The sequence below is a fragment of the Streptomyces sp. WMMC1477 genome (genome assembly GCF_027460245.1).
Taxonomy (GTDB): Bacteria; Actinomycetota; Actinomycetes; order Streptomycetales; family Streptomycetaceae; genus Streptomyces.
The window spans coordinates 5551165-5597720 of record NZ_JAPZBD010000003.1; the positions used below are offsets into that span (position 1 = coordinate 5551165).

Here is a 46556-nt window from a genome sequence, read left to right on the forward strand (position 1 = left end):
CCCCGTTGTTCCACGACCAGGGCCTGATCGGCAACGTTCTGCAGCCCCTCTACGTCGGCGCGAGCAGCATCCAGATGTCACCGATGGCGTTCATCCGCTGGCCGCTGCTGTGGCCGACCGCCGTGTCCCGGTACCGGGCACACAGCAGCGGGGGCCCGAACTTCGCGTTCGACGCCTGCGTCTCGGCGCTCGAGGCCGCCGTCGCACGAGGCGGCGAGGAGAAGCTCTCCGGCCTCGACCTCAGCTCCTGGAAGGTCGCCTTCAACGGGGCCGAACCCATCCGGCACGACACGCTGCGCCGGTTCCACGCGAGCTTCGCGCCGTTCGGGTTCAGCGCGGAGGCCCTCTACCCGTGCTACGGACTGGCCGAGGCGACCCTGCTGGTGACCGGCAGCGGGAAGGGCCGTGGCGCGCGCACCGTCCTCGCGGACGGCGAGGAGCTCGGCCGCAAGCGCATGGTCGAGGCCCACGGGGGACATGGCCGGACGCTGACGGGCTCCGGGCTCGTCCTCGACGGGGAGGAGGTCCGCATCGTGGACCCGGACACCCGCCGTCCGTGCCGTCCACAGGAGATCGGCGAGATCTGGGTGCACGGTGACCACGTGGCACAGGGCTACTGGAAGAACCCGACAGCGACCGCCGACACCTTCCAGGCCACCTGCGAGGGCGACCCCCGGGGCTATCTGCGCACCGGCGACCTCGGTGTGATCGTCGACGGCGAGCTCTACGTCGTGGGCAGGCTGAAGGACCTGATGATCATCCGGGGGCGCAACTACTACCCACAGGACATCGAGCAGACCGTGCAGTCGGCGCACGAGGCCGTGAACCCCGGTTCCGGAGCCGCGTTCTCGGTACCGGGCGCGGGCGGCGACCAGCTCGTCGTCGTCCAGGAGGTCAAACGCGGCCACAGACTCACGGCCGACGCCAAGGACGTCGCCGGAGCCGTTCGCGCGGCGGTCGTGCAGGAACACGAACTGTCCGTCAAGGACCTCGTGCTGGCCCTTCCCGGACAACTGCGGAAGACCAGCAGTGGAAAGATCATGCGCGCCGCAGCCAGGGAAACCTACCTGGAGGGCGGCTTCGAGCCCTGGGAAACCGGCACGGCCCCGGGCCGGAGCCGCTGAGCGGGTGACTGACCGTCCCCCTCCACCGTCCACCGACCGAGAGAGAGCCCCACCCCATGACCGAGTTCAAGGCGGCCAACCCGGATTTCGCGCAGGCCGTGAAGATGGCCGTGCTGACCATGCCGGCCGCGCGACACCTGGGCTTCGACTTCGGCCGGGTGGAGCCCGGGGAGGCCGAGATCATCCAGCCTTACCGCAAGGAACTGACGGAACACAGCGGATTCTTCCAGGGCGGAGTCATCGGCTCGCTGGCGGACTTCGCCGGAGGCTCGGCGGCCGGCACGCTGTTGCCGCCCGGATGGGTGAACATGACCATCGACTACACGGTCAAGATCCTTGCCGCCGCGAAGGGCGAGAAGCTCGTCGCGCGCGGCCGGGTGGTCAGGCCGAGCACCACCATCACGGTCGCCGCCGCCGAGGTCTTCTCCGTGGACACCGCGGGGGAGAAGCTCTGCGGCACCGCCCTGGTGACCATGCGCAACATCAGGCTCCACACGAGCTGACGCGTCCGGGCGGGTGGGCACCGGGCCGGCCGGCGCCCACCGCTCGACGACGCCGGGGCGTCGGCACGCCCAGCCGGGACGTGGGACCCTACGAACCCTGCCGGGCCCGGACGCCTTCGGCGATGCGCTTGCCCAGGTACGGGTCGATGTTCGTCCAGTACGTGAAGGCACGCTCCAGGACCGGCTCGCTCACCCCGTCGAGGAGGTGGCCGACCACGTTGTCCACGAGACGGTCCCGGGCGGCGTCGTCCAGGACGTCGCGCACGAGGGTGCCGGGCTGCCCCCAGTCGTCGTCCTCCGGATGCGAGACGTAGGCCGACCGGGTGATCTCGCCGTCCGCGGTCCAGCTCGGCGGGCTGCCGTAGCGCTCGGTGTCGGCGGCGGGCCCGCCCTTGGAGTTCGGGGCGTAGACCGGGTCGGAGGACTTCCGGTACGCCATCGCCCCGTCCTTGGAGTACGTGTGGACGTCGACGACGGGCGCGTTCACCGGCAGCTGCTGGTAGTTGGTGCCGAGACGGGCCCGGTGGGCGTCGGCGTACGAGAAGAGCCGCGCCAGCAGCATCCGGTCCGGACTGGGCCCGATGCCGGGGACGAAGTTGTTCGGCTGGAAGGCGGCCTGCTCGATCTCGGCGTGGTTGTCGGTGGGGTTGCGGTCCAGCGTCATGCGGCCCACCGGGATCAGCGGATAGTCGCCGTGCGGCCACACCTTGGTCAGGTCGAACGGGTTGAACCGGTACCCCGCCGCCTCCTCATACGGCATGACCTGCACGTGCAGCGTCCACGACGGGAAGTCCCCGTCCCGGATGTGCTCGAACAGGTCGCGCATGTGGAAGTCCGAGTCGACGCCCGCCATGTGGTCGGCCTCGGCCTGGGTGAGGAACTCGATGCCCTGGTCGGTCTTGAAGTGGTACTTCACCCAGAACCGCTCGCCGGAGGCGTTGATCCACATGTACGTGTGGGAGGTGTACCCGTTCATGTGGCGCCAGGTGCGCGGGATGCCTCGGTCGCCCATCAGCCACGTCACCTGGTGCGCGGACTCGGGCGACAGCGTCCAGAAGTCCCACTGCATGTCGTGGTCGCGGAGGTTGCTGTCGGCCCGGCGCTTCTGGGACCGGATGAAGTGCTGGAACTTCATCGGATCCTTCACGAAGAACACGGGCGTGTTGTTGCCGACCATGTCGTAGTTGCCCTCGGAGGTGTAGAACTTCACCGCGAAGCCCCGGGGGTCCCGCCAGGTGTCCGGGCTGCCACGCTCCCCGGCCACGGTCGAGAAGCGTGTGACCAGCTCGGTGCGGGTTCCCGGCTGGAACAGCGCCGCCTTGGTGTACCGGCTGACGTCGTGGGTGACCTCGAAGCGGCCGAATGCTCCGCTGCCCTTGGCGTGCGGCTGCCGTTCGGGGATCCGCTCCCGGTTGAACTGGGCCATCTGCTCGATCAGGTAGGCGTCCTGGAGCAGGATCGGACCACCGGCTCCTACGGTGAGCGAGTGCTCGTCGCTCTCCACCGGGGCGCCGGAGTCGGTCGTCGTCGAGGGTCGGCTCTGCGTCATCGCTCTCTGCCCTTTCGTCGCGCACGACCACCTTCCTCCTGCTCGGTGCAAGCCGCTACCTGAGGTGCGCTGCTGGTGTGGGGGCGGGGCAGCCGGGGACGGTGCGGGCCACGCCGGTGCCCCGGTCTCGGTGCGCGGGTCATCGAAGCCGCACTCCCCGTGCCGACGCGTGGGTGCCGGGGGAAGGGGACGCGGGGAGACGGCGGCGGCGTCGGCGACCGTGGTGGCGACCGTCCCGTCACCGTCACCGTCGTTTCAGCTCCTGCTCTTCTTCAGAGCGGCCACGTAGGCCTTCATGAGGTGGTCACGTACGCCGTCCGAGGCCGGGGACAGCATGTCGGCGGTGGTATCCCCGGCCCGGTCCGGCAGGCCTCCGACGACGGGCATCCTGTCGTGGACGGTGCCGTGGGAATCGATGGAGCGCAGGGCGTCGACGTGGTGGTGGACCGGCTCGGGCGGGAGCCGGGGAACGATGTCTCGAAGTGCAGGCGGGCGGCGGCCGGGATGGCCAGGGCACCGCCGAGGCTGTGCCCGGTGAACCACAGGCTCTGCCCGTTGTCGCGGAACGCGTCGATGGCCGCGCGGACCTCCGGCCACGCACTGTTCAGGGCTTCGCCGAAGCCGAAGTGGATGAACCCGGTCCCGGCGGGGGCCGGGCCAGGGCGGGGTGGTGATGTCGGAGAGCCAGCCGTGCATCTCCATCGGCTGGGTGCCGCGGAACGCGGTGACGACCCTGCGCGGGCTGGCCATCGTGTGGGCCTGGGCGTCCTGCCGCGGGAAGGGCGGGCTGAACGTCGTGTGGTGGTGGCGGACGCGGTCGAAGGCCCACGCGCGGGCCGTCGCGTCGACCTCCTGTTCCTTCCGTGTGGAACAGCTCGGCCGCGTGGGCCGTGCCCAGCGCGTGGCCGATGCTGTAACGGGTGGCGGAGCGGCCGATGACGGCCGTGGTGTGGTGGGGGTGGCTTCGGCAGTCCGGGTGGGTCCTGACGCTGCGTACCGGGCAGGGGCGTCACGGGGTACGCCGTCGGTGATCGCAGTCCGCGGTACGGGCCTTCGGCGGTCAGGCGGATTGTGGCGGGGCGGTTGGGGGGCCGCTGGCGGATGGGCGTAGTCCGGTCAGGAGTTGGTCGAGTGCTTGTTCTGCGGCTTGCGGGTTGCCGCCTTGTGCGATCCACAGGGCGGCTTCGTTCATGGCGCCGGAGAGCAGCTGGGTGTCGGCGACACGTTGCCTCACCGGCCCGTGACGACGGCACCCAGGGCCTGCGGGCCGACTCCCTCCTTGGGAAGGTACTGGTGCTGCGCCGGAGCGAGGAGCCCGGGATCACGGTCCTGTCCCAGGGCCCGGGACGCGAACTCGCCTCTCCCCCCCTGCCCGCTCGGAACGGCGACGGGCGGTGAAGTGCCGCTCGGTGAGCCCGACCACGTGCCTGACCTGGCGGGCGTGCCCCTTCCATGGCGGTCCGGTGCCGCAGGAGGGACGGCGACCGCAGCGTTCCGTACGGGCAGCCCCAGAACCGGAAGGCGCCCGGCGGTGGCGGGGACAGCGGCCTCGAGCACGCTGCCATAGGCCGGCCGCGAGGGGTGGCTGATCCGGCTGGTGCCCGGGATGGGGAGGATGACGGGGGAGTGGTGCAGGAGCCAGGCGCGGGCCACCTGTGCCGGGGTGGCGTCGAGCTCGGCTGCGACGGCGGCGATCTCTGCCTGGGCGCCGCCAGCCCGGGGGTCGACGGGCCGCCGGGGCAGGAACGCGATGCCCGCGGCCTGACAGGCTGCGAGTACCGGCTCGTACTGACGGTCGAGGAGGTTGCAGCAACTCTTGGCTTTGTTCAACTCCCGCAACAGTGTTTGTCGGCGGGTTCGGGCAGCAGTTGATGATGTTGAGGCTCGTGGATGTTGACGAGAAATGATGTCAGTTGGGGAACGGAGTGTTTGACTGGCCTGTATGTCATCGACTCTTGGTGTGCCCCGGCCCGATCAGGCTTCCTACATGCTGCGGGCTGCCGCCGGCGACGCCGGGCGCGCGTACAAGCAGCAGTTGCTGGACCTGTTGGGTCTTCAGGCAGGCCAGACTGTCCTGGACGTGGGATGCGGCCCGGGCACAGACCTGCCAGCGCTGGCGGAACGTGTCGGAGACAGGGGCACGGTGATTGGCGTCGACCGTGACCCGGCCATGCTTGCCCAGGCTCGCGAACGCGCGAACGATCTGCACCGGGTGGAGATTCGTGAAGGGGACGTGCACGCTCTCCCCGTCGAGCCGGGCACGGTGGATCGGGCCAAGATTGACCGAGTCCTCATGCATGTTGTCGACCCCGCGGAGGCTCTTGCGCAGCTCCATCGTGCAACTCGGTCAGGCGCGCGAATCGGTCTTGCCGAACCCGACTGGGACACCCTGATCGTTGACGCTGAGGATCTTGAGACGAGCCGCGCTTTCACCCGCTACACCACTGCAGAAGTGGTCCGCCATGCGACCGTCGGACGCAGTCTTGCGCGTTTCGCCGAACAGGCAGGCTTCTGCGTGGAAGCTGTGCTCGCCACGACACCGGTCTTCCGTGACTTCCGAGAGGCGGACCACACTCTGGGCCTCGGCCGCAACATGCAGCAAGCCATCAACGAGGGCCGCATCGACCGAGACCGCGGCCATCGCTGGTTCGCCAGCCTCTCCCAGGGGCCGTTCTACGCGTCGTTCACTCTCGTCAGCGTGATCTGCTCCCGCTGATTCAGCCTGCCTTGGCGGGTGCTTCGGCTCGTGCTCGGGTGCTGGCGAGGCGGTAGGAGTCGGTGCCGGTTTCGATGATGGTGCCGTTGAAGGTGAGGCGGTCGACGATGGCCGCGCAGAGGCGGGGGTCGGTGAACGTTTTGGTCCAGCCGCCGAAGGACTCGTGGGAGGCGATGGCGACGCTGTTCTTCTCCTCCCGCTCGGTCAGCACCTGGAAGAGGAGTTCGGCGCCGTGGCGGTCGAGTTCCATGTAGCCGAGTTCGTCGATGTAGAGGAGGTCGACGCGGCCGTAGCGGGCGATGGTCTGTTCAGCTGCTTCTCGTCGGCAGCCTCGACCAGTTCGTTCAGGAGCTTGGTGGCCAGCGTGTAGCGGACGCGGTAGCCCTTCATGGCGGCCTCGGTGCCCAGGGCGATGAGCATGTGGGACTTGCCGGTGCCTGAATCGCCGATCAGGCAGAGAGCTGGCTCTTCTTGATCCACTCGCAGCTGGCGAGGGTGTGGAGGGTGGCCGGGTCGATGTTGGGGTTGGCGTCGAAGTCGAAGTTCCGCAGGGACTTCTCCCGCGGGAAGCCGGCTGCCTTGATCCGCCTCTCCGAGCGGCGGCGGGCCCGGTCGTCGCACTGGGCCATCAGCAGCTCGGCGAGGAAGCCGCGGTAGGTCATCTGGTCCTTCATCGCTCGGTCGGCGGTCTCGGTGAATTCATTGCGGATCGACGGCAGCCGCAGCATGCGGCAGGCGGTGTCGATGGCGGCGTCGGCGGCCGGCTCGGGCAAGCCTCGCTGGCGGGGCAGAGTCACTGTGCTTCTCCCTCTGGGTGGTCACCGCCGCTGGCGCGACGACGTCGGAGCAACTGGTCATAGGGGTCACCGACGGCAGGGGCCTGGTGTCCGGCGGGAGGTGGGACAGCTTCCACTCGTGCAGAGACGTCACGTTCGCCGACGGTGCGCCGGGCAGCCGCCGGCCCGCCAGGTCGGGTTCGGGCTCGGCCTGGGCGGCCTTGCGGGCTTCCAGAGCGACTGCGTCGGCGGTCATCGCCCCGGCGCGCAAGGCTGCGGCCAGACCGGCGACGATGTGCTCGTGCGGCAGGTGCCGTCCCAGCAGCAGGACCTCGATCAGGGCCCGGGTGCCGTCCCGCTCGCCGTGAACCTTCTGAGCCTGAGCCCACCAAGCATCGTGGACGGTGGTGAACTTGCCTGCTGAGCGGGCCTGTTCGAGGGCGGTGAAGCCGGGAAACGCGCCGGGCTTGCGGACCAGGACCTCCAGGTAGTGATCCAGCTCCAGGCGGACGGCGCCCTTGGCGATCAGCCTCTCGTGTCGGGCCACTTCCACGTTCTGGTCGTAAACCACCAGGTGAGAAGCGTGCAGTACGACCCGCACCCGCTTGCCGATAAGTCGGATCGGCACCGAGTAGCGATTGGTGCGGACCGGGATCTGGCCGTAGCGGTCGACCCGCGGGGTGAACAGCCGGCCCGTCTCGAACGGCTGCTCGGGCAGCGGCATCAGCAGCGGCTGTTCGAGTGCGAAGTGCTCGGCGACGGTCTTGGGCCGGGTGCGGATGCGGCGTGTGCCGTCCTGCCGGTCCCACTGTTCGGCCATTTCGTTCAGTTCGGCGAGCGAGGCGACCTCGGGGACAGGAAGGAAGTGGTTGCAGCGGAAGGAGCCGATCTGCCCTTCGACGCCGCCCTTCTCATGGGCGCCTTCAATGCCGGGACGGCAGTAGAAGTTCTCGATGTCGAAGTGCGACTTGAAGGCAATCCACCGGTCGGCCTCCACCCTGGCCCGACTGAGTTCCAGCACCCGTGCGACGGCGGCCTTGAGGTTGTCGTAGCGGACCTTGCTCCGCGGGACGCCGCCCAGCGTCCGCAGCGCGTGGACGTGCCCTTCGAAGAAGGCTTCCTGGCCGCAGGAGGCGAACACCCGGTGGACGGCCCTGCCCGAATACGACAGCCGGAAGGAGAACAAGTAGCAGGTCACCAGCTCGCCGGCGAGACGGATCGTCACGTCGCCGAAGTCGACTTCCGCTGCGGCATGACCAGCACCTTTCACCAGGAGCATCCCGATGCTGCCCTGGCAAGAGACCCGGTGCCTCCCAAACTCATCAACACCACCCGTCCGTGGATCGGGGCGCCTCCCGAACTCACCGACAAGCGACGTCACTACTGCTCGACAAAGCCAAACTCTGGACGCTCGCGATGTCGACCGATGCGCGCATCTTGGCGAGTTCCTCGGTGGTGACCTCGGACAGGCCGATGTGGCCGACCTTGCCCTCGGCCTTGAGGTCGCCCCGGGCGCCGAGGAACTCGGCGAGCGGGGTGTTCGGATCGATGCGGTGCAGTTGGAGCAGCTCGTTCCGTTCCACGCGCTGTCCCGACGGTGCGCCGGGCGACGGCGCATGCGTTCGCCCGGGCAGGCCCGGGCTCGCGCCGCCCAGGTGCCGGTGTGGCGGAGCTGTGCAGTACCCAGAAGCCAACCCCGTCCGCGTCCAGCCGCTCCATCCTCTCCCAGCCGACGCCGGCCAGGGCGCTCTCGTCCTCACCCGGTGCGATGCCACGCCGCTCCTGCGGGGTGTTCTGCCCCTGACGTGATGATGACCAGAGCGCCGCCCTCCCGCAGCCGCTCACACCCAGCCCATGAACGACACGACCCTGGCCGCACAAACGGGTACGTCAGCCGGAGCGTGATCAGGCCGTGGCCCGAGTCGTCCAGCAGCGCCGGGTCGTCACGCTCGATGTCCAGCCGCAGCCACCGCACCCTCTCGCCGGCGGCGTGCTCCTCGCTGGCCCGGGCCATCGCACTGTCAGCGAAGCCGACGGCACCCACGGCGCGGCCGGGGGAAGCGAGGCAGGCGGCCAGCTCCCGGTGCCGCACCCACGTCAAGCGCCCGACCGCCGTCCTCGGGAACGGGCGCGTACTCGGCGAGCCGTCGCCGCCCGCGCTCACCGCCCCCGGAAGGTCCTGCCGTCGCCGCAGTGCTCATCCAGCTGTACGGGAGCGGTGTACGTCACCGTGCTGCTCCTGTGCAACGTGTGGCCAGCGGTGTCGCGTGGCGCGGGAGCCCGGGCCACGGTCCGCCGTCCACGGTCGTCTCGCCTTCGCCGTCAGGGCGGTACCAAAGGCCCGGCGTGACGGCGTGGGCGGGATCAGGTCGCCGTCGTGTGGTCGGACGGCCGGGAGCTGCGAGGGCGGGGGAGCGTGTCGGCCGCGGGCGCGAGCCCGTACTGGGCGGCCTGGGCGGTGAACATCCCCTGATACAGGCCGCCCTCGCGGGCCATCAGGTACTCGTGAGTGCCGTCCTCGACGACGCGTCCCTGATCGAGGACGTAGATGTGATCGGCCTTCATGGTCGCGGCGAGCCGGTGGGTGACGAGGACGACCGCGTGCCCTTCCTCGGCCAGGGACCACAGCCCCTCGAACGCGGCGATCTCGGCGTGCGGATCCAGCGCGCTGGTTGGCTCGTCGACCAGCAGGAACGGCGCCTTCCTGTAACGAGTTCGAGCAGTGCCCACCTTCTGCCACTGCCCACCCGAGAGCTGCACGCCCCGCTCGTAGCCCTTGAACACGATCGAGTCCCACCCGTGCGGCAGGCCCTCGATCAGATCGAGCACGCCCGACTCCCCGGCGGCCCCACGCATCCGGTCCATGTCCCGAGGCCGGTCGCCGGCGCCGATGGCCACGTTCGCGGCCGCCGTCATCTCCCAGCGCGGGAAGTCCTGAGCCAGTACCCCGACCGCGGCGAACACCTGGGCACGGTCCGCCTCACGGAGCTCGACCCGCTCGCCCGTCTCACCCGACCACCAGACACTCCCCTCCGTCGGAAGGAGAAGGCCCGCCAGTACCTTCGTCAGCGTGGTCTTCCCCGACCCGTTCGAACCCACCAGGGCTGTCACCTTCCCCCGGGGAACCCGCAGGCTCACACCCTTCAGAGCGGGCAAGTCCGCTCCCGGGTAGGTGAACGACACCTTCTCCGTCCGCACCTCCCGCACCGGCGCGGGCAACGGCGCGCCGGCGAGCGGGATCGCGTTCTCTTCGGCCACCGCGATGGCGTCCTCCGTGTCGGTGAGGAACAGCAACTCCTCGTAGAGCCGGTTGACCTGCTGCACCAGAGACGTGAGACGCGCCGTCGACGTACGGATCGCGATCACAGCCGTCCCGCCGACGGCGAGCGGCAGACCACCGGTCGACAGCAGCCACCACAGCACCCCGTAGCAGGCCAGCGACGCCACACCCGCGAACGTGCCCGCGACCAGATCCGTGGACGCCTGCGCCCGGGCCAGGCGACGCTGCTCCACCTCCGCCTGTCTCGACATCTCCTCGTAGCTGGACAGCAGCTTCGTGCCGGCGGCGTGTACGCGGATCTCCCCGGCCGCGTGCGGGCGGGTCAGGTACGCCAGGAGGGAGACGACAGCCCGCCGGTGGTCGACCCAGCTCAACCGCGAGAGGTAGTCACGGCGCGCGGAGCGGACCGCTCCCCACCCCTTGGGCAGGGCGATGGCCAGCAGCATGGGCAGCAGGACCCAGTGCAGCGTCACGAGCACGACCGCAGCCGCCGCAATACCGATCAGCACGCTCCCCACGCCGACCGACAGCCGGAGCATGCCGCGGGCGGAGTCGGTGCCGAACCGGCCCGCCTCCAGGACCCGCTGGACCTCCGGCCGCTCGGTCGCCTCCACCTCGACGTGGGTGACGGCCGCGTAGTACCGGGCAGAAACCGCCCGCTCCACCTGTGGCTCAAGACGGCCGGACATGGCCGTCGACCACGCCGACAGCAGCGCTGTGGCCACCGCCGCGACCGCGAGCACCACCAGCGACGGCAGAGCGTCGCGCAACTTGTCACCGGTCGGGCCAGCGGCGAACAGCTGCGTGAGAACGCTGTTGACCGCCACCAGTCCCCAGCCGGCTGTCACGCCCTGCCCGAGCTGTGCCGCCACGAGACTCGCCAGCGCCCGCCGGTCCGTCTGCCAGCCGGTACGCAGGACCATGCCGACCATACGGGGAAGAACGGCTGCCATGCGCCCGAACTTCAACCGGGTCAGGGGACCTTCATGGCGGACGTAGGACTGGTCGTAGCGCAGCCGGCCCCCGTACAGCTCGCGCTCGGCGTCCGAGACGCCGTCTGTGACTGCGGCCTTCGGCGGGTTCACCGTTGCGTCGCTGCCTGGTTCGTCTTGCGTCAATGTGTTCCCCTCGTCGACTTCGTGATGGCGTCGACGTGTCCAACGATGCTCCCGCGACATCGAACGCATGCGCTTTCGGACAGGTTGTCCTCCTGGTGTTGCAGCGGATTCCCGAGGTGTGCACCGCACCGACCCTTGTCGTGCAAGAGCAGCCGGCCTCAAGCCGGTTGGCCGAAACGCCGACGATGGCGCTCGCCACGCCGTGACCGGGTGCCTTGGCACCTACCGACGAGGCCGGTCTGCAGTGTGCGAAACGCTCCCCCGGCGCTGTGGCCTGCCCCACAACGGCGGGGCCCGTCTCGCAGTGCGGCTTGCCTCGGCGCGTCACCGTCTGGCGCGCTCCTTGTCCGCGATGACAACGAGACAGCTCCCTCGACGTCGAGCAGGCCGCCGTCGTTCTCCAGCGCCGTTGTGACGTCCTGGCCGGCCGCCAGGTCCACGACGACGGCCGTCGAACCCTCCTCGCGAGTCCACAGGTGCGTACTGAGCCAGGCCCAGGGCAGCCCGTCGTAGCGCACCGAGCGGGCCGCCTCCCCTGGGGGCGACGTAGGGCTCGCCACACCAGGAATCCAGCATCGACCGCCCCGCCACGGCCACCAGCGGCGGCCCGCCGTCCGCAACGCGGCCCGCGACCGTTCGGGCTCCAGCGGTGCGGTGAGCTGCACGACGCGGCCGCCGGCCTCCGCGCCCCGTAGCGCGGCCGACTCCAGCCCCGCCAGCGCCGCCGTACCCCCATGCGACCCCTCACCTGCCACCAGCAGCCCGTAGCCTTCCGCCATCGCTCACCTCACCTCCTTGTCGGCGTCATGTCCTTCGTGATCAACGGCGCCGGGGGTGGCAGGGAGCGAAGCGAACGGGCGGGGTCCAGACGTTCCAGCCGACGCTGGCTTGGAGCATGTCTCACGTGGTGATCTTGGTCAGCTTCTTGTAGCAGGTCAGAGCCGCTGCGAGTCCGAGGAAGGCCAGGAAGTGTGTGCCTTTCCGTTCGTATCGGACGGTGAGGCGGCGGTAGCCGAAGAGCCAGGAGATCGACTGTTCGATCTTCCAGCGGTGCCGGCCGAGGCGTTCGCTGGACTCGATGCCTGGCCGCGCGATGCGCGGGACGATGTTGCGGCCGCGTAGCCACCTCAGGTGCTCGACCGAGTGGTAGGCCATGTCTGCACGGAGCTTGGCAGGGCGGCGTCGGCGCGGACCGCGCCGCGACCGGATCGCGGGTATGCCCAAAATCAGCGGCAGCAGGGCTTGACTGTCGTGGACATTGGTACCGGACACACCGAGCGCCAGAGGTAAGCCCTGGGCGTCGGAGAGGACGTGCAGTTTGCTGCCCTTCTTGCCCCGGTCGACCGGATTGCGCCCGGTCAGCGATCCCCTTTTTTCGCCCGGACCGAGGCGGCGTCGACGATCGCCGAGGTCCAGTCCAGCTCACCGCGGACGCCGAGCTCATCCAAGACGGCCCGGTGCAGGCGTCTCCATAGCCCGGCCTCCGTCCACGCAGAGAACCGGCGGTGCGCGGTGGCGGGTGAGACGCCGAACGTCTCGGGAAGATGCCGCCACGCGCATACGCTCGTCAGCACATACACCACGGCAGTGAACACGGCCCGTTCATCGCACGGAGCCGTCCCCCCTCCCTGCGGCCGCGAAGCGAACGAAGGGAGCAACGGAGCGACCAAGGCCCAGAGTTCGTCAGGAACAACCGTTGCGAAAGATCGACACCCATGGGAAGGCATCATGCCTCATCGACCTCACGCCACGTGAGACGAGCTCTTAATTCTCTGCGAGCCCTTAGGGCCGGACGACCTGTTGTCGACCTTCGGTATCGGGCCGGGAAGCTAAGGTCGTTCCCGCCCCCCGTCGACGACACCAAGGGCACGTCACACGACGTGCCCGTACGCGACTTGCCGCAGCACTCGCTGCGGCCTCCTCCCTCGGGGTATTGCTCCTGCCCGCCACCGCGGACGCCGCTTTGCAGGCACGGGCCTGCACCGACGGCTCTGTCTGCGTTGACAGCGGAGACAACGGAACCGGCTCCCTCTGCGGCTGGAGCGGCGACGACCCCAACTGGAGGAACGGGACCAGCGTGTGCGGTTGGGCGGGCGGCACACGCCGGTGCAGTCCGCCTACACTGCCGTCAACTACGGCGGGACAAAGATGTTCTGCCTCACTCGGGGACAGCGGGGCAACCTGGCCGCAGCCGGAACCTATCTCAGGTCGCACACCTGGTCCTGCTGACGCGCTTCTCAGGTCACCACCAAGCCGTCGCCTCGGTTGCATGGATGCAGTAGCGCTCGTAGGTGCTCTCACCGCCAGCCTTGGGTACCGCACAGGCGGTGACCTGGAACTCGCCGTCATCCACGCTCACCATGCTGGTGAACTGGTCGTTTCCGTACTCAATCTGGGCAGTGCGCTTGGCTCCCCCGGTGGCCTCTGCTGTGACCAGATCCCCTGGGCTCCCGCGTTGGACGCGCGCCCACACCGCCTGGCAGTCCTCGCTGTAGCGGAGCTGGAGAAGGGCGGGGTTGCCGACGGCGGGCTTGTAGGTACGCGCATCCTCGCCGCATCCCTGATTCTGAGGGTTTTTCCCCTCGCAGGCTTCACCCGGACAGGTCGGATCGTCGAGGAAGCCCTTCACCAGGTGATCACCGAGAGGGGTCACAACGGCAGCCACCACGGCGCCGACGATCGCCACGGCGTAGGCCAGTGTCGTCGCTCTGTTGCGCCTGTTCCGCTCACCGCGTGCGGGCGGTTGTGACTCGGGCTCGGGGGATGGTGCGGAGTTGCCGCTGGTGCTGCTTGTCATTACGGGAACCAACCTTGGTGCGCTGACTGGGAGAGACAGAATCCACGCCTGCTGCCGGAGGGGAAAGGCTCACGTCCGAGGCACGGAAGCGTAGAAGGCGCGTAGGCCCGCCTCCTTATGCGCCCCTCGCTCAGACAACGACAACACCGGGGACCGAGCAACGGGCGCTCAGCCGGAGCCCGGCCACCTGACCCCGCAAGGGGGTGTCCGCACCCCGTGCCGGCGCCGGGTGCCGTCCACGTCTCACTCGTCCTGGCCGTCGTCGTCATCGTCGAGGTCGACGACGTCCGGGGCGCGCAGCGACCGCAGCCCGTCGACCGGCTGGGAGACGGTGAAGCTGTAGCGGCCAGGACGTTCAGGTTCCGGTGTTTGAGCGGCGAGAGCCGGGCCACGTCCTCGTCAACGAGGCCCAAGCTGCCGAGCTGGTCCTATCCGAACTTGGCATGCTGACCGCCTGGGGCCGTCTGTCCGCCGATAGGTCGCTGAGAGGAGCGGCCGAATTTCTTGAGGATCAGCGGCCTCCCGGGCGTGTCGCCGAACCGGTTCTCGCGAGGGAGCCCGACGAGGACGTCACTGGGACCTTGGAAAATGCTCCTCATGGACGATGCCTTCACGCTCCTTCAGCGAGCGACTGATCTACTCCCCGAGGGCGCCCGGGCTGAAGACGGTGTGACGGTTGACGACGTACGCGACTGTCAACGGCACCAGGAGTGGGAGCTCGTCCTCGTCCTCCTGACGGAGATCGCGGACGAGCAGCCGGTCTCCTTGCGATTCTGGTCGCTACTCGAGGACGCAGCCCGCCAGATGATGCTGGAGCACAGCGCCGACTGGTGCGAGTGGCGGGCCTGGGAGACGCAGCACGGCACCCTCCGGGCCAGGCTGAGCCTGCTGAGCACGGAGGAGGGCGGACGTCAGACCGCTTTCTCCGGGCAGGGGCAGCTGCGGCCGCTCTGGGACATCGGTAACCGGGCGCCCGATGGTGGACAGTCAGTGAACGTTGCGCGACTGTGGGTGGAGGGTGCGCCCGGCCTGGCACCGGGAAAGAGCGCGACGGTCCGTTTGGCGCCACTCAGCCCCGAACAGTGGCGCCATGTGCAGCCTGGCGATGTGATCACCATGCACGAGGGCAGGCCGGTTGTCGGCTCGGCCGTGATCACCGAGGTCACACCGCCTTCCGTCCCTGGGCGCGAGGAAGATCTGCAGGCGTGATCTGCAGGGTATCCGAGGCGCTCGGGGGAGGTGCGGGTCAGTCCGGGCTGGTCGCGTAGCGACCGCAGATGGGAAGATGACCGGCATGACGATCAACAGAAAGGCCCATGCCGCGTAGGCGGCCTGGGCGCGTCCGGGCCGAGTTGCCGCGCCGGCGCCGGAAGCATGACGACATCACGGCCATCCGTGGCCTCTCCTGAGCAATTGTCAATTCCTGTGGATCACTGCGGGAGCCTCAAGTGTCCCGCAGCCATTGATCGAGGACCGCGAAGTCTTCGTCGGTGAGGCCGCGGGATGACGCGATGCGGTGGAGGAGGGCCGGGGTGGGGTGGGGTGGTGGGTGGACACCCAGTCCCGATCGGCATCGGTGATCTCGTCGTCGACCCAGACGAACGGGCGTCCGTCCGCCCATGACACCAGGGTTCGGGTCTTCCAGTGGAGCCCGTACCACTGGTCCTCGCGTTCATGCTCGTCGGAGGGTTCCGGCCAGTGCACGACCGGCAGGGGTGGCAGGCCGAGCCGCGGTGCTATGTCGGTGTTCGCCTCCTCCCCCCAGGTGGTGGCCCAGACCAGCTCGCACGGCAGTGCCGCGAGGCGAGGCCCGACGCGCGGGTCGAGCCGCGTCAGGTGCGAATCTGTCGCGGTGCCTGACGGCTCGCGCTGCGGGCCGTCGCCGAACGGCAGGAGAGGTCCGTCGACGTCCAGGAACAGCAGCGGATGTTCCTTGCGCTCACTCATGCCGCAGCCTCTTGCTCACGCTCGACTAGGACGCCGCGTTCGAAGCGGGCGCCCTCACGGACGATGTCGTCCATCAGGGAGCCGCTCTGGGTGGTGCCGTCCTCGTTGACTACGCCCAGCACGGGCGTGCCTTCCCGACCCGCGCTGCAACGCGGGCCTACTCGATGACCAGAAGTCGATCACTCGGGAAGGTACGCCCTCCGCGTTCCGCGAGGCACCCCTTCCGAGTCCGATCCACAGGTCTTGAGCATTGCTCGCCTCTCGGCCGCACTCGCTGAGGTTCGACGGATCGAACGTCAGAAGAAGTACCTGTGGCCGGGCTCGATCGGGTCGGCGATGGTGCGCTGGCGGAGCTTTGTCCACCAGCCGAATCGACGGTTGTGGGAGTACGAGAGCGGCGGCCGCACGGAGTGGGCCTGTTGCGGTGATCCGTGGCAGGCCCGCGAGTTCCTCGAAGCGGTGATGCTGGCGATGTCCCGCCGCCGGTCGCGCGAACTCCGCAGTCTCGTCGAGGCTTTGGACCGACGGTACTGATGCGAGGCGGCACCACGGTCACTGCTCGGCATCAAGCCGTCCGGCACTGCTGCGGAAGTCGGGCATGCCGAGGTGAACGGTGGTGTGCTGGGTGGCGAAGGCGCGCATGGCGGTGAGTTTCTGCTCGGCGGCGGCGAGGCTGGCCTCGATCGCGGCGACCTCGCCGAGCCACCCCTGTTCCTTGGCCTCCTGGAGCCGGTCGAGCAGGTTCGCGTGGATCTCCTCCAAGCGGGGCATCTGCTCGGGATCGGGCCGCAGGACGGGACAGCGGATGCAGGCGTGTTCATGGACGCAGGGGGTGCCGAAGTCGCGCGCAGACGCCGAGGGCGACCTTCCGCAGCTCGAAGTGGGCGAGGAAGTCCTGCCATTCCTGCGCGGTGGACTCGCGGTACTCCTCGCTGGGCCGCAGCGACCGGCGGCGGGCGATGAAGGACCGGTGGTGGTTGATGACGTCCTCGGGATAGATCGCGGCATAGCCGAGAGCCGTGTCGACCCTTCGGTGACCGCAGATGCGGACGGCGACATTCGGGGGCAAACCGGAGCGAAGGGCGTCGGTCACGAGGATTCTCCGGAAGTCGTGCGGTGTGTAGCGCAGCTGCTCACCGCCGGGCCCGGTCAGCCCGCTGGCAGCGAGGGCGTCGTTGAGGCAGGTATAGATGTAGTCGCCCGGGATCGCTCGGTCCTCGAGGCCGCAGCGGCGCTGGAAGAGGAACGGCATCGGCGCACTCCAGAGCCGTTCCAGACTGTCGTGGGCGGAGGCCAGGGGCATGGCCTGCTGCCCGTGCCGGACGCGATGAATGATCGCAGTGAGCACCTCGCCGAGCTCTGGTGAGACCAGCAGCAGCCGCTCCCGGTCGAGCTTGGACCGGGCGGGGTGCCACCCACGGGCCCCAGCGCGTCGGTTCGTCGGCGGCCCAGCGGGCGAGATCCTGGTAGAACGTGCGGACGCAGCTGAACACGGTGTGCGCGTTGACCCGCAGCCGGATGGGGATGCCGTGCCGGTCACGAACCATACGGACGCGCTCCCGCCAGGCGGAGACGATGTCGGCTTCCAGCCGCAGCGAGTCGATGCCCGGGTGGTGTTTCTCCAGGTCTCGCCAGAACAGTCCGGCCAGGGTGCGGGCCATGTCCTCCAGCGTGGTGGAGTCGACGTCCACCGCGCGCTCGGTGAGGTAGTCGACCAGGAGGTCGCGTATCGCGGTGCAGGTGATGCCGTGCCGGTCGACCAGGGCTGCCGGTGTCAACTGACCTGGCAGCATCACCGTCTTCAGCCGTGCCGGGGCGTTGGGGCCGAAGACGCCGAGGCCCGCGAGGAGCGCGTAGAAGAGGTGCTTGCCGTGGTAGCCGTTGGTCTGGCGCTCGCCGATGGCGTGCTGCAGCTCGACGCAGTGTCCGACAGGCTCCGCAGCCTGCCGGGCGTGGTGGGCCAGCACGTGCGCGACGACCTCGTCCTCGGCGGGTTCGAGGTATTGCTCCGTGGTGCTGATGTGGAGATGGCCAAATACCCATCGGAGGTCGGTGAGCGAGAGCTGGGGGTCGCGCACCATGCGTTTGGCCGCGCTGTGCCGCAGGTCATGCAGGGTCCAGTTCGCTCCGAAGGTCTCGTTGGCCCGGATGAACACCATGCGGGCAGCGTCGTAGCTCAACGGCCTGATCGGGTCGAGAACCGGGCCCGCCTTCACCCCGAACTTCTACTCCGCGATGTCGAACGCTCGGCTGACGGTGATCGCTTCCCCGCGCCGCGGGGAGACCCCTCTCACCGGGTGAAGGCAGGCCGGGGCCAGCCCACTTCCGCCCTACCCCTTTTCAACATCTCCAAGGAAATAGGAGATGACGGGGTCCTCACCGCCGCCGGACCGGAGAAAGGTGTCGAACCGCTCCTCGTGCACCCGATGGGTGAAGTTCCAGGTGAGAGAGACGCTGTCATCGAGCGCGATGGCCGTGTGATACCAGCCCTGGGGGATGAAGATGGCGTCTCCCGGCGACAGGACCTCGTCGAGCGTGGGCACCGCCTGCTTCCAGCGGGGGAACCTGCTCTCGTCGGGGTGGTCGAGATCCACGGTGCCGCCCTCCGAGTCGGTCAGGAACTCGCCGGTCTCCGGCCCGTACATGATGAAGCGCTTCCTGCCGGTCACCTGGCACAGGCACGCGTCGCTGGCCCAGGGGTCGACGTGCAGGCGCGTCCGCCCGCCCTGTCCGCAGACGAACATGCCCCGCGCTGGGAAGCGGTCATGGGAGGCGTTCACGGGCCCGGCGGCCGGCGGGAGCAGATAGTCCCCCTCGGGCAGCCAAGACGGCATCGACCAGTCGTCCGCGAGTTCCGCGAACGCGTCATCGGCGACGATCATCTGATCATGGCTCTGCTGAGTGAACCAGCGCAGATAGGGGGGTATCCCGGCGTCCCCCTGACCGGTGTGCTCGTCGATGTAGTCGCCGAATGTGGCCACTTCCTCGAGGGTGAAGAGCGTGTCGAACAGTGAGACTTCGGCGTCGCGGAAGCGCTCCTTGAGGTCCTGCAGTCTCCAGGGAGGGGGAACCCTCCAGCCGTTCAGGGATCCCCTCACCACGACCGGCTGGCCAGGCTCCAGGTGATTCCGCAGAAAATCCGCCGCGCTGAGCGCTTCGACCACGTGCGAGGGTGCCATGAGGGTGCTCCGTCCGTGTTCTGGGCCCGGTTCCTATGAGTGGAGCGTGCTTGACGTGTGCCGGCCGCGGCACGGCCCACCGGCGGAATTCTATGAGCGATCTCGCTTCTGCCGCGTAGCCGACCGGGCCGTCTCTCCTCCCTGAGTCAACCTGCCCAGTCGGGCACGTTCATCGGTCAGGCCCTTCCGATACTGTCGCCGAGCCGCATCGTGTCCTACGGTTCCCCAGGGCTGGACCAACTTCCCTGTGGGTCCGGGTTGGTGGTGACGCCCGGGGCGGAGCGTGCTCACTGGAGTGCGGCGCGGATGGCCCGGGTGGTCTTGGCGATGTTGTCGGCTCCAGGGGTTTCAGCGCGCCGATTGCGTGGTTGCGGAAAGTGGCCGTGGCGCGGGATGCGGTCCCCGTGTGGACGGCGGAAGCGTCCTCGGCGAAGGTCACGTCCGCGACGTCGTCTGGGACTTCGACTCCCCGGTGCCCGCGGATCGCGGTGGCCAGCGCGTCCGGGCCTGTCTGGTGGGCCGGCAGGCTGGTCCCGGCGTGGATGGTCTCCCGGCTCTCCCTGCGACCGGTGGCTTTGCGGCGGCGGTGCACGCGGATGACCAGGGCCGAGAGGGGGAAAGCGAAGCCGCCCCGTGCGTCTGCGATGCGGTGCTGCACGGCGATGAAGCCCCTATAGATCGTCAAGCCCGTGGGCGGGGTCCATAAGATGCGTTCGTGGCGCGATTTGATGCGGTCAAGGCGACGTTCTGGGGCGAGGGCCGGTATGGGGTTCAGCCGTCGTTGACCGACGTGGTGGTTCAGGATGCTGAGCTTCGGCTCGGTGTCCGTCTGCCGGGATCGTTGCTGGAGATTCTGCGGGTCAGGAACGGCGGTGCGGTGGCAGAGCTGTGCAACGCCTTCCCGACGGACGTGCCGACGTCGTGGAGCGGGAATCACGTTCCGTTCGACGACATGATGGGCATCGGCCGTCGCGACGGCCAGTTGTCCTTGCTGGACACGGCGTATCTGGTTGAGGAGTGGGGGCTTCCGTCTCCTCTGGTTCTCCTGTCCGGCGATGGTCACTGCTGGATCGCTCTCGACTATCGGGAGTGCGGGAGGTACGAGGATCCGTCCGTGACGTGGTTCGACGTGGACGACGGCACGGAGCTCCCGCTGGCCGCGGACTTCCAGGCATTCGCCGAGGGGCTGGTCGCGGCCACTTCGCTCGATCCCGACGCCTCGGACGGTAACCGGCCAGCGTCATGATCCGGCTTTGGCCGAGCCTGTCGTGTTGAGGGTGTTGGTGCTCACGAGGTGTCTGTAGATCTCGCGGGCGACGAACCTCTTGAGGCACCGCATGATGTCCTTGGCGGACATGCCCTCGGCAGTGCGTCTGGCCACGAAGTCCCGTGTCCGCTGGTCGTGCTGCATACGGACCAGGACGACGGTGTAGAGGGCACTGTTGCCATGTCGGTCTCCGCCGCGGTTGATGCGGTGGCGGTTGGTGCGGCCCGACGAGGCCGGGACGGGGGCCGCGGCGCACGGATGGGCGAAGGAGCGACTCTGTCGGGGATCTTGAGCGTGACCTCATTTGCCTTGTCGGCACCAGCATTCCCAGCTCAGGCCGCGGACGTTGAGGTATTGCTGGAAGGCCGTCGGGGAGCGAGAGCGGTGGGGGTGTCGAGTTGTGCGTGAGGCGAGGCGTTCGATGTTGATGGCGATGCCGGTCAGGATGTGCTGTACGTGCGTTTTGCGGATCCCGTGGTAGCGGCTGCGGCGGGCCTGGTGTCCGCCTGCGAGCTCGCAGATGGTGCCTTCGACGCCGGACCGGGTGGCGTAGAGCCGCTTCCACTGGGTGTCTTGCTGGTCTGTTCGGTTCCGGGCCTGGAGCTCGTGGAGGGGTCGGGGAAGGAAGTTCACGGTGCGGGCAGCGGTGCCGCGGGTGCAGGCAGACCGGTCGGAACACGGGTTGCACTGGTGTGGGCGGAACCGTGCCACGGTGTAGGGAGCCATGGCCGGTGCCTTGAGCCGGATGTGGCTGGTCTCGCCGTTGGGGCAGGTGACCTGGCGCTGGTCGAAGTCGATGGTGAAGTCGTCCCGGGTGAAGCCGGACTGTTCCTTGCTCTGCCATGCTCCGCTGGCTTTGACGGGTCCGACGAGTTCGACCTCGTGGTCGCGGAGGGAGCGGTGCAGCAGCGCGACGGAGAGGTAGCCGCCGTCGAGCAGGTGCTGCCGGGGCAGCAGCTGGCGGTGGCGGAGGCGGGAATGGATTCCGGGGAGGGCCTCGGTGTCCCGGGTCGGCTTGGTGGTGGCGATGTCCGTGATCAGGTTGGCCTGCGCATCGTCGGTTCCGCAGGTCTCGGTGACATGGACGAGGTAGCCGCTCCAGCGGGTATCGCCCCGGATGGCCCGGCGGGCGTCACGGTCGTAAGGCGTGACGATCCGCAGGGCCCCTTTGGGCTGTCCGTCCTTCTCGGTGCGCGGACGTAACCTGTCAGGGGTGTCGAGGAGGAAGTTCTGCACCACGATCTGCCGCAGCGCTTCCGCGCGAGGACCGCGCTGGTGGGGCGGCAGGCGCTGCAGAAGTTCGTGGGCGTCCGCTCCGGCCTGTTTGAGCCGGGTGGCGGGGTGGCTCGGCTGGCTGGGAAGCCGCACGGGACGCCCGTAGCGGGTGGCCCACTCGGCATCCACCAGCCCGTCCAGGACCTCAGGGGCCCGCTGAGCAGCTTCCTCCAACGCCGCGCGTACTGCTTCCAGGACCAGCTCCAGACGGGTGAGGTCCCGCGCGGCAGCAAGGACCTGAGTGGAGTCGCTGCGCTGCCTGCCGCGCTCGGTGACCATGCCGGCCGCCCGCATCCGCTCCAGCGACAGGGAGAGTAGCTGGTCAGCGCGATCGTCCTCGCAAAGACGATCACGGAAGTCGGTCAGCACGCTGTGGTGGAATCCCGGGTCGTCCAGCTCCCGGGCCAGGGCGTACTTGAAGTCGATCCGGCATCGCACCGCCTCGGCCGCCTGCCGGTCGGAGAGGTTCAGTAAGAACTGAACTGAAGGACACAGACCGTGGCGAGTTGCGCCGGCGAGAGTCCGGGGCGGCCGTCGCGCGGGTACCAGGAAGCGACGTCTCTGTCGTCCCAGAGCCCGTCGAGGTGATCACGTACCCACATCGCCGTGGTGCCACGAGGGTTGCTGGCCCGCGCCATCCGGGCCGTGAGCTCGGGAACTACTGCACCGGACCGGGGACGAACGGACACTGATCACCTCAGGAAGACGGAACCACGCAGGACCGTCCGGAGTGTTTCAAGCACCGACAGCCCTTGTCTCGAGAACTCCAAGATCCCCGACAGAGTCCCTCACCGTTCCGTCTCCAGTACCTCGAGCCCTATGCCGAGGCGGCCCGGTCGTGGCTGCATGCCGAGGCCGAGGTCATCGACACCACGCACCTCGCCCCCGCCCAGGCTGCCCAGGAGATCGCAGCGGCCGTCAAGCGTTTAGACCTTCCGGCGCCGCACCCTCGCAGGTGACGACAGTCCTGCTTTGGTGACATCTGTCGTGCTTCGGCTCCAGCCCGTCTTCACCTTGTCTCACGGTTGGGCGTTCCTCAGGCGTTCCAGCCGATGGAGGAGACGTAGGCGAATGAGTCGTAGTCGCTGCCGAGGTCGTGGATGACTTCGTCCCATACGACATCGAGGGTGTCGGTGTCGTCGGTGAGCCAGGCGTTGACGGCTGTGTTCCAGTGGCGGGGCCGGACCGTGAGGCGTCGGGTTTGGAGGTCGCGGCGGTGGCGGGGGTCGACGCGGGTCTGGTCGACGGGGTCGATCTCGATGCGGGTGCCGCCGCGGGTGGTGAGGCGGCGTTTGAGGTCGGTGGCGACGTTGTGGCGCCGCAGGTCCCAGTAGGCGGCGTCCAGCTTCTGCTGGTTCGCCTTGTTGGGCAGCCGTTCTTCGGCGAGCCACGCGTACAGCGTCCGGGGCGTGACGCTGATCCCGGCACGTTCTATGGCGGCGTATCCGGCCGCTGATGCGGTGAGGTACCGCAGGCGGGCGGCGATGCCGCGTTCGGTGTCGGCCGGCGAGGTGATGCCGGTGACCATCCGCTCGATCCCGATACCGAGGGCGTCCGAGCCGGGGATTCCGCGGGCGTTGTAGTGGCCGAAGTCCCTCCACCGCCCGGCCATCAGCGGCCCCCGCCCACAGCCGCGACGCTATAAGTGACCGGGGCCCCGTCACGGTCGGTCTTCACCTTCATCTCCGCCAGCCCCCGCCCCTCACTCCAGGTCTGCCGCCAGTCCCCGGCCACGTGGAGCTCGTCGGTGCCCAGCGCGCACATCACCGTCAGCCCGGCCTGGTGGGCCTTGTAGGCGCGGCCCCACAGGTTGGCGAAGGCTTGGGAGCGGATCAGGTGCATCCAGTCGGGGCGGGCGATCTCGCGGTTGTGGGAGGACTCGCCCAGGGTGGAGACGAACTTGGAGTACATCGCCTTCACATAGGTGTTCGTGACGTCGTCCCCGGCGGCGATGGCGTCGGCGCGGGCGGCGGCGAGTACCTGGCGCAGGCTGTTCAGGAACGTCTCGGTGGCCGCGCTGGTCCAGGACTCATGGATCACCGGCGCCTCCACCAGCCGGTGCTTGGGCCCGGCCAGGCGCAGCAGGAGCCGCAGCGTCGGCTCCGTCACCCACACCGGCCCCGCCTCCTCCCGATCCCCCAACGGCGACGGCAGATCCGCATGCTCCCAGACGGGCGGGGTGATCAGATGCACCCCCGCCCGCTTACGGTCATGCTCCCCGCCGACGGTGTGGGTGAGCTTCCCGATCGGCAACCACGTCTTCAACGCCGACAAATAAGCCGCATTCACATCCAACGCCGTCACCGCCACCTCACCATCCGGATGACGCCGAAAGCCCGGATGCCGCCACGACGGCCGGGCCTCCCAGATCAGATCCGGATCGGTCTTGGACGGCTTACGCAGGATGTCCGGCAAAGCAGGGTAGGCGGTGTGCTCATACCGCGCCTGCGCCCGCGTCCGCGCGAACAGGGCCATCACGTCCGGGATCGCCCGCTTCACCAGCGCGCCCGCCGCCGCGTCCGCGTCCCCGCCGGCCCGGGTCAGCTCCTGCTCCACGGCCGCAGCGATCTTTCCCCGCGACTCCGCGTGGACCTGCTCGGTGGAGGTGGTGCGGCGCCGGTTCTGGTGCCGGGCGTACCCGGCCCGCGCCTGACGCGCCACCGGACTCTCCGCAACCGGTGCCTGCGCGGCCGGTGCTTGCGCGGCACTGGAGGCGGCCTGCGGCGGCGCGGCGGTGTGCGGCTCCTGCGCCGGGGTCGGGGCGGGGTGGATCTGCGCGAGCCCTTCCAGTAGCCGCAGGTATTTCCCCCGCGACGGTGAGGATGGCATCCCGCCGGCCTCCCAGTTCGCCACCGTCTGCCGCCCCACACCCACCGCCCGCGCCACCTGCTCCAGCGACAACCCCGCAGCTTTCCGCAACCGCACCCGCTCCGCCGGATCGTCAAACGCCGCCGCCAGCTTCGCCTCCGCCAGCAACGCCGCGACCCCATCACCCTCAAGCTCACCACTCATGGCAGTATAATACACGATGAATTAACGCTCGTTTGGACATTAACTAGCACTTGAATGGGTGAAGTGCCATCCAGCGAGAGACGGTGCGTCGGTCGGGAGGCCGGCCAGGTGACCGAGGCCCAGAGCTGGCTCTCATATCCTGCTGGCAACTGACCTTCCGTCAGGCGAATTTGTTGCGGCACGCTGGTCACCCTTCCATCGGCGGCCCTGACCACCAGCGGCACCTCAGTGGGCGACCTGGCCGCGCAGGAAGCGGCGCTCCTTGATGCGTCGACGGACCTGCCACCAACGGGACGTGTAGGCAAGGTCTTCCCAGCAGATACCCAAGAACGCATCACGGGCGGCCACCACGGTCCCGGCTTGTCGCTGGAAACGGTCGGCGTTCTTCTCACCCAGGCCCAATTCGCTGGTCGCGGCAACGAGGATCTCCGCGGCGGCGATGACGTGCACGTTGCCACACAGCCGCACGCCCTGCAGCGCGCCGATGAGGTCGCTGCTCAGCTCCCACGCCTGAGGCACCTGGCCCACTCGAGTCGTCTGAGCCGCAGTTGGTCAGGGCCGTGGTCGCTGACGTGGTTGGCGGGTGGCTATGGTTGTGCTCGACCGTGCGAAGTCGACTGTGCGGCTTCTCGCGCGGCGGCGACGAGGGGCATATTGCGGTGCTCGGCTGGCCAGGCCAGGGCTGAGGTGCACGGTGGTAGACCCTCGACATCGACGTAGCTGATGCCGGGGCGTTGGAAGAGGTGGCGGGCGGCGTCGGGGAGGAAGGCCATGGCTTCACCTTGCGCCACGATGTGTAGCAGGGCTTCGATGTCCACAGCCGCGGGCCCGTAGCGTACCGGGGTGCCGTCGGGGCGCGGGTCCACCGCCCAGAAATCCCACCAAACCCGCGGTACCTGTGGGGGGACGTCCACCACTGCATACTCGGCGAAGTCGCCGAGAGTGACCCGGGGCTGGGCGGCCAAGGAGTCGTCAGCGGACAGGCAGGCCACCCGGGGCTCGGTAGCCAGGTAGTGCACCTCGATGTCGTCGGGCACCGGCGGCCGCAGGAAGACCACATCAACCTCCCGCCGATACAAAGCCGCCAAGTGGTCGACGAAGTTCAAGCCGAGGACCTCCACCTCCAGGAGGGGGTACTGGCGGCGTAGAGCCCCGAGCACAGCGCGGGTGTGCGGCATAGCCGCCTCCGCGCCGATCGTGCCCACTCTCAGCCTGCCGGACAGATGACGCCCCCGCGCATCCGCTGCCCGCCGCAGCCGATCCATCGCCTCCACGGCAGCCTTGACGTCGGGCAGCAGCGCCCGGCCGGCCGCGGTGAGAGCGACCGCCCGGCTGGAGCGATCGAAAAGAGTCACCCCCAGACGATTCTCGAGGCCGCGAATCTGCTGGCTGAGGGCGGACTGGGTGACATATAACCGGGTCGCAGCGTGGCCGAAATGCAACTCCTCGCTCAGTACCAGAAACAGCCGTAGCTGGTGAATGCTGGGTTCCGACGACGACTTTGCGGCCACACCGCCGGCCCCCTCTGCCGCTTCACCTGCAACCATGAACAAGAGCTTATCGAACACGTCGCAAGTCTCATAGGTCACCGCATGACACCGGCCGTCTTGCCGTGCGAATCTCTAAAGGCACCCGGATGGCCGATAGTCAGTCATGCGGAATCGGGACCGTCTCTGCCTCGGGACAGAGGAAGAAGGGGGAATCAAAGCAGAGGCGTTGGGCCAAATCCTGTGAAGTGTCCAGCACTCGCTTTGTCTCCAAGGCTTCGGCCTGAGTCGAGGGGTCTCCACTCCGCCGGTCCGATGTCCGCAGACTGACCATGATCACCTCGGAGGGACAAGCATGATCTTACGTCGCAAGGTAGCGGGACTCATCGCGGGGGTGAGCCTGATCGTCGGTGGCCTCATGGGCACCACACCTGTTCAGGCCGCTCCGTCTGGGGACCGGGCAGCGAGCACCACCACGCAGACCGTTCGCACATCTGCGGTTGGCGCAGAACACAAGCTCGAGGTGGCGGCCACATCACCGTCAATCAGCCCCGCCGCCAAAAGGATCCGCTATGTCACCGACGGATCTTACAGTTGCTCCTACGGCACCTTGTGCCTTCGCGTCTGGGATCCGACCCGCGGTAAGTACAAGGTGTTCGACCTGTACTACTGCAACACCTATCACCTGTCCTACTGGGGCTCTGGCGGCGACGGCGGCGGCTTCTACAACAACCAGACCACCGGCACTGTAGCCACGTTCTACAACTCGACCGGTGGCGTCTACCACTCCTCCACCGCGTACAGCGTCGCCCCGTCCTGGTTCAGCTGGGACCCGGTCTGGACGGTCAAGAACTGCTGACACGGTCACTCGCACGGCGACGGCCGCCTTGTTATCCGGGGCGGCCGTAGCCGTCTGCTATTTCCGTGGGAGTCAGGAGCCCAAGGTGCCACCCAGCTCGCTGGGCACGCAGGGCACATCAGCCAACCGGTAGGGGAGGTGACCACCACCGCCAGCAGCGACACGGAGCCGCCAGACCCGGCTGGCCAGAAGCGCGGCGAGGGCGACGGTCTCGGGGTAGGTGACCAAATCCCGCGCCAGGATCCGCCACCGCTGCGGATCCTCGCCCGCAGGCATGGCCGCCTCCAGCCGCATCGCCCACAGGCGCTCCTCGGGCCACACCTGCGCCCACCACCAGGCTGTGACCGCCTCAGCAACCTGGAACGCCGAAGCAGCGACGGGCGAGCGGCGCATCAGCCTCCGGTGATCGGCCTGCGCCTGGACCACCTCCGGACATCCGGCCAACCCGACGACACGGCCCTCGATGCCAGGCACGCCCATCAGCCAGCACCGGTGACGTGGGCAGACTCGCTGGTGCGCAGCCAGGTACACCCGGGCTGGTGCAACGCGACCGGTCCGCGCAGCCACACAGCCCGGGCACGCTGGGCCCCAGGCGGCAACCGTCTCCACTCCGTTGCGGAACCGCGCCGTCGGCCTCTCCTTCGAGGGGCCCGGTGGCTCCTCCCGCGTCCAGGTCGGCAACGCACGGCGTAAGCCCACGTGCGGCACACGACACAGCGCCGCGACCCGGTCCCGGGCCGCGGCGTTCAGGAACACCTCACTGTCGCCCTGCAGAGCCCCGACGACGCCCTGCTGGCCAGCCACTTCGGTAACCGACGACAGCAGACTCCGCACCGTCAGCCCGTAACCGTCCGCGATCCGCCCCAAGAACGACAGCGTCATCTCACCCTGCAGGGGAGCTACCCGAAGGGCACCCGCAGTTAGCAACATTTTCCCCACCCATCCCGTGGCTTGTGACAAAGACCGTGCTTCGGCTCAGACGAGCTGTGACTGAGCGGCACAGTTGGCCAGTGTGGCCGACTGGAGCACTCGCCGGTCCGCGACGAGATCAGCCGCCCCGGGCCAGCCTGTGTGCCTCACCCGCGGGCAGCCGATTGGTCGGCCGCAGACGTGGATGCAAACGCGCACGGTCCCTGCGATGGCTGCCGCCGCACCGGTAGGCGCGCCGCTGGTTCGCGGCATCGACGCCCCGCCTGTCTGCGACGGGCTCTAGTGGCCCCACCAGAACGGGTTCCGTTGGCGCCACCAGGTGTTCGACTGTCGGGTCGGTGGGCGGTCGGTGCACAAGCGGCACCTGCGAGAAGAGGCCGTCCGGGGCTCCAGTGAACTGTCGGCCGCCCGTTCGAGGGGCAGGGCTAAGTCAGTCCGTCCGGGTGGGGCCAGCGAAGCCGTTCAAGACACCCCGCCCAACTCTTCTAGGCGGTGGCCACCCCGTCGCTCCGCACCTCGGCGGATGAGTCTGGTCGTCGTCGCCGGGTCCTCCCAGATTCAGTGCACCGCCCAGTGGAGTCCAAGACCGGCCAGCGCCTGTCCAGGGGCAGGATCTCTGATCATTCGTTGAGGTTCTGAGCTGGGGTTATCAGTTTGCAGGCCGCGGCGTTCAAAGGGCACGGCTGTCTGGGGGGATTCTGCTGTCGTGGCCTGGTCTGGGATTTGTCAGCTTGAGGGCCGGGTGGTCAGGTCGGGTCCCCCTTGATGTTCAGTGGTCAGGTTCAGTGAGCCTTTGCCAACCTGGGCTTTGAGCTGTCCAGTTGGCTCGACACAGGGGTGAAGCCCCTGGTAGACGGGTTCACGACCAAGATCGCCCGATACCCACCAGAGGCTTCACGTGCTTGTCTACCCGTGCGGGCTGGACGTGTCCAGTCGGTCCCTGACCTTCCTCGCCGCTCGTCTGCGCGAGCACCGTCGTCGGATCGGAAGCCGCTGGCGTCGGCTCACCGTCGGCCGTCAGGCCCTGCTGGTGCTGGCGCATCTACGCAACGGGACCACATATGCCCAGCTCGCGGCGGGTTTCGAGATCGGCACGAGTACGGTCTACCGGTACATCAACGAGGCCGTCGAGCTGCTGGCCGCACTCGCACCGACCCTCGCCGAGGCGGTTCGGACCGCTTCGGGGAAGGCCTACGTCCTGCTCGACGGGACGCTGCTGCCGATCGACCGGATCGCAGCCGACCGGCCCTTCTTCTCCGGCAAGCACAAGAAACACGGGATGAATGTGCAGGTCCTCGCCGACCCCTTCGGCCGTCTGCTGTGGGCCTCACCGGCCCTGCCCGGCGCGGTCCACGACGTCCGCGCGGCCCGCGAACACGGCATCGTCGAAGCCCTCACCGAGGTCGGCGTCACGTGCTGGGCGGATAAGGGCTACCGGGGCGCCGGCGGCACAGTCCGCACCCCGTGCTGGGGACGGTGGGAGACCCTCTCCGCAGGTCAGAAAGCCGTGAACCGGTCCCAAGCGAAGATCCGGGCCCTCGTCGAGCAGGCCGTCGCCACTCTCAAGGCCTGGCGGCTCCTCCGCAGGCTCCGCTGCTCGACCATCCGCACCACCGGCCTCGTGCAGGCCGTCCTCGCCCTACATCTGGCCAGCTCAAAGTGAGGTTGGCAAAGGCTCAGTGACTCTTGGTAAGGCTGGTGAGCGGTCATGGCTGGGCTGCTGGGGTCGGGGCGTCGGCATGTGCCCGGGTGTCAGGTTCAGCTAGGAGGGGTGGCCTGCCATAGGGATGCTGTTCCGGGCAGGGTCTGGGCGGTCAGTCGGGTGGCGGGCGCGGCGTCGGAGTCGGGGCCGAAGCTGACCGTGGTGGCTATCAGACGGCATGTGTCCGCAGCGAGAGGGTCGTCGATCTGGATAAGCTCGCCGGTGTTGAGCCAGTAGTCGTTGTGGACGCTGAAGTGGATATTCTGCGGAGTTCCGGGTTCGAGGTCGATGTCGGTGACGTTCTGCAGGAGGAGCGGGCTTCCGTAGAGGGCAAGTTGGCCGAAGACATCGCTGGCGGCGAGTTCCACGAGCTGGTCTGCGGCGTCGAAGGCATTGGCGAACTGCCGGGCGGGACCGGTGAGCTTTTCGATCTCTTCGTCCAGCACGGTGCAGCGATAGTTGTGCCGTAGGAGCACACGGTTTGCTTCGTGGGCATTGATGGCTGCGTCGGAGAGTCCTTCTCTGAGGCGCGCGCGTGTCTGACGCAGCTCCTTGCGGCTTTCCTCGTCCAGGGCCTGCCGGGCTGCTGAGAGCTGCTGCCATGGCTGGCTTGCTTGCAGTGCGGTGGCCAGGGCGCGGGCGCTTTCTTCGAGTGCGCGCACTTGGCTGGACGTCGCCCGCAGCGGGCGGGTGGCATGTGGCGGCAGGTTCTTCATCTGGAGGCCGGCGGCGCGCTCGCCGGGTTGCCATGTAAGGCGGCGCGTCCACTCGGTGGTGGTAGACGCGGTCCCAGGGGCGAGCTGCGGAGCGGGCAACTGCGGGTAGCCGGGCATGCGGGAGCGCAGCCAAGCAATAGTGGTTCGGTGTGCAGACTCGATGCGTGCCGCTGTCTGTAGCCAGGCGTTCCACTGGTTCGGGTCGAGTGAGGGGCCCGAGGGTAAATGGGGGACTTGGCCGAATATGTGCACCTCTCGGGTCAGACGCATGGGCGTTCCGGCGATGTCGGCGCCAGCGGCCTGCATGTGCTGCAGCCTGCCTGATACTCCTCTGGTTCGGGTAGGTGAGTTGCGGGGCAGTTGGTGGGCGAACTCCTGCACGACTGGCAGGGCTGCCCAAGCGTCGGCTTGTTGCGTTACGGCTTGCCAGACAGCTGGGTCGGTCATGGTGTCCATCCGTTCGATGAATCGGGCGGTGTGTATTAGGGCACAAGCCACGATTTTGTCGTGAGAGCTTCGATGGCTTCCCGGACTCGCTGAGCAGCCGTGACCGCGGGTGGGGTGTCGAGTAGATACTCGAGGGTCGTGGAGCCCCCGCGCTGGCCTCGCGAAAGGCTGGGACCATCCGACGCTTCGGCGATGGAGGTGCCGATAGCACGTTGATAGTCGACGGGCGTGTGCACGCCCAGTGCGTCGTGCCTCGGCTGACCGATGACAGCGTGAAGGCCCAGCGGACCCACCTGGGCTCTCAGGCGCGTGATGTGACCGGGCGGCGCGATGCGGTCGATCATCTGGTTGGCCGCCGTGGCGGTCTGTTCGGTGTGCTGGGTCAGCGCCTCTTGGGGAGTCAGATCTTTCGCTGGACGCATTGGGGAGCCTGTGCGCTGGTTAAGGCAGGCGAGTAGTTCCTGGCGCCACAACCTTGTCGCAATTGCCAAGGGGCCGGCCTTTTGGTCCACGACGGCTGCTTGACAGGTGTGCGTGAGTTCGACGCCGGAGGCCTCGTCGATCCAGCCTGATCCGGCACTGGGAGGGCGCATTGCCAACACTCTTCCGTCCCTCAGCCGACTCATTACGACGGATGGCTCTTGAACTGAGGAAAGGTAGCGGAGCAGCGCGACCACCTCGGCGGGCGCTTCCTGGCCGAGCGGTCTGCGGTCATAGCGAGCCAACGCCACTGTGGTGAACGGCAGGTCGCGGGCAACCAACCCTGCAGCTTCCTCGTTCACGCCCCCAATCTCTGCGCAGAACAGCATGCGCTGGTCGTCACCGGCGACGAGCCGTCCGGGAAGAGCTTCGGCGCCGTTGGCGTGCGCTGCTCCGGCGAGGTAGTCCGCGAACGAATCGTGCATGGCGGCCACCGTCTGGTCCCATCCCAAGGCAGTGATCAGTCCGCAGCGACGGGCCGTTTCGTGGAGGGCTGATGTGTCAGCTGCCAATCCCACGCCGTGAAGGGCGGATGCCGCCTGGCTGAGTAGGTGGTGCCATTCGTAGACGTCTGCGTAGCGGCGACCGTCATTCAGCAGGCGGGCGAAGACGATGCCCAGCGCCGTACGCACCGCTGAGATGCCGGATGCTCCGTTTCGCGCGGCCAGCTGTTCGATGAAGGCCCGGTAGAGGTCTGCTCTGCTCTTGGGAGCCGTCTGGTCGTTAAGGAGTGACAGGGCCATGGAGAACAGCAGGGGGTTGGCTGCCGCGTCATCCAGTGTCTGTTCTAAAGCCACTACCACAGTGCGAGCCGACTCTGGCCTTCCGGCAGCAGCAGTTGCCTTCTCCACCAGCTCGACCCGTTGCTCATGACGCAACCCCACCATCTCGTACGTGGCTGGAGACACATTGCTGGGCAGAATGTCGCGCAGTGCTGCCACATCGCGTCCCACCAGGACAATCCGTGCCCCACGGCCAGAAGAGACGGGGGCCAGCAGCTCTTCGTGCAGGGCGCGGCGCATCGGTCCAGCGATCTCTGAGGCGCCGTCGACGGCCAGGGTAACGGTGTTGTCCGACAGGGCCTGAGTGCCGGTGGCCGTGGGGAACGCTTCTCCAAGTACCGCAGCGAGGCCATCGGCAGCAAGAGCGGCTAGACGCCCGGGCAAGTAGCTTTCGGCGTGCACCATGATCACGGCTTTGCCCGCTTCTGCGGCCTGCTGCCGCAGAAGGCGTATCGCGGTTGACTTCCCTGTCCCCGTCCGGCCGGTAAGGAGCACTGGGCCGGCCTCACTGAGTAGTTCCCCGAGGTGCGTTTTCTGCCCTTCTCTCCGTTCGTGCTGTCGGGAGAGAGAGGGGACTTGCACTTGCATGTCGGCGACCGAAGGCACGATCGCGTCCTGCACAACGCTGTGTGTAGCTGCCTCCAGGTAGCTTGCCCGTGCAGTTGCCCACCGGTGTGCAGGAGACTGTTCAGCGGGGACGCCTAGAAGCGCCGCGATGATCTGGCGATCCATCTCGCGATGGTGCGGTTCGGGGTTGCTGGTGAAGTCGAAGAGAGCACGGAACAAGCGGTCGACAGCCTTTGTTGCCTGTTCCCGCAGATCCTCGTCTGTGCGAGCTGAGGGCAGCATCGCGGCGACTTGACGCTCGGCACGTGCCAGCAGAGCACCGGTGTTGGACGGGTCCTGACGGATCGTCGCTTTGCCCAGTGCTATGTAGACAGGGTCGTCCATGCCTACACCGAGCAGTCGGGCGAGGGCATCGGTATCCCCTTCCGCCGCAGATGTGAGGACCTGCTGCACACGTTGGCCGCTCGGACCGAGTCGTCCATCCGTGAGGAACTCGAACGATGCATGCGCGGCCGAGGGGAGCACAGCCCAGCGTTTCAGCACGGTGAGCAGCGCTGACTCGCCCCACGTGTAGTCGGTGGCGCGCACCTTGACTTGGATCGCGTGGCGCAGGGTTCCATCACGTCCGAGCAGTTCGATGTCGACAGCGTCGTCGGTGCCCTCGACCCGAAGACCGCCCAGGTCGGGGTCCTCTAGGACCCCGACTGCCTGGAGCACCCCCTGCGCCTGCTGGTACGCAATACCCCGGACCGTGTCTACGCCGCTCACAGCCCTATGCTTCCACGCCCCTCTGACAAGCCGCGCAGCCGTCTCGGTGCGGCGAGGACGTACCTGAAGCCTGTCCCACCACCCTTGCGTGTGGCATCCAGCGCTTTCGTCTATGCGGATGTTGGTGACTTGACTGGCTTTGTCGGTGGCGGCGAATTGGAGTCCAGACAGTAGCCCTGCCGGTGGCCCGGCGGTCGCAACAGTTAGCCGGCCCTGCACCTGACCGCCCGCTCGCCAAGGTGGACGAAGCCCCCTCGCCCGGGGTTGTAGGGAACGCGACGCGGTCCAGCGCACCTGCGGACTATGCCGCAGCAGCTCAGTCGTGGCGGGTCACGCGGTCGGATGGATGCAGATGCGGGTCAGGAGGTGTTGTTGGTGGGGGTGGAGGAGTGGCCAGCGGTGTCGTTGACTGTCGAGCCAGCCGCGGGTGGCGGGGGTGTGGGCGTGGGTGTGTGCGCGGTGGTAGTTGCGCTGCCACAAGATGGGCCAGGGAGGGTTCCACCAGGGGTCGATCGTGGCGAGTGCTTGCTGGGTGGGGGAGGGGTGGCTGCGTTTCTTCGCGAGTTCGCGCTGTCGGTTGAGCCATTCGCCGAGGGGAAAGCCGTCATGGACGGTCTTGAGCGGTGGGCAGAGGTGGCCGTGCTCGGCAGCCCAGGCGCGGGCATGGGTGAGGGCTTCTGCGTGGGGCCGGGGGCGAGGGCTGGGCGGCCACCGTTTCGCTGTGTGCGCGGTGATGCCGATGGCGTTCAGCAGACGCTGCTGGCCGGGGTGGAGCTGGCGGAACTGCAGGCATGCCCGAGTGACCCAGCTGCCCAGGACGGTGCTCGCCGCGGGGATGCGGGCGACGGGGTCGAACGGCTCGCCCGCGGCGATGTGGTCGCGGGCGCGGTAGTAGTTGCGCTGCCAGACGGTGTCCCAGGGCGGGTTCCACCACGGGTCGATCGCAGCGAGTTCGGCCAGGTGGGGCGAGGGCTGGAGTCCGGCGCGGGCGCGTTGCTTGGCCCGGTTGCGTTGGCTGTACAGCCACGCGCCCAGGGGGTAGCTGTCGTGCCGTGTATCACGGGGAACGGCGAGGTGGCCGTGCTCGGCGTGCCAGGACCGGGCGTGAGCCAGGGCCGCGTCGAAACCTGGCCTCGTATCGGGTCTGTGCCCGCGTCGGCTGTGGGACTCGACGGGATGCTGCGGATCGGCGGAGTGTGGCCGGCCAGGGGGACGTGTGCGGTTCCCCGGGCTTCTTCCTGCCGGCCGCACGGGCTTGTCGTGCACACCCTGGCCCGCGGTCTCGGATCGTGCCGTTAGAGCAATGAGTGGGTGCGTCCGGCGCAGGGCCTGGGCTGTTTCGGCGGTGATGCCGATGTCGGCGAGGAGTTGTCGCTGCTCCTCGCTGAGTTCGTCGTAGGTGGCGCACTGGCGCCACAGCCAGTCGGCGGCGGCAGAGTCGTCGAGGTCCCTGAAGCCGTTCTCGGCCTGGAGGAGGCGGCCCGCTGCGGCATCGCGGGCGCGGCAGTAGTTGCGTTGCCAGCGCAGGTTCCAGGGCGGGCACCACCAAGGGTCGATGACATGGAGAGCCTGTTGCCGTTCGGGGGACAGGACTTTGCGTTGTTGCCGGCTTCGTTGGCCGGCGAGCCACCGGCCCAGCGGGTATCCGTGGTGCACGGTGGTCACGCTGACCGGGGCGAGGTGTCCGTGTTCGGCGGCGTAGGAGCGTGCGTGGGCGAGGGCTTCTTCGGCGGCGGCCTTGAGGTTGCGTCGTCTGGGCCGGGCTTCGGCCGCCGCGGCAGCGTCGATACCGATCTGGGTGAGCAGGCGTTGTTGTTCGGGGTGCAGGAACGGGTGGCGGGTGCACTGCAGGTACAGCCATTCGCCCAGGCTGTAGCTGGTGGTGGGAAAGCCGCTGGCGGGCTCGAGCCCGCCAGCGGCCCCGGCGTGATCGCGGGCTTGGTGCCAGGTGCGCTGCCAGAGGGTGCTCCACGGTGCGTTCCACCAGGGGTAGATGCTGCTCAGGGCGGTGACTTGGTGGGTGGGCATTTTGGTGTGGCGGTTGCGCAGGTTGGACAGCCACGTGCCCAGCGGGTAATCCCCCCAAGCGTCTTCCTTGGGGACCGCCAGGTGCCCGTGCTGTTGGTGGTAGAGGCGGGCGTGTGCGAGGCCATTGTCGAAGGCGCGCTCGGCATGGAGGCTGTGGCCGCGTAGCCGTTTGAGGGGCTCTGGTGCTGGCAGCCCACCCTTGTCGCGGTCACCTCGCGCATCGAGGAGGTCGCTGAGGGGGCGGGGCCGGTGCGACGAGTGGACCTGCCACAGCGAGTGCTGTGCCGTGGATCTCGGGGCGAGGCGTGTACGGACGCAGGTGTGGGCCCAGACGAACAATGGCCCGCGGGTGACGGTGGCGAGGTGGCGGGCGACCCAGGGCCGCTGGAGCTGGCGAGCGAGCTCGTCCAGCAGCGCGGGCATCTCACCGAGACGGTAGGGGAGATGCCCGCGCGCCTCTGCGATGGTCTGTTGCTGCCAGTGGGGGCTGGCCAGGACCCGCGCGATTGCGATGGTTTCGGGATAGGTGATCAGGTCGCGCGCCGCCACTTTCCACCGGTCTGCGTCAGCACCGTCGGCACGAGTGGCCTCAAGACGGACCGGCCACAGCTCTTCCTCGCTCGACCAGGGCTGCCCCCACCAGAAGCCGGTCACGGCGCGTGCGACCTCGAAGGCCTGCGCCCCGGTCGGGGAGCGGCGCAGCAGCCGGACATGCCGCTGCTGGGCCTCGATCACCTCCGGGCACCGGCCAAGGGGCACGGGCAGGCCGCTGGTGCCGGGAACGTACAAGAGCCAGTACTGGTGGCGCGCACACACGCGCTCCTCTGGCGCCAGATACCGGCGTGCGGGCGTGCGGCGCCCGGTGCGGGCGGCAGCGCAGGCAGGACAGGCCGGTCCCCACGCGGCGACGGCCTCCTCACCACGCGTCAGCCGCCCGACCGGGCCGTCCCCGTACTTGCCGCACGGCTCTTCCCGTGTCCATGCGGGCAGGGCGCGCTCGAGCACGTGCGGCGCAACACGGCACAGCGTGGCAACGCGGTTGCGGGCCTGGGCGTTGAGGTGGATCTCGCTGTCCGGGTGCAGCATGCCGGTGAGGTTTTGCAGGCCGCCGACGTCGGTGACGGCGGCGAGGAGATCGCGGATGGTGAGGTGGTAGCGGGCGGCGAGTCTGTTCAAGAACGACAGCGTCAGCTCTCCCTGCAGCGGAGCCACTCGTCCTGCTGCGCCGCAGCCGATGGTGGGCACGACCGCGCCTGACACTGCGGGCCTGCGTCCCCCAAGCCCGCTCCCCGGCGCGCGGCCGTGCGCGGTCATGCTGCGTTGGTGTGCCACGCCGGATGCGATGCTCCTACTCCCGTCGTGCGGGCCGGGCCGGCCGGGCCTGGGTTTCGGCGGCTGCGTCGAGCTCCACCTCGCTCAGCAGCTGCTTGGTGATGCGTTCGGTGCCTTCGGTGATGGCGACCAGGGCGGCTTCGCGGAGGAGGTGAGAGAGGCTGCCGATCCGCCCTGCTGTGCGGGTGTGGAGGTAGGCGGCGTGCTTGACAAGTGTTCCGGGACGGTGTGCACGCAGCCTCAGCAGGTCCTCCACGGCCCGCACGAGGTCGTCCCAGACCGCCCGGTCCTGCTCGGTGGCATACGCCAGCGGTCGGTGGCGGAAGATCTTGAAGCGGCCGGCGATCTGCGCGCCGCGCACTCCGCTGAGAAGTGAGGAGGCCTCGACGTCGATCGCGGAGTACACGAAGGTGGCCGGGATGCGTTCGCCGAGGTACTTGAGCTGGTCGGAGGTTTCGGCACCGGCGCGCCGCTGGGTGTCCAGGAGGTGGACGTCGTCGATGAGGACCAGTTGGGTGCCCAGTTCGCACAGCAGGTCGCACACGGCACCGGTGATCTGGGTCTGATTGAGGCGGTCGGTGACGGGCATGCCGAGGAACCGGGCGAACTCGCTGACAAGCATCTTCGGGGTGGCGGCCGGCGGCACGCTGATGAACAGCACCGGTCTTCTGCCGTCCTGGCCGGGGTGCTGGCGGGCCTCGGCCAGATGGAAGGAACGCCCGAGCGCCATCATCGTGGTGGTCTTCCCGGTCGTAGCCGGACCGGAGATGATCAAACCGCGCCGGGCGCCGGCCTGCTGGCGGCGGTTGACCAGCAACAGTCGGCGTACGGCAGTGAACACGCTGTCCATGGCAGGGGTGCGCATCACGGCGAGTTCGGAGTGGTAGTCCTCGCGCTCCTCCTGGGACCAGGCGGGGTCGGCGGCGTCGCGCGCGGGCGCCGGGGCTCGGTGGACGAAGGCATCCCATCCCTCCCATACGGTCGGAGGGGCCAGCGGGGCGAACCCGACGGCCTTGTGGGAGAGCGGGCTCACCATCGTAGAGATTCCTCGACGGGGTCGTAGACCGTGACCTGGGGACGCCTCGGTGCAGGCACGCCGGCTTCCTGCCCCGCGCCGGTTGGGGCGCCGCTCAGCGGTGTGTGTTCAGTCGGCCAGACACTCAGAGCGCCGTCGTTGGTCAAGGGCTCCTCGTCGTCCTCGTTGTCGTCAAAGAGGTCCTCCCCGGGCTCATCGGCTTCCGCCTCCGACTGCTCGTACAAGGTCGCCCACACCGCACCATCGGTCGCGGCGGTGCGGGCCCGGGCGACGACGACCCTCTCCCGGCGGGTGCCATGTCCGGCGGCGACCCGTTCCAGCAGCTCGCGCAGGGCGAGAGCCAGGTCGTGTTCGTGCTGGACGCGGTCTGCGCGGCGGGCGACGGTGCGCTTGATGTGCTGCCAGGTGAAGTCGGTGAATGGGGCGCTGACCAGGGTGTGGTGGATCCACGGCACCGCCTCCCACCCATATCCGCGCGGCTGGTCGGGCTTCGGCAGGCGTACCCAGACCTGCACGGGATCGTGCGGGTCGTAGTGGATCTCCCACAGTCCATCCGCTGCCGGCGAGCCCTGGCCACGGTAGGGATTGAGAACCTTGTGGTCATAGGTGCGATAGTCGATGCGGATGCCGTAGTCGTTGATCTTCTGTCGCTTCAGGGGCATCAGCTCGATGTAGTCCTCGTGGCCAAGCGGAACCGGGACGTAGCCGCACACTGCGATCAGCGCCGCCCACATCTCATTCGGCGACAGCGCACAGCGAGGCATTATCGGGTGCCGCAGTCCATCGTGCTCACGTTCCTGCCACCCGCAGATGATCCACTCCTGGAACATCTCGGCCAGCTGGGAAAGCGTCCACACCGCCTCCCCCTCGGCGTCCTTTCCGCGCTCGCCGGTGTGCGAGCCCGTGTAGGCGGCCACATGCTGCACGAACAGCGTCTTGATCGAGGAGAAGGTGCGCTCTACGTGCCCCTTGGCCGGCCCATTGCCCGGCGGCGCGGGCTGCACCGAAACGCCCAGCGACTCGCACGCGGCGATGAACGAGGACGAGATGAACACATTGCCCTGGTCGACCACGATCGTCTGCGGCGTGATCACCGGCCGCGCCGCGGCACCTTCCAACCTGGCGTCGACACTCAGCAGCCGCTCATAGGGGACCACCGAGTGTTCCATCGCCAGCGCCTCGGGCCAACCGGGCCGCATCGGCGCCGGCACCATCATCTGCGCCAGCAACTGCGCCGCATCCACACTGCGGGTCCCCTTCGCACGCAGCACCGCTGCACAGATACTGCGGGTGGCCACATCCAGCGCGATCGTGAGTTCCGGGCGCTCTACCACCCCGTCATCCAGCACCACGAAGCAATCCAGCACGGTGCTGTCCATCATCACCAGCTCACCCGGCGCCATCACCGTCGTCGGCACGAACGGAGGAGCCGGCCGCGCCGACCGCCACCGGCGCTGCCGCGCGCTGCCCAGCAGGCCCTGCCCATCAGCCAGAGCGTGCACCAGCCGGTTGAACGCTGCCCTCGACGGCAGCTTCACCACCCCGCTCCCGTACCGCTCGGCCAACAGCCGCTCGGTGTACATCCGAAGCCGCCCCAGCGTCCCATCGGAGCGTTCCCGACCGACCTCCAGCACCTCCTGTACAGCAGCCACCACCCGCTCGTCAGCACGCCCATGGACGGACCGCACCCGGGTGGCCCGGCGATCCACCAGCCCCCAAACCCCCTGCTGGCGGTAACGGCTCCGCATCCGCCGGACCGTGACCGCGCTGGTCGGCATCCCCGCATCCGACAACTCGACCGCCTTTGCCTCCTCCCGCTGCGCCAAGGTCCGCACAGGGTCGTACTCCGCCCGCGGAGCACCCGCTGCGCCGCCTCCATCCGGCCACCCCGTCTCCACCTCCCGCACGTGCCGCTCGCACGCCAGCGCCCGCTCCCGTACTGCGTCAGGCAACGACTCCATCAGCCCCAGCGGCGGCACCCTGGACATGCTTGGCGCATCCAGAACCTCGAACTCCGCATCGGCGAACAGCCGCGACAGCAACAGCGCCGCTACATCACCGCTCTCGGAGACCAACTGCACCTGACCGGAAGCAAGGGCAGCCTCCGTCCAGATACGGCCACCGAACCGGACCCGCGCCCCTAGCTCCACGACCGGCCCGCTCAGCCCCCCGCTGCCCGCCCTCACCGCTCCACCTGCGTCCACACCAGCATCCGCTCATGCATTGCCGCGGCCAGATCCGCCGCGAGCTGTCCCGCCCACAAGGCATGGAACAGCGCGGGAAGCACCAGCAGCGGGTCCCCGATTGCGCGTACGCCATCCCACAGGGGCGCCGGATGGGCGAACGTGTCCTCGAGCGCGGCGGCCAGACGCTGTCCACCGTGGTATCGCGGGTGCCGGTATCGGGCCAGCCAGGTCACATTGCGCCGGTAAACCGGATTCACCGGCCCCAACACCCAGTAACGCCAGCCCACTGCCCCACAGATCTCCCCCACCACCGCCGCGAGGGAGCGCTGGCGCTGCGAAAGTTCCTGGCTGGCCCTGCAGTCGGCCAGCACACCCTCGCCATCAGCCAGGCGAAGCATGAGCTGAGGAGCATGCATGCGCGTCTCACCACGCTCGCGCCACCGCAACTCCAGCGGACGGGCAGCCAGGCCACTAACGCGCGGGTCACGGTCGAGCAGCATCACATGCAGCCGCATTGCTGCGGACCCGTAGTGCACCAGCCGCCCGGTGGTGGCCGACCACCACCACCCCGGCGCCAGCCGCTTGCCTCTACGGATCGGGAACGGCCTCAACGGGGGACAGCGCTCGAAGTCCACCTCAGCGGCGGCCGTCGACCACCTCGAACACACCGTCGTCCTGTCCGCAGCCTGGAACAGCACATCCATCGACTCGACATCGGAACGCCCCAGCCTCGCTTCCTTCCACCCCACATCGTGCACGCAGAGCTAAACGGCCTATCCGCCCATCCGGTAATGGGCGCAACGTGCCCCGGTAGCAAACCTTCGGGACACAGGCTTCAGCCTGGACCGGCGAGCGCAGCCCATTGCGGCTGGGCCGGGGACGGGGACTCATCGCGCCCATGCGAACCCGAGGTCTGCGAGGGCTTGACGTCGGGCGGAGGCGAGCTGGGCGCGGCGTGCCTTCTGGTTACTGGTCCACACCCCCAACCGGACGGCCACGGGGGTCCGGTCTTCTGACTCCGTGCCGTCCTCGTTGGCGGGGTGGAGGACTTCTTCGTGCTTCCTCGGCACCTTCAGGTGGCCTTCTCGGGCGAGGTATTGGCGTGCGGCGGCCAGGCCGCGTTCGAAGTTGTCCATGTCTTTTCCAGGCCGGGTACCGGCGCCGGCGCCTCCCCATGCGCTGCGCCGTCAGCGGCTCCGGCTGTCGGCGTGGGGGCGGCGGGGATGCCGAGCCGTTCCAGCAGCTCCCGTTGTCCGGCCACCAGATGCGCCCAGCCAGCCGGTGAAGTCTGCCGCTGCAACCAGGTGCCGACGTCGATCCCGTTCACCCGCACCCCCGGCGGCACGTTCGGGGTGCCGTCTTCGCCGTGGAGGAGGTAGGCGAGGGCGGCGTAGCGGCGTTGCCAGGAGACCGTCCATTCCGGTTTCCAGTGCTCGTCGATTTCCCGCAGCGCTCTGTCCCGCTCATCCGTCACCGCCATGACGCCCTTACGGAGATTCTCCAGCCATTGCCCGACGGCGAATCCGTCCATTACTGCGTCGCGTGGTGCGCACAGCGTGCCGTATTCCTCGAAATAGGCACGGGCTGCGAGGAGCCCGTGCTGGAATCGTGCGTCGGCGACGTCCCAGACCATGCCGAGTTCGTCCAGCAACTCCCACCGGTGCGGACGCAGCACCCCATCAGAGAAGGCACGCCGCTGCTCGCTGACCCACTGCCCGACCGGATACGCCCTGCGCCCACCTCTGCCCGCGGTGTCGCCGGCGTCCACGTGGATGACGGCGCCGGTCGGCACGTGGGCGTCGCCGTGCCGGTCCACCCATTCCCGCAGGGCTTCGTAGCCGGTCAGCCAGATCTCACTGTCGGGCTGGATGACGCGGGTGCGCAGCCAGCGGGCGATGACGGCCGGGTCCCGCGGCTGGGAGAACCGCAGCAAGGGCACCTCCGCACCCTCGCCGGCCGCCGCGCCCCGCCCCTCGTCCTGCTGCTCCTCGTCCCGCTCGCCGTCGCCCGGCTGCTCCGGGCCGTCCTCGCCCTGGCCGACTTCGCCCCGCTGCGCCTGGCCGTCGTCCGGCTGCTCCTGGTCGTGGTCGTCGGTCCCGCCCGCGTGGTGGCTGGCCTTGGTGGGTTTCGGGGCGTGCGGGTCGAGTTCGAGGACGTTGGTGGGTTGGCCGGATGCGGTGCGGGTGGCGAGCATGAGTCGTTGGGCGATGCGGGCATCATGAGAACGCAGGCCCTGCAGGATTTGGGCCAGGGGGCGGTACGCCCCGGAGGTCATCATCGCCTCGGGCCGCTCGCCGGGCGCGAGGTAGATGGGGACGATGATGCGGGCGACTTTGCCTTCGCCGGGTTCCTGTCTCAGTGCGCGGCCGAGGATTTGCACGATCTGGACGGGGGAGGAGCGTGGGTCGGCGAGGACGACGCCGTCGACGCCGGCGCGGCCGCGGATGTCGACGCCTTCGGCGAGGACTTGGCAGGAGGCGAGGATCTGTGCGTCGGCGACCCATCCGTCGTCGGTGATGCCGTCGGCGAACCGCCCGAGCACTTCTCGCCGGTAGGTGGCGGGATGTTCTCCGGACAGCCACTCCGACCCCACTCGGGCTGGGTAGGAGGCTGGGTCGCCGGCGTGGAGTTCGGCGGCTGTGCCGGGCAGGGAGCGGGCCATGGCCATGGCGGCCAGTGTTGTGGAGTGGAAGGTGAGCAGGGACCGGCCGCCGACGTCGTCCAGGTGGGTCAGCAGTGCGGCCTGCAGCGCGGCCAGGCGCCGCCCCTGCACTTCCTCAGCGTCTGCCTCCGGGCCGGGTGCCTGGGGGTCGGTGATCTCCAGGACGTCGATCTCCCACCGCGCCAGCAACCCCCTCTCGACACTTTCCATCAACTCCAGCTCGAACAGCATCGGCCCGTACAGCGCCTCGTTGTCCATCGAGGCCACCAGACGGCCCTCCCCGCCGGACGCCGGCGGCGCCTCCCACAGCCGCGGCGTCGCCGTCATGAACAGCCGGCGTGCCGTCGGCACCCGCTGCTGATCCAGCGCCGCCGCCCACGACTTCCCCAGATCACCCGACGTACGGTGCGCCTCATCCACCACCAGCAGGTCAAACACCGGCAGAAAAGGACCCGTGAAGCCTTCACCGGACACAGCCCGCTCCAGCACCCCACGCCGCGCCCTGTTAGGCGCCAGTTGTTTGTCAGTGGTCGGGTGTCACTTGGTTTCAGTGGTCGGGTGGGTGGTTTGTGCTGGTCGGGGTGGTGGGGTGGTGTCGCGGGTGTGCTGAAGGTTGGTGTCGTTTCTCGCTGAAGTTTGTGTGTCGTGTTGGAAAGCATGTGGGTGGCAGGCGGTGTGAGGGGATTTCAGTAGTCATGCCGTGCTGAAACGTTGTGCTGCCGGTTTGCACTGTTTCGTGTGCTGTCGGCTGGTGTGCGGGTTGGTGTCGTGCGGGGGTGGACAGGGTGGGCTCGTCAGTGGTGACCCCCGGGGTTCATAGGGGGGTGTCGTCTGAAGGAGTGGGTGGTGGGTGGTCAGGACCACTGTGCTGAAGCTATGTCGGTTCTGGTGTCGCGGTCGGGGGCTGTGGCGCGGTTGATGGCGCTGGATGGCCGGGGTGAGTTGACGTCTGCTCATGTACGGCTGGTGGCTGGCGCCGTGGGGGTGTCTGAGCGGACCGTGTGGAACTGGGTGGCCGTGGCGCGGCGGGAGGGTCGTTTGACAGCCCGGGTGCGGGCGTCGGTGATGGTGACCCCGAGGACCAGGGCGTTGTTGGCACTGTGGGGTGGCAATGTGGCCGCGGTGCACCGGCAGCTTGTGGCTGAGGCGGAGGGTGATCCGGGCGCGGTCGTGCCGTCTTTGCGTGCGCTGCAGCGGGCGGTGGCACGGGAGTTGTCGGCGGGGGAGCGGGCTGGGCTGCGGGGAGGGGAGCGGGAGCGGCGGCGGTATGACGTGTTCGGGCGCCGGCCGCGGCAGTGGCGGAACGCCTGCTGGGAGGGAGACCACAAGCGCGCCCCGGTGCGGGTGGATGTCGAGGGTGGTGCGCAGTGCCCGTGGATCACGTGGTTCATCGACTGTGCGACGAGAGCGGTCACGGGGGTTGCGGTCACGCCCCACCAGCCGTCTCGGGATGCGGTCCTGGCCGCGTTGCGTGTTGGGATCAGCCGCGTGGAGCCTTTCCCTTTCGGCGGCCTGCCGTCGCTGGTACGGGTTGACCGCGGTAAGGAATTCCTGTGCAAGACGGTCACCCAGGCTCTGGGGAACTTCGCTGTTCCGGTGTATGACCTGCCGCCCTACAGCCCTCATCTGAAAGGCACGATCGAGCAGCTGAACGACGCGGTGGAGGAGATGCTGCTGGTCTCCCTTCCCGGCTACACCCGCCGCGCACGCCCGGCCGGCTCCCGCAAGGGTGAGGGCTCGACGCCGCTGCTGTCCTTCGCCGCGTTCGTCGAGGTGCTGCTGGACTGGGTGCGCTGGTGGAATACCCAGCATCACCCTGCGGGACTGGGAGGCGAGATCACTCCGCAGCAGGCGTGGGAGGCCGACCCCACCCCGATCGAGGACGTGCCGGCCCAGCACCTGGCGTACTTCGCGCTCGAGGACGACGGTAGGACGCGAAAGATCTCAACCAGTGGCGTCACCTGGCGCCGCCGCGCCTACATCGCGCCGTGGATGGTCGGCCACGTCGGCACCAGGGTGAGGGTGCGGCACCTTCCCCACGACGACGTACAGATCGAGGTGTTCGACGCGGCCGACCCCGGCCGCCATCTGGGCACCGCGTATCTGGCCGACCAGGCCACCGAGGAACAGCGCAAGGCGCTGACTGCCGCCCGGGACGCTGCAGCCAGAGCACGCCGCGCGGACCTCAAAGCCGCCGAACGGCTGCGACGTACCCGCTACAGCGCCGCCACCACCCCCGCCGCCCCTCGGCGCAACGCCGCGCTGACCGCCCAAGAGGCTGCATCCGAGCTGGATGACGCGCGGGCCCATGACCTGGCTGCCCGGGCGCTGCCGGATCTGGTGCCGCCCCGCGAGCCGCCCCCGACCTGGGCCCGCCCCCGCCGCCCGACCACTGCCGACACCACCCCATACGAGGCCGCCGGGCCCGAGGCACAGCACCGGCATGCGACGGGAGCTGGCGACCCGGCCGCCCGAGAGAGCGAGGACGGATGACTTCTGCCGCGGGCCGTACCGGCCGCCTGCCCAGGGAGCGCGAGGACCACTACATGCGCCTGTCCGGCGCCCAGGTCGTCGGCACCAAAGCCCTGCTACGCGTGCGTGAGGACATCCGGGCCGCGATCGAGGCCAAAGCGATGATCTGCGTCTACGGCCGTACCGGGCACGGCAAGTCCTTCGCCGTCAACGCGTCCCTGCGCGAGCTGGCACCCACCCGCACCCACCGCATCCAGTTCCGTGCCCGCCCCAGCACCCGCGACCTGCGCCACGAGCTCTTCCACGCCCTGGGCCTCCACGGCCGCCCGCCCGCCCACGCGATCGAGTTCGACCGCATGCTGCGCGCGGCGCTGACCGAACCACGGGTGCTGGTGTGCGACGAGGCCCAGTGGCTGTCCAAACTCTGCTTCGAGTACCTGCGCTACCTGTGGGACGACACCGACACCGACACCGACCTGACGATCATCTTCACCGGCGGCAACGGCTGCTTCGAGATGCTGCAAAGCGAGCCGATGCTCGAATCCCGGGTCTACTCCTGGCAGGAGATCAACCCCATGCCCATGGAGGAAGTCCTCACCGTCATCCCCGCCTTCCACCCCGTCTGGGCGGACACCGACCCCGAACTGATCGCCACCTGCGACCGCGAAGCGGCCCACGGCAACTTCCGCGCCTGGGCCAAGATCACCCACCACCTCACCGTCGGCATGAAAGAAACCGGCCGCACCACCGTCGGCGACGACCTGCTGCGCTGGACCTACAGCAAGCTCTCCACCCGCACCCGCGCCTGATGCTGACCTGCCCCCATCCGCCCGCGGTCACCGTGGTGACCGACCCCGGCGACGACGCATCCCACACCCGCGCCGCCCTGCTGGCCCACAACCCCGACGCCGGACAGATCACCATCCACCCCACCCCCGCCACCGACTCCGCCCTCGCCGCGGCCTACGACATCCTCGCCGCCCTCGACAAACCCGTCCCCCTCCCCGGACGCCACCACCACGACACCACCACCCCCTGGGCCATCGCCACCGCCTGGCTCCTGGCCCACCAGATCACCCACCTGATCTGGCTGCGCGCCCACCTCCTCGGCCCACGCGGCTGGCAAACACCTCCTCCAGCTGCGCCGGCGCACCGGTATCCGCCTGAGCCTGGTCTGCCACCGCGCCACCCCACCCCCATCCCTTCACCAAGCGCTGGCCGGCGTTCCCCACCGCTTCGCCGAAGCCCAGGCCGTCCTGCCTCTCACCCCCGGCACCCCGGACCCCTCACCGCCACCCCCACCCCCACGGCGCCCGCTGTCCGGCCGCTGGCTCAATCTGCCCAACCTCCTGCCCCCTGATGACCGACAGCCCCCGCCACGCACCCCCGCCTGCCCGCCCCCGTGCCGGAGGCCACCGCCGGGGAAGTCGCCCACCGCCTCGACACCGCCACGGCCTACCCCCACCTCGCCGCCCAGCTGGCCACCGCCGTCTTCACCGCCGCCCCGGCTCGGCCAGCTCGACGCCACCCGCAGTCGTGGCCTCTCCCGCGACGCCGCG

At 68.7% G+C, this 46556-nt stretch carries 39 protein-coding genes and 4 pseudogenes (1 of these 43 running past the window's edge); 10 read left to right on the plus strand and 33 right to left on the minus strand.

Annotation, left to right across the window (positions count from 1 at the left end):
* On the plus strand, positions 1-1124 hold the 3' portion of the coding sequence (locus O7609_RS24320; protein WP_269732752.1) for a fatty acyl-AMP ligase. 619 nt of this gene lie to the left of the window's left edge; only the last 1124 of its 1743 coding nucleotides appear in the window; its start codon lies off the left edge, out of view; its stop codon occupies positions 1122-1124.
* Between the two features lie 56 nt (positions 1125-1180).
* The gene (locus tag O7609_RS24325) at positions 1181-1627 is read left to right on the plus strand and encodes a PaaI family thioesterase (protein ID WP_269732751.1); all 447 of its coding nucleotides are present in this window, start codon (positions 1181-1183) and stop codon (positions 1625-1627) included.
* Between the two features lie 88 nt (positions 1628-1715).
* Here O7609_RS24325 and O7609_RS24330 read toward each other — a convergent pair whose 3' ends face one another.
* The 5 genes and pseudogenes from O7609_RS24330 to O7609_RS24785 form a co-directional block, all read right to left on the minus strand.
* Positions 1716-3176 (minus strand): catalase, encoded by a 1461-nt coding sequence (locus O7609_RS24330; protein WP_269732750.1) that lies wholly within the window; start codon positions 3174-3176, stop codon positions 1716-1718.
* Positions 3177-3431: 255 nt separating this feature from the next.
* Positions 3432-3563 carry a hypothetical protein gene (locus O7609_RS24640; RefSeq protein WP_269732847.1) on the minus strand — a complete coding sequence of 44 codons (132 nt, stop codon included), beginning with the start codon at positions 3561-3563 and terminating at the stop codon, positions 3432-3434.
* A 98-nt stretch (positions 3564-3661) separates the two neighbouring features.
* Positions 3662-4189, minus strand: a pseudogene (locus O7609_RS24645) (lipase family protein); the annotation flags it as partial.
* A gap of 47 nt (positions 4190-4236) precedes the next feature.
* Positions 4237-4410, minus strand: a complete 174-nt coding sequence (locus O7609_RS24650) for a hypothetical protein (protein WP_332328000.1) — start codon at positions 4408-4410, stop codon at positions 4237-4239.
* Entirely contained in the window at positions 4407-5006 is a 600-nt protein-coding gene (locus O7609_RS24785; protein WP_443072216.1) for a hypothetical protein, read from the minus strand. Before O7609_RS24785 ends, O7609_RS24650 begins: the two co-directional genes overlap by 4 nt.
* A 157-nt stretch (positions 5007-5163) precedes the next feature.
* Here O7609_RS24785 and O7609_RS24345 point away from each other — a divergent pair, with 157 nt between their 5' ends.
* Complete coding sequence (locus O7609_RS24345; protein WP_269744272.1) at positions 5164-5892, plus strand: methyltransferase domain-containing protein; 729 nt, start codon at positions 5164-5166, stop codon at positions 5890-5892.
* Position 5893: 1 nt separating this feature from the next.
* Here the strand turns inward: O7609_RS24345 and istB are convergent.
* From istB to O7609_RS24380, 7 genes and pseudogenes are all read right to left on the minus strand, one after another.
* A pseudogene (gene istB, locus O7609_RS24350) lies at positions 5894-6689 on the minus strand (IS21-like element helper ATPase IstB).
* Positions 6592-7947 (minus strand): Mu transposase domain-containing protein, encoded by a 1356-nt coding sequence (locus O7609_RS24355; RefSeq protein WP_269744273.1) that lies wholly within the window; start codon positions 7945-7947, stop codon positions 6592-6594. The pseudogene istB and the gene O7609_RS24355 overlap by 98 nt, the downstream one beginning before the upstream one ends.
* Before the next feature lie 82 nt (positions 7948-8029).
* Positions 8030-8251, minus strand: a complete 222-nt coding sequence (locus O7609_RS24360; protein WP_443072217.1) for an aldo/keto reductase — start codon at positions 8249-8251, stop codon at positions 8030-8032.
* A gap of 173 nt (positions 8252-8424) precedes the next feature.
* Positions 8425-8769 carry a hypothetical protein gene (locus O7609_RS24365; RefSeq protein WP_269732746.1) on the minus strand — a complete coding sequence of 115 codons (345 nt, stop codon included), beginning with the start codon at positions 8767-8769 and terminating at the stop codon, positions 8425-8427.
* A gap of 263 nt (positions 8770-9032) precedes the next feature.
* The gene (locus O7609_RS24370; protein ID WP_269744274.1) at positions 9033-11033 is read right to left on the minus strand and encodes an ATP-binding cassette domain-containing protein; all 2001 of its coding nucleotides are present in this window, start codon (positions 11031-11033) and stop codon (positions 9033-9035) included.
* A gap of 933 nt (positions 11034-11966) precedes the next feature.
* Positions 11967-12793 (minus strand): IS5 family transposase gene (locus O7609_RS24375; RefSeq protein WP_269744404.1). Its coding sequence is split into 2 segments (ribosomal slippage): positions 11967-12427 and positions 12427-12793, totalling 828 coding nucleotides; the frame shifts between segments, so codons are not numbered across the junction.
* 515 nt (positions 12794-13308) lie between these two features.
* Positions 13309-13752: a DUF2690 domain-containing protein gene (locus O7609_RS24380; protein ID WP_269744275.1), complete on the minus strand. Its 444-nt coding sequence runs from the start codon at positions 13750-13752 to the stop codon at positions 13309-13311.
* 708 nt (positions 13753-14460) lie between these two features.
* Here O7609_RS24380 and O7609_RS24385 point away from each other — a divergent pair.
* Positions 14461-15072, plus strand: coding sequence for a hypothetical protein (locus O7609_RS24385; protein ID WP_332330057.1), 612 nt, complete (start codon positions 14461-14463; stop codon positions 15070-15072).
* Positions 15073-15307: 235 nt separating this feature from the next.
* Here O7609_RS24385 and O7609_RS24390 read toward each other — a convergent pair.
* Together O7609_RS24390 and O7609_RS24395 are read right to left on the minus strand one after the other, a co-directional pair.
* Positions 15308-15810 (minus strand): annotated as a pseudogene (locus O7609_RS24390) (HAD domain-containing protein).
* Entirely contained in the window at positions 15807-15932 is a 126-nt protein-coding gene (locus O7609_RS24395) for a hypothetical protein (protein ID WP_269744277.1), read from the minus strand. Before O7609_RS24395 ends, O7609_RS24390 begins: the two are co-directional and overlap by 4 nt.
* Positions 15933-16053: 121 nt before the next feature.
* On the opposite strand from O7609_RS24395, the gene O7609_RS24400 reads away from it, so the two are divergent.
* Complete coding sequence (locus O7609_RS24400) at positions 16054-16344, plus strand: hypothetical protein (protein ID WP_269744278.1); 291 nt, start codon at positions 16054-16056, stop codon at positions 16342-16344.
* Positions 16345-16362: 18 nt separating this feature from the next.
* Here O7609_RS24400 and O7609_RS24405 read toward each other — a convergent pair whose 3' ends face one another.
* From O7609_RS24405 to O7609_RS24420, 4 genes are all read right to left on the minus strand, one after another.
* Complete coding sequence (locus O7609_RS24405; protein ID WP_269732743.1) at positions 16363-16581, minus strand: hypothetical protein; 219 nt, start codon at positions 16579-16581, stop codon at positions 16363-16365.
* Between the two features lie 46 nt (positions 16582-16627).
* Entirely contained in the window at positions 16628-16903 is a 276-nt protein-coding gene (locus O7609_RS24410; protein ID WP_269732742.1) for a hypothetical protein, read from the minus strand.
* Positions 16904-16943: 40 nt separating this feature from the next.
* Positions 16944-17990, minus strand: coding sequence for a hypothetical protein (locus O7609_RS24415; protein WP_269744279.1), 1047 nt, complete (start codon positions 17988-17990; stop codon positions 16944-16946).
* Positions 17991-18140: 150 nt separating this feature from the next.
* Positions 18141-18989 carry a cupin-like domain-containing protein gene (locus O7609_RS24420; protein ID WP_269744280.1) on the minus strand — a complete coding sequence of 283 codons (849 nt, stop codon included), beginning with the start codon at positions 18987-18989 and terminating at the stop codon, positions 18141-18143.
* 715 nt (positions 18990-19704) lie between these two features.
* Between O7609_RS24420 and O7609_RS24425 the strand changes: the two genes are divergently transcribed.
* A complete protein-coding gene (locus O7609_RS24425) occupies positions 19705-20235 on the plus strand; it encodes an SMI1/KNR4 family protein (RefSeq protein WP_269744281.1) in 531 nt (176 codons plus the stop codon).
* On the opposite strand, the pseudogene O7609_RS24430 reads toward O7609_RS24425, so the two are convergent.
* The 6 genes and pseudogenes from O7609_RS24430 to O7609_RS24455 all read right to left on the minus strand — a co-directional run.
* A pseudogene (locus O7609_RS24430) lies at positions 20230-20526 on the minus strand (transposase); the annotation flags it as partial. The gene O7609_RS24425 and the pseudogene O7609_RS24430 sit on opposite strands and share 6 nt — an antisense overlap.
* Positions 20527-20556: 30 nt before the next feature.
* The gene (locus O7609_RS24435) at positions 20557-21969 is read right to left on the minus strand and encodes a transposase (RefSeq protein WP_269744282.1); all 1413 of its coding nucleotides are present in this window, start codon (positions 21967-21969) and stop codon (positions 20557-20559) included.
* A gap of 598 nt (positions 21970-22567) precedes the next feature.
* Positions 22568-23143, minus strand: a complete 576-nt coding sequence (locus tag O7609_RS24440) for a transcriptional regulator (protein WP_269744283.1) — start codon at positions 23141-23143, stop codon at positions 22568-22570.
* Positions 23143-24543, minus strand: coding sequence for a helix-turn-helix domain-containing protein (locus O7609_RS24445; protein ID WP_269744284.1), 1401 nt, complete (start codon positions 24541-24543; stop codon positions 23143-23145). Before O7609_RS24445 ends, O7609_RS24440 begins: the two co-directional genes overlap by 1 nt.
* 225 nt (positions 24544-24768) lie before the next feature.
* Entirely contained in the window at positions 24769-25062 is a 294-nt protein-coding gene (locus O7609_RS24450) for a hypothetical protein (protein ID WP_269744285.1), read from the minus strand.
* Between the two features lie 68 nt (positions 25063-25130).
* Positions 25131-26090, minus strand: a complete 960-nt coding sequence (locus tag O7609_RS24455; protein ID WP_443072275.1) for a LysR family transcriptional regulator — start codon at positions 26088-26090, stop codon at positions 25131-25133.
* A gap of 334 nt (positions 26091-26424) precedes the next feature.
* On the opposite strand from O7609_RS24455, the gene O7609_RS24460 reads away from it, so the two are divergent.
* A complete protein-coding gene (locus O7609_RS24460; protein WP_269732734.1) occupies positions 26425-26889 on the plus strand; it encodes a hypothetical protein in 465 nt (154 codons plus the stop codon).
* Positions 26890-26961: 72 nt separating this feature from the next.
* On the opposite strand, the gene O7609_RS24465 is transcribed toward O7609_RS24460, so the two are convergent.
* Complete coding sequence (locus O7609_RS24465) at positions 26962-27819, minus strand: TniQ family protein (RefSeq protein ID WP_269744287.1); 858 nt, start codon at positions 27817-27819, stop codon at positions 26962-26964.
* Positions 27820-28717: 898 nt separating this feature from the next.
* Here O7609_RS24465 and O7609_RS24470 point away from each other — a divergent pair.
* Entirely contained in the window at positions 28718-29482 is a 765-nt protein-coding gene (locus tag O7609_RS24470; RefSeq protein ID WP_269734603.1) for an IS5 family transposase, read from the plus strand.
* Between the two features lie 95 nt (positions 29483-29577).
* Here O7609_RS24470 and O7609_RS24475 read toward each other — a convergent pair whose 3' ends face one another.
* From O7609_RS24475 to O7609_RS24510, 8 genes are all read right to left on the minus strand, one after another.
* On the minus strand, positions 29578-30543 hold the full coding sequence (locus O7609_RS24475; RefSeq protein ID WP_269744288.1) for a hypothetical protein: 966 nt from the start codon (positions 30541-30543) through the stop codon (positions 29578-29580).
* Between the two features lie 176 nt (positions 30544-30719).
* Positions 30720-33281, minus strand: coding sequence for an AAA family ATPase (locus O7609_RS24480; protein ID WP_269744289.1), 2562 nt, complete (start codon positions 33279-33281; stop codon positions 30720-30722).
* 330 nt (positions 33282-33611) lie between these two features.
* Positions 33612-36569 carry a helicase associated domain-containing protein gene (locus O7609_RS24485; RefSeq protein WP_332330058.1) on the minus strand — a complete coding sequence of 986 codons (2958 nt, stop codon included), beginning with the start codon at positions 36567-36569 and terminating at the stop codon, positions 33612-33614.
* A gap of 88 nt (positions 36570-36657) precedes the next feature.
* A complete protein-coding gene (locus O7609_RS24490; RefSeq protein ID WP_269742896.1) occupies positions 36658-37677 on the minus strand; it encodes an ATP-binding protein in 1020 nt (339 codons plus the stop codon).
* Positions 37671-39758 carry a Mu transposase C-terminal domain-containing protein gene (locus O7609_RS24495; RefSeq protein WP_269742895.1) on the minus strand — a complete coding sequence of 696 codons (2088 nt, stop codon included), beginning with the start codon at positions 39756-39758 and terminating at the stop codon, positions 37671-37673. Before O7609_RS24495 ends, O7609_RS24490 begins: the two co-directional genes overlap by 7 nt.
* Positions 39759-39859: 101 nt before the next feature.
* Positions 39860-40567, minus strand: coding sequence for a TnsA-like heteromeric transposase endonuclease subunit (locus O7609_RS24500; protein WP_269742894.1), 708 nt, complete (start codon positions 40565-40567; stop codon positions 39860-39862).
* 183 nt (positions 40568-40750) lie between these two features.
* Positions 40751-40999: a helicase associated domain-containing protein gene (locus tag O7609_RS24505; RefSeq protein ID WP_269742893.1), complete on the minus strand. Its 249-nt coding sequence runs from the start codon at positions 40997-40999 to the stop codon at positions 40751-40753.
* On the minus strand, positions 40936-42963 hold the full coding sequence (locus O7609_RS24510) for a DEAD/DEAH box helicase (protein ID WP_269742892.1): 2028 nt from the start codon (positions 42961-42963) through the stop codon (positions 40936-40938). The genes O7609_RS24505 and O7609_RS24510 overlap by 64 nt, the downstream gene beginning before the upstream one ends.
* A 438-nt stretch (positions 42964-43401) precedes the next feature.
* On the opposite strand from O7609_RS24510, the gene O7609_RS24790 reads away from it, so the two are divergent.
* Positions 43402-45018: a transposase gene (locus O7609_RS24790; RefSeq protein WP_443071970.1), complete on the plus strand. Its 1617-nt coding sequence runs from the start codon at positions 43402-43404 to the stop codon at positions 45016-45018.
* On the plus strand, positions 45015-45806 hold the full coding sequence (locus O7609_RS24520; protein WP_269742890.1) for an ATP-binding protein: 792 nt from the start codon (positions 45015-45017) through the stop codon (positions 45804-45806). The genes O7609_RS24790 and O7609_RS24520 overlap by 4 nt, the downstream gene beginning before the upstream one ends.
* Positions 45807-46556: the final 750 nt, after the last annotated feature.

Coding starts and splice junctions, on each gene's coding strand:
- O7609_RS24475 (WP_269744288.1), bottom strand. CDS start 30,543: ATGCAGGCCGCTGGCGCCGACATCGCCGGAACGCCCATGCGTCTGACC.
- O7609_RS24345 (WP_269744272.1), top strand. CDS start 5,164: ATGCTGCGGGCTGCCGCCGGCGACGCCGGGCGCGCGTACAAGCAGCAG.
- O7609_RS24455 (WP_443072275.1), bottom strand. CDS start 26,090: ATGGTTGCAGGTGAAGCGGCAGAGGGGGCCGGCGGTGTGGCCGCAAAG.
- O7609_RS24405 (WP_269732743.1), bottom strand. CDS start 16,581: ATGCCCCGCTTGGAGGAGATCCACGCGAACCTGCTCGACCGGCTCCAG.
- O7609_RS24330 (WP_269732750.1), bottom strand. CDS start 3,176: ATGACGCAGAGCCGACCCTCGACGACGACCGACTCCGGCGCCCCGGTG.
- O7609_RS24490 (WP_269742896.1), bottom strand. CDS start 37,677: ATGGTGAGCCCGCTCTCCCACAAGGCCGTCGGGTTCGCCCCGCTGGCC.
- O7609_RS24505 (WP_269742893.1), bottom strand. CDS start 40,999: ATGGACAACTTCGAACGCGGCCTGGCCGCCGCACGCCAATACCTCGCC.
- O7609_RS24640 (WP_269732847.1), bottom strand. CDS start 3,563: ATGCCCGTCGTCGGAGGCCTGCCGGACCGGGCCGGGGATACCACCGCC.
- O7609_RS24355 (WP_269744273.1), bottom strand. CDS start 7,947: ATGCTCCTGGTGAAAGGTGCTGGTCATGCCGCAGCGGAAGTCGACTTC.
- O7609_RS24440 (WP_269744283.1), bottom strand. CDS start 23,143: ATGGCCGGGCGGTGGAGGGACTTCGGCCACTACAACGCCCGCGGAATC.
- O7609_RS24445 (WP_269744284.1), bottom strand. CDS start 24,543: ATGAGTGGTGAGCTTGAGGGTGATGGGGTCGCGGCGTTGCTGGCGGAG.
- O7609_RS24325 (WP_269732751.1), top strand. CDS start 1,181: ATGACCGAGTTCAAGGCGGCCAACCCGGATTTCGCGCAGGCCGTGAAG.
- O7609_RS24420 (WP_269744280.1), bottom strand. CDS start 18,989: ATGGCACCCTCGCACGTGGTCGAAGCGCTCAGCGCGGCGGATTTTCTG.
- O7609_RS24790 (WP_443071970.1), top strand. CDS start 43,402: ATGTCGGTTCTGGTGTCGCGGTCGGGGGCTGTGGCGCGGTTGATGGCG.
- O7609_RS24465 (WP_269744287.1), bottom strand. CDS start 27,819: ATGTTGCTAACTGCGGGTGCCCTTCGGGTAGCTCCCCTGCAGGGTGAG.
- O7609_RS24520 (WP_269742890.1), top strand. CDS start 45,015: ATGACTTCTGCCGCGGGCCGTACCGGCCGCCTGCCCAGGGAGCGCGAG.
- O7609_RS24385 (WP_332330057.1), top strand. CDS start 14,461: ATGGACGATGCCTTCACGCTCCTTCAGCGAGCGACTGATCTACTCCCC.
- O7609_RS24500 (WP_269742894.1), bottom strand. CDS start 40,567: ATGGATGTGCTGTTCCAGGCTGCGGACAGGACGACGGTGTGTTCGAGG.